The 57671-nt window shown below is 69.8% G+C and carries 46 protein-coding genes and 1 riboswitch (2 of these 47 cut by a window edge); of the genes, 23 read left to right on the top strand and 23 right to left on the bottom strand.

Features of this window, described 5'->3' with window-relative positions:
- A protein-coding gene (locus AORI_RS65445) for a LysR family transcriptional regulator (protein WP_016335225.1) crosses the window boundary here: on the top strand, nt 1–467 show its 3' end. 517 nt of this gene lie to the left of the window's left edge; 467 of the gene's 984 nt are visible here — the last part of the coding sequence; its start codon lies off the left edge, out of view; the stop codon is at nt 465–467.
- 134 nt (nt 468–601) lie between these two features.
- On the top strand, nt 602–1927 hold the full coding sequence (locus AORI_RS65440) for an alpha-lytic protease prodomain-containing protein (RefSeq protein WP_016335224.1): 1326 nt from the start codon (nt 602–604) through the stop codon (nt 1925–1927).
- 155 nt (nt 1928–2082) lie between these two features.
- On the opposite strand, the gene AORI_RS65435 is transcribed toward AORI_RS65440, so the two are convergent.
- Together AORI_RS65435 and AORI_RS65430 are read right to left on the bottom strand one after the other, a co-directional pair.
- On the bottom strand, nt 2083–2397 hold the full coding sequence (locus tag AORI_RS65435) for a DMT family transporter (protein WP_043848956.1): 315 nt from the start codon (nt 2395–2397) through the stop codon (nt 2083–2085).
- An 11-nt stretch (nt 2398–2408) separates the two neighbouring features.
- Nucleotides 2409–2477: riboswitch (guanidine-III (ykkC-III) riboswitch) on the bottom strand.
- 79 nt (nt 2478–2556) lie between these two features.
- The gene (locus tag AORI_RS65430; RefSeq protein ID WP_016335222.1) at nt 2557–3768 is read right to left on the bottom strand and encodes an MFS transporter; all 1212 of its coding nucleotides are present in this window, start codon (nt 3766–3768) and stop codon (nt 2557–2559) included.
- Between the two features lie 82 nt (nt 3769–3850).
- Here AORI_RS65430 and AORI_RS65425 point away from each other — a divergent pair, with 82 nt between their 5' ends.
- Nucleotides 3851–4753: a LysR family transcriptional regulator gene (locus tag AORI_RS65425; RefSeq protein ID WP_016335221.1), complete on the top strand. Its 903-nt coding sequence runs from the start codon at nt 3851–3853 to the stop codon at nt 4751–4753.
- 2 nt (nt 4754–4755) lie between these two features.
- On the opposite strand, the gene AORI_RS65420 is transcribed toward AORI_RS65425, so the two are convergent.
- Complete coding sequence (locus tag AORI_RS65420; RefSeq protein WP_016335220.1) at nt 4756–5337, bottom strand: TetR/AcrR family transcriptional regulator; 582 nt, start codon at nt 5335–5337, stop codon at nt 4756–4758.
- Between the two features lie 59 nt (nt 5338–5396).
- On the opposite strand from AORI_RS65420, the gene AORI_RS83480 reads away from it, so the two are divergent.
- Nucleotides 5397–5942 carry an SRPBCC family protein gene (locus AORI_RS83480; RefSeq protein WP_200870928.1) on the top strand — a complete coding sequence of 182 codons (546 nt, stop codon included), beginning with the start codon at nt 5397–5399 and terminating at the stop codon, nt 5940–5942.
- On the opposite strand, the gene mptB is transcribed toward AORI_RS83480, so the two are convergent.
- A complete protein-coding gene (gene mptB, locus AORI_RS65410) occupies nt 5846–7285 on the bottom strand; it encodes a polyprenol phosphomannose-dependent alpha 1,6 mannosyltransferase MptB (RefSeq protein ID WP_016335218.1) in 1440 nt (479 codons plus the stop codon). The two genes, AORI_RS83480 and mptB, sit on opposite strands and share 97 nt — an antisense overlap.
- A 111-nt stretch (nt 7286–7396) precedes the next feature.
- Here mptB and AORI_RS65405 point away from each other — a divergent pair, with 111 nt between their 5' ends.
- Entirely contained in the window at nt 7397–8032 is a 636-nt protein-coding gene (locus tag AORI_RS65405; RefSeq protein WP_016335217.1) for a DUF4230 domain-containing protein, read from the top strand.
- A gap of 145 nt (nt 8033–8177) precedes the next feature.
- Entirely contained in the window at nt 8178–8687 is a 510-nt protein-coding gene (locus AORI_RS65400) for an SRPBCC family protein (RefSeq protein WP_016335216.1), read from the top strand.
- 250 nt (nt 8688–8937) lie between these two features.
- Here the strand turns inward: AORI_RS65400 and AORI_RS65395 are convergent, their stop codons facing one another.
- Both AORI_RS65395 and AORI_RS65390 read right to left on the bottom strand, forming a co-directional pair.
- The gene (locus AORI_RS65395; RefSeq protein ID WP_043848201.1) at nt 8938–10182 is read right to left on the bottom strand and encodes a cation:proton antiporter; all 1245 of its coding nucleotides are present in this window, start codon (nt 10180–10182) and stop codon (nt 8938–8940) included.
- 44 nt (nt 10183–10226) lie between these two features.
- Nucleotides 10227–11429, bottom strand: a complete 1203-nt coding sequence (locus AORI_RS65390; protein ID WP_016335214.1) for a sigma-54-dependent transcriptional regulator family protein — start codon at nt 11427–11429, stop codon at nt 10227–10229.
- A gap of 157 nt (nt 11430–11586) precedes the next feature.
- On the opposite strand from AORI_RS65390, the gene AORI_RS65385 reads away from it, so the two are divergent.
- Nucleotides 11587–13404 carry a flavin-containing monooxygenase gene (locus tag AORI_RS65385; RefSeq protein ID WP_016335213.1) on the top strand — a complete coding sequence of 606 codons (1818 nt, stop codon included), beginning with the start codon at nt 11587–11589 and terminating at the stop codon, nt 13402–13404.
- A 130-nt stretch (nt 13405–13534) separates the two neighbouring features.
- Here AORI_RS65385 and AORI_RS65380 read toward each other — a convergent pair whose 3' ends face one another.
- Nucleotides 13535–14482, bottom strand: coding sequence for a helix-turn-helix transcriptional regulator (locus AORI_RS65380; RefSeq protein WP_016335212.1), 948 nt, complete (start codon nt 14480–14482; stop codon nt 13535–13537).
- Between the two features lie 92 nt (nt 14483–14574).
- Between AORI_RS65380 and AORI_RS65375 the strand changes: the two genes are divergently transcribed.
- The 4 genes from AORI_RS65375 to AORI_RS65360 all read left to right on the top strand — a co-directional run bounded on the left by AORI_RS65375 (nt 14575) and on the right by AORI_RS65360 (nt 20017).
- A complete protein-coding gene (locus AORI_RS65375; protein WP_016335211.1) occupies nt 14575–15138 on the top strand; it encodes a DinB family protein in 564 nt (187 codons plus the stop codon).
- A 280-nt stretch (nt 15139–15418) separates the two neighbouring features.
- Entirely contained in the window at nt 15419–17455 is a 2037-nt protein-coding gene (locus tag AORI_RS65370; protein WP_016335210.1) for an acyltransferase family protein, read from the top strand.
- A 118-nt stretch (nt 17456–17573) separates the two neighbouring features.
- The gene (locus tag AORI_RS65365) at nt 17574–18329 is read left to right on the top strand and encodes a carbon-nitrogen hydrolase family protein (protein ID WP_016335209.1); all 756 of its coding nucleotides are present in this window, start codon (nt 17574–17576) and stop codon (nt 18327–18329) included.
- Entirely contained in the window at nt 18326–20017 is a 1692-nt protein-coding gene (locus tag AORI_RS65360) for a flavin monoamine oxidase family protein (protein WP_016335208.1), read from the top strand. The genes AORI_RS65365 and AORI_RS65360 overlap by 4 nt, the downstream gene beginning before the upstream one ends.
- On the opposite strand, the gene AORI_RS65355 is transcribed toward AORI_RS65360, so the two are convergent.
- The 5 genes from AORI_RS65355 to AORI_RS65335 all read right to left on the bottom strand — a co-directional run bounded on the left by AORI_RS65355 (nt 19981) and on the right by AORI_RS65335 (nt 24227).
- The gene (locus AORI_RS65355; protein ID WP_016335207.1) at nt 19981–20481 is read right to left on the bottom strand and encodes a VanZ family protein; all 501 of its coding nucleotides are present in this window, start codon (nt 20479–20481) and stop codon (nt 19981–19983) included. The two genes, AORI_RS65360 and AORI_RS65355, sit on opposite strands and share 37 nt — an antisense overlap.
- Nucleotides 20482–20493: 12 nt before the next feature.
- Complete coding sequence (locus AORI_RS65350) at nt 20494–21042, bottom strand: cysteine hydrolase family protein (protein WP_016335206.1); 549 nt, start codon at nt 21040–21042, stop codon at nt 20494–20496.
- A 9-nt stretch (nt 21043–21051) separates the two neighbouring features.
- A complete protein-coding gene (locus AORI_RS65345) occupies nt 21052–22041 on the bottom strand; it encodes a TolB family protein (RefSeq protein ID WP_016335205.1) in 990 nt (329 codons plus the stop codon).
- The gene (locus AORI_RS65340) at nt 22038–23297 is read right to left on the bottom strand and encodes an MFS transporter (protein ID WP_016335204.1); all 1260 of its coding nucleotides are present in this window, start codon (nt 23295–23297) and stop codon (nt 22038–22040) included. The genes AORI_RS65345 and AORI_RS65340 overlap by 4 nt, the downstream gene beginning before the upstream one ends.
- A 66-nt stretch (nt 23298–23363) precedes the next feature.
- Nucleotides 23364–24227: an alkaline phosphatase family protein gene (locus AORI_RS65335; RefSeq protein WP_016335203.1), complete on the bottom strand. Its 864-nt coding sequence runs from the start codon at nt 24225–24227 to the stop codon at nt 23364–23366.
- 344 nt (nt 24228–24571) lie between these two features.
- Between AORI_RS65335 and AORI_RS65330 the strand changes: the two genes are divergently transcribed.
- On the top strand, nt 24572–25207 hold the full coding sequence (locus AORI_RS65330) for a MerR family transcriptional regulator (protein ID WP_016335202.1): 636 nt from the start codon (nt 24572–24574) through the stop codon (nt 25205–25207).
- Here AORI_RS65330 and AORI_RS65325 read toward each other — a convergent pair.
- The 5 genes from AORI_RS65325 to AORI_RS65305 form a co-directional block, all read right to left on the bottom strand.
- Nucleotides 25164–25970, bottom strand: a complete 807-nt coding sequence (locus tag AORI_RS65325; protein ID WP_043848200.1) for a serine hydrolase — start codon at nt 25968–25970, stop codon at nt 25164–25166. The two genes, AORI_RS65330 and AORI_RS65325, sit on opposite strands and share 44 nt — an antisense overlap.
- Before the next feature lie 79 nt (nt 25971–26049).
- On the bottom strand, nt 26050–27648 hold the full coding sequence (locus AORI_RS65320; RefSeq protein WP_016335200.1) for a purple acid phosphatase family protein: 1599 nt from the start codon (nt 27646–27648) through the stop codon (nt 26050–26052).
- A gap of 266 nt (nt 27649–27914) precedes the next feature.
- Nucleotides 27915–28184, bottom strand: coding sequence for a hypothetical protein (locus AORI_RS65315; RefSeq protein ID WP_043848199.1), 270 nt, complete (start codon nt 28182–28184; stop codon nt 27915–27917).
- A gap of 160 nt (nt 28185–28344) precedes the next feature.
- Nucleotides 28345–30297, bottom strand: coding sequence for a glycerol kinase GlpK (glpK, locus tag AORI_RS65310; protein ID WP_016335198.1), 1953 nt, complete (start codon nt 30295–30297; stop codon nt 28345–28347).
- Between the two features lie 13 nt (nt 30298–30310).
- Nucleotides 30311–31078, bottom strand: a complete 768-nt coding sequence (locus AORI_RS65305) for an IclR family transcriptional regulator (RefSeq protein ID WP_016335197.1) — start codon at nt 31076–31078, stop codon at nt 30311–30313.
- Between the two features lie 151 nt (nt 31079–31229).
- Between AORI_RS65305 and AORI_RS65300 the strand changes: the two genes are divergently transcribed.
- The 3 genes from AORI_RS65300 to glpD are packed head-to-tail and all read left to right on the top strand — an operon-like array spanning nt 31230 to nt 35298.
- On the top strand, nt 31230–32051 hold the full coding sequence (locus AORI_RS65300) for an MIP/aquaporin family protein (RefSeq protein ID WP_016335196.1): 822 nt from the start codon (nt 31230–31232) through the stop codon (nt 32049–32051).
- Nucleotides 32052–32062: 11 nt separating this feature from the next.
- Nucleotides 32063–33580: a glycerol kinase GlpK gene (gene glpK / locus AORI_RS65295; protein WP_016335195.1), complete on the top strand. Its 1518-nt coding sequence runs from the start codon at nt 32063–32065 to the stop codon at nt 33578–33580.
- Between the two features lie 5 nt (nt 33581–33585).
- The gene (gene glpD / locus AORI_RS65290) at nt 33586–35298 is read left to right on the top strand and encodes a glycerol-3-phosphate dehydrogenase (RefSeq protein WP_043848198.1); all 1713 of its coding nucleotides are present in this window, start codon (nt 33586–33588) and stop codon (nt 35296–35298) included.
- A gap of 53 nt (nt 35299–35351) precedes the next feature.
- Here glpD and AORI_RS65285 read toward each other — a convergent pair whose 3' ends face one another.
- On the bottom strand, nt 35352–36083 hold the full coding sequence (locus AORI_RS65285) for an SDR family oxidoreductase (protein WP_016335193.1): 732 nt from the start codon (nt 36081–36083) through the stop codon (nt 35352–35354).
- A gap of 113 nt (nt 36084–36196) precedes the next feature.
- On the opposite strand from AORI_RS65285, the gene AORI_RS65280 reads away from it, so the two are divergent.
- Nucleotides 36197–36673, top strand: coding sequence for an RrF2 family transcriptional regulator (locus AORI_RS65280; RefSeq protein WP_016335192.1), 477 nt, complete (start codon nt 36197–36199; stop codon nt 36671–36673).
- A gap of 502 nt (nt 36674–37175) precedes the next feature.
- On the opposite strand, the gene AORI_RS65275 is transcribed toward AORI_RS65280, so the two are convergent.
- Nucleotides 37176–37982 carry an NmrA family NAD(P)-binding protein gene (locus tag AORI_RS65275; RefSeq protein WP_016335191.1) on the bottom strand — a complete coding sequence of 269 codons (807 nt, stop codon included), beginning with the start codon at nt 37980–37982 and terminating at the stop codon, nt 37176–37178.
- A 140-nt stretch (nt 37983–38122) separates the two neighbouring features.
- Between AORI_RS65275 and AORI_RS65270 the strand changes: the two genes are divergently transcribed.
- Both AORI_RS65270 and AORI_RS65265 read left to right on the top strand, forming a co-directional pair.
- A complete protein-coding gene (locus tag AORI_RS65270; RefSeq protein ID WP_016335190.1) occupies nt 38123–38338 on the top strand; it encodes a hypothetical protein in 216 nt (71 codons plus the stop codon).
- A gap of 159 nt (nt 38339–38497) precedes the next feature.
- On the top strand, nt 38498–41074 hold the full coding sequence (locus AORI_RS65265) for a glycoside hydrolase family 3 protein (protein ID WP_016335189.1): 2577 nt from the start codon (nt 38498–38500) through the stop codon (nt 41072–41074).
- A 129-nt stretch (nt 41075–41203) separates the two neighbouring features.
- Here AORI_RS65265 and AORI_RS65260 read toward each other — a convergent pair whose 3' ends face one another.
- From AORI_RS65260 to AORI_RS65250, 3 genes are all read right to left on the bottom strand, one after another.
- Entirely contained in the window at nt 41204–42418 is a 1215-nt protein-coding gene (locus AORI_RS65260) for an IS30 family transposase (protein ID WP_420806970.1), read from the bottom strand.
- Nucleotides 42419–42502: 84 nt separating this feature from the next.
- Complete coding sequence (locus AORI_RS65255; RefSeq protein WP_016335187.1) at nt 42503–43468, bottom strand: aldo/keto reductase; 966 nt, start codon at nt 43466–43468, stop codon at nt 42503–42505.
- 2 nt (nt 43469–43470) lie between these two features.
- Nucleotides 43471–44271 carry an SDR family oxidoreductase gene (locus AORI_RS65250; protein ID WP_016335186.1) on the bottom strand — a complete coding sequence of 267 codons (801 nt, stop codon included), beginning with the start codon at nt 44269–44271 and terminating at the stop codon, nt 43471–43473.
- A gap of 303 nt (nt 44272–44574) precedes the next feature.
- Here AORI_RS65250 and AORI_RS65245 point away from each other — a divergent pair, with 303 nt between their 5' ends.
- Genes AORI_RS65245 through AORI_RS65225 form a run of 5 tightly spaced genes read left to right on the top strand, consistent with a single transcriptional unit; the run spans nt 44575 to nt 57134 of the window.
- The gene (locus AORI_RS65245) at nt 44575–50880 is read left to right on the top strand and encodes a type I polyketide synthase (RefSeq protein ID WP_016335184.1); all 6306 of its coding nucleotides are present in this window, start codon (nt 44575–44577) and stop codon (nt 50878–50880) included.
- Nucleotides 50874–54902 (top strand): beta-ketoacyl synthase N-terminal-like domain-containing protein, encoded by a 4029-nt coding sequence (locus AORI_RS65240; protein ID WP_016335183.1) that lies wholly within the window; start codon nt 50874–50876, stop codon nt 54900–54902. Before AORI_RS65245 ends, AORI_RS65240 begins: the two co-directional genes overlap by 7 nt.
- Before the next feature lie 15 nt (nt 54903–54917).
- Nucleotides 54918–55217, top strand: a complete 300-nt coding sequence (locus AORI_RS65235) for a phosphopantetheine-binding protein (protein ID WP_016335182.1) — start codon at nt 54918–54920, stop codon at nt 55215–55217.
- Between the two features lie 4 nt (nt 55218–55221).
- A complete protein-coding gene (locus tag AORI_RS65230) occupies nt 55222–56007 on the top strand; it encodes an alpha/beta fold hydrolase (RefSeq protein ID WP_016335181.1) in 786 nt (261 codons plus the stop codon).
- The gene (locus tag AORI_RS65225; protein ID WP_016335180.1) at nt 56004–57134 is read left to right on the top strand and encodes a glycosyltransferase; all 1131 of its coding nucleotides are present in this window, start codon (nt 56004–56006) and stop codon (nt 57132–57134) included. The genes AORI_RS65230 and AORI_RS65225 overlap by 4 nt, the downstream gene beginning before the upstream one ends.
- Nucleotides 57135–57252: 118 nt before the next feature.
- Here the strand turns inward: AORI_RS65225 and AORI_RS65220 are convergent, their stop codons facing one another.
- A protein-coding gene (locus AORI_RS65220) for an ABC transporter permease (protein ID WP_016335179.1) crosses the window boundary here: on the bottom strand, nt 57253–57671 show its 3' end. 436 nt of this gene lie beyond the right edge of the window; 419 of the gene's 855 nt are visible here — the last part of the coding sequence; the start codon falls outside the window, past its right edge; it ends in the stop codon at nt 57253–57255.

The raw sequence follows: 57671 nt of genomic DNA, 5'->3' as shown, positions 1-57671 counted from the left end.
CGGTGTTCGTGCTGATGTCCGCGCGCGACGAGCGCGCGCAGCAGAACGAGGTCGAACTCGGCGACCTCGCGGACGAACGGTGGTGCGCGACGCCGGGCGACGGATGCTTCGGCGACTGTTTCGCGTCCGCGTGCGCGCGGTCGGGATTCACGCCGCGTTCGTTGTACGAGACCGATGTGCTGACCTGTATAGAAATGGTCGAATCGGGGCACGCGGTGGTGTTGTGCCAGCCGCTGTTCCACGAGATCCCGGGGATCGTCGCGGTCCCGATCGCGGGGAATCCGCTGAGCTGGCGGAATCTCGTCGGCTGGTCGGAGCGCGGGGAGATGGGTCCCTTCGCCGCGGAGATGATCGCGCTGTCTCGGGCGGTGTACGGCGAACTCATCGACCGGCGGCCGACCTACTCGAAGTATCTGGAGTTGAATCCGGGTTATGGCGTCGACTACACGGACGCGGGAGTGGGCTGACCAGCGCGGAAGCGGTCGAAAGGTCCAGTCCATTGGGGTGGATATGACCTAAATGGTATGTACCATTTGTAGCAGGTGCCTCGTACGGTCTGGGACGAGATCTTCTTCCGGAACGCGGTGAGGAAACGCCTGAAATGAACCGAAAGATCGTAGCGGCCGCCGCGGCGGCCCTTACCGGCGCGGGCCTGGTCACGGCCGTCGCGCTGACGCCGAGCGCCAGCGCCGGCCAGACCGCCTCGGCGGCCGACCAGGTCCAGTCGGAGATCGTCGCCGCCATGGCGCGCGACCTGAAGATCAGCCCGGATCAGGCCAGGACCCGCCTCGCCGTCGAGCAGAAGGCGGCCCGCGCCGAAAGCGACCTCAAGTCCCGGCTCGGCCCGTCCTACGCCGGCTCGTGGCTGGACGCGTCCGGGACCACGCTGACCGTCGCGGTCACCGACGCGGCCCTGGAAGGCGTCGTTCGCGCGGCGGGTGCGACCCCGAAGACGGTCACCCGGAGCGCCGCGCAGCTCGACGCGGCGAAGTTGTCGTTGGACGCCAAGGGAACCAGCGCGCCGAAGACCGTGCCCGGCTGGTACGTCGACGCCATCACCAACTCGATCGTCGTCCTGGCCAACGCCGGTGGCGAGGCCGCCGCGAAGTCGTGGGCGACCGCCTCGGGCGTGCGTGCCGACGCGGTTCGGGTCGAGACCAGCAGCGAAAGCCCGGTCCCGCTGATCGACGTCATCGGCGGCAACGCCTACACCTTCGGCTCTGGCCGGTGCTCGATCGGTTTCTCGGTCGAGGGCGGCTTCGTCACCGCGGGCCACTGCGGCACCACCGGCACGCGGACCTCGAACCCGAGCGGGACCGTCGCGGGCTCCAGCTTCCCCGGCAACGACTACGCGTGGGTCCGGGTGGACGCTGGCAACACCCCGCGCCCGCTGGTGAATCGCTACCCGGGCACCGTGCCGGTGGCGGGTTCGCAGGAGGCCGCGATCGGCGCGTCGGTCTGCCGCTCCGGTTCCACGACGGGCTGGCGCTGCGGCACGATCCAGCAGAAGAACGCTTCGGTGAACTACCCGCAGGGCACCGTTTCCGGCCTCACGCGGACCAGCGCCTGCGCCGAGCCGGGTGACTCCGGCGGTTCGTGGCTCGCGGGCGACCAGGCGCAGGGCGTCACCTCCGGTGGCTCCGGCAACTGCAGCTCGGGCGGCACGTTCTACTTCCAGCCGCTTTCGGAGATCCTGAGCGTCTACAACCTCCGCCTGGTGACCTCGGGTTCGAACCCGCCGTCGAGCACGACGCCGACCACCACGACGTCGAACAACCCGCCCGGCGGCACCTGGGCGGCGGGCACCACCTACGCCGCGGGCGCGACGGTGACCTACGACGGCGCTTCGTACCGGGCCCTGCAGGGCCACACCGCTCAGGTCGGTTGGGAGCCCCCGAACGTCCCAGCGCTTTGGGCGCGAGCCTGACCACCTAGCCGTCCGGGCCACACGCAGGGGTGCGCCCGGACCCGACCGCCCCCGACGTCGTCCGTGCGTCGGGGGCGGTCCCTCTTGCCCGGTTGGTCGTGAGTGGCGATTCGGGTTCTAACCCGAATCGCCACTCACGACCACCTGGACCGAGGTCAGTGCAGGACCTTCAGGCCCACCACGCAGGCGACGATCCCCATGATCAGCAGGATCCGGGCCACCGAAACGGTTTCCGCGCCCGACCACATGCCGTAGGCGACGGTGAGCGAAGCTCCGATGCCGACCCAGACCGCGTAGGCGGTGCCGACGGGGAGGTCCTTCATCGCGTAGGCGAGACCCACCATGCTGGCGACCAGGGTGACGCCGAAGATCACCGACGGCACCGGCCGGGACAAACCTTCGGATTTGCCGAGGGCGGTGGCCCATACGGCTTCCAGCACACCCGAGACGATGAGGACAAGCCACGACATGACGCGCTCCCAGAGCGCCGTCTTGTCGCTGGCCGGGTACGGCACCCACTCGTCCGGGGACCTCGTTGAGGAGGTTCCGTCACCAGGATGGCACATGGCCCGCGTGGATCGCCCGCCGGTTTGACGAGGGTCACCACGCGGGCGCGCCATTGTGGACGGTCAGGTCAGCACCTTGGGGGCCGACCAGGCGAGCAAACCCAGCTCCAGCAACGAGAACCCGATCAGCGCCCACGCGCTCGGCAGCCAGATCAGCGCGATGCCGACCAGAAGGATGGGCAGGACCAGCCCGGCGTAGGCGGCCAGGAACAGGGCGGCGAGAACCTCGCCGCGCACCGGAGGTTCGGCGAGGGCGGCGACGGTGGCCACCGAGGCACGGAAGCCCAGCCCGACGCCGGCACCCGCCACGATCCCGCCCGCGACGAAGAGCCACAGCTGGGACGTCGTCACCGCGACCGGGAGCGCCACCAGCCCGCTCACCATCAGCCCGAGGCCGAGCCGCAGCTGGGTTTTCCTGGCCAGACCGGAGAAGAGCACCTGCGCCACGGCCGCCGCGAGGAACACGGAGAACGACGCGAGCCCGGCCAGCAGCCGCGAACTCTCGTGCATTCCCTGCGCCAGCAATGTCGGCGTCAGCGCCATGAACAGACCGGTGATCGCGAACGCCGCGAAGGCGCCGATCGCCGCGCCGAAGAAGGCGGGCCGCGCGCTCGACGGCAGGGAGACGCGCTGCGGCCGATAGGCGGGCCGTTCTTCGGCGCGCTCCACGGTTTCCGGTACGAGTGCGACGGCGATGGCCGCGGCGAGCAGCAGGACCAGGAAGAACACGAACGGAGTGGTGAGCGGCTCGGCCGAATAGCTCGCGAACACGCCACCGAACAGCGGTCCGAGCGCCAGTCCGCCCATGTTGACGACGGTCGCGATCAGTCCCGCGCGGCCGTGGTCCTCCCGCGGCCGGGCGACGGCGCGGAGTTCGGACAGGTGCGCGGTGGCGGTCGCGGTCAGCGCGCCGATGCCCGCGCCGCCGACGAGCCTGGCCAGGATCAGCCCGGGAACGTCCGGCCACGCCAGGAAAAGCGTCGCGGAAAGGGCTTGGGTCAAGGTCGCGGCGAGGATCACCCGCCGTCGTCCCAGCCAGTCGCTGACATGGCCGGCGAGATACAGGCTGCCCATCACGCCGACGGCGTACGCCGCGAAGACGATGGTCACGACGTAGGTCGGGAAGCCGTCGCGCTGCTGGTAGAGGACGTAGAGCGGGGTGGGGACGGTGGAGAAGGCGAGTGAGGCGGCGTAGGCCGCCGCGATGACCCAGAAACCGCGACCGTGGCTGATCCGCCGGAACGCGGGACGGGGGAGGGCGACGCTGTTCAGCATGCCTCCACTGTGAATCTTCGGATCATCCAAGTCCAACGAACAATCCTGGTCACAGTTATCGGCGGATGCGATAATCGAAGCCGTGGAGACCCGCCAGCTCGAATGCTTCGTCGCCGTCGCCGAGGAGCTCAGCTTCACTCGCGCCGCCCAGCGCTTGTACGCGGTGCAGTCCACCGTCTCGGCGACGATCCAGGCCCTCGAAGCCGAACTGGGCGTCAAGCTGTTCGATCGGTCCACGCGAAGGGTCGAGCTCTCCCCGGCGGGCAAGGTGTTCCTGCCCGAGGCGAAGGCCGCGCTGGAAGCCTTCGACAGGGCACGCGAGGTGGTCACCGACGCCTCCGCCGGCCTGCGGGGCAGCCTCCGCATCGGCACCCTGACCAGCGTCGGCGATCTCGACCTGCCCGATCTCCTCGGCGCCTTCCATCGCCGCTATCCACTGGTCGACCTGCATGTTTCGGTGTCGATCACCGGCTCGACCGGGCTGGCCGAGGACCTGCGTCAGGGAAGGCTCGACGTCGCCCTCCTCGGCCTGCCCGAATCCGATCTGGCCGGGCTTGAGGCCAAACTGCTCGGTTCGGCGCCGTTCGTCGCCGTGCTGCCCGACGGCCATCGGCTGAGCGGGCGGCGGTCGCTGACCTTGGCGGATCTCGCGGGCGAGTCGTTCGTGGACAATCCCCGCGGGTTCGGCAACCGGGTGGCCCTCGACCGCGCTTTCGAGGCGCTCGGAGCGCCGCGCCGGGTCATCGTCGAGGTCGCCGACCTGCGCGCCGTGCCGTCGTATGTCGCGGCGGGGCTCGGCGTCGCGGTCGTGCCCGATCTCAAGTTGCTCTCCGGCGTCCGGACGACCCCGCTCGACGAGCCCGGCCTCGCCTGGCCGCTGACCATCGCCACCAGGGGAGAGCGGCCGCCGAGCCGGGCCGCCCGGCTGCTGCTGGACCTCGTCGACGGCGGGGAGTTCTCCCTCGTGATCCCCGCCCGGACCTGAGCTCAGCCCGTCAGCAACGTGCGGGTCGTCCTCGTCACCAGGTCGACGGTGCGCGGCGGCGGTGCCTCGCCGCGGTCGAGATGTCTCTTCACCGCGGCGTAGGGGAGGTCGACGAGGGCGAGCATCAGTTCGTCGGTGCTCCGGCCGGTCAGTGGGCGCAGTTTCCGCAGCACCTTGGTGATCGCGGTATCGAGCCGGTGGTTGGCGGCCTCGACACGGGCGCGATCCTCGGCGCTCCAGTCGTCGACGCCGAGTGCCCTGTCGCCCCCGTAGAGCAGTTTCGCCTCGGCGGGATGGGCGCGGCACCACCGGACGACCTGCGCGGCGGCCTCGACGGCTGCTTCGACGGCCGGCTCCTGCTCGAGGGCGTCGAGGTAGCCCTGCTGGAAGCCGTCGAGGGTGCGGAGCCAGACGGCGGCGAGCAGCGCCGGACGACCGGGGAAGCGGTGGTAGATCGACCCACTCGGCGCGCCGACCTCGCGGGCGACCGCCGACATGGTCACCCCGGCCGCGCCTTCGGTGGCGAAGATCCGCACTGCGGCGTCGAGGAAGTCGTCGGCGGTGTGCCGCGGTGGCCGTCCCATTTTCAGAGACTATCCTCTACTATTGTTTTAGGGGAAGGTCTCTAGAACTGGGAGGCGCGATGCGCGTATGGAACAGGCATCACCGGATCGTCGACGTGGCACAGGAGCGCGTCGGCGCGCTGATCGACACACTGTCCACGGACGGTGACAGGCTCTGGCCCGTCGACGCGTGGCCGCCGATGCGGTTCGACCGGCCACTCGGGGTGGGAGCGACCGGCGGGCACGGGCCGGTGCGGTACCACGTCGAGTCCTACGAACCCGGGAAGTCGGTGCGGTTCCGGTTCACCGCGCCGCGCGGCTTCGACGGATTCCACGAATTCACCCTGCGGGCGACGGAAAACGGGAGGACCGAACTCGGGCACCTCATGGTGTTGCGGCTCCGGCATCCCGCTTGGCTGACGTATCCGCTGCTGTGGCGGCCGATGCACGACGCGTTGTTGGAAGACTGCCTCGACCGTGCCGAGCGTGAACTCACCGGCACGGTCGAGAGGCCTGCTCGATGGAGCCTTTACGTCCGGCTCTTGCGGAACCTGATCTCCGGCAAGAGGCCTTTCCGCTTGAGTACGAACAAGGTGCCGCCGATGAGCACGACGGCGATCAGGTAACCCAGCGCCAAGGACACGGCGCCGCCGTTCGCGGGCGGGAGCAGCACGCCGAACACGGCGCTGACGACGGCGAGGACCCACCGTCCGCGTTCGGTCGTGAGGCTCACGGCGAGCAACGCGACCGTCCACAGGAGATACCAGGGCTGCACGACCGGCCCGAGGACCAGCATCGCGGCGAAGGTCAGGCCCGCGGCGTAGAGCGGGTGCAGCTTCTCCCGGTACGTGAGCCACAGCAGCCTGGCGCCGACGGCGAGACCGAGGATCGCGCCGATGAGCGAGAACACCGCGATCGCGCCGTCGGTCAGGTCGGCCCCGAAGATCTTGCCGACCCCGCCGACGAGGAAGCCGAGTTCGTTGGTGGGCGCCATCCAGCTGTGGACCTGGCCCGAGACGCCGGACAGCACGCGAACCCAGCCGAAGCCGAGCCCGCTGCCGAGCGAGATCGCCGCGGTGACGGCGGCGAATCCGGCGGGCAGCCCGAGCGCCACCGCCACCCGGCCGGCGGGCGTCGCCCGGCGGAACAGGTCGACACCGACGAACAGCAGGCCCGCGACGGCCACGATCTTGATGTTCGCGGCCGCGCTCACCGCGATCACGCCCGCCGCGATCAGGGCGGGCCGGGCAGCGCCGGTCTTCGCGGCGCCCATGAGGACGAGTTCCAGCCCGGCGACCATCAGCCCGACCATGAGCCCGTCGTTGTGCACGCCCGCCACGACGTGCCACAGCACCAGCGGGTTGAGCACGGCCAGCCACAACGCGATCGACGGCGAGACCCCGACGCGGCGGGCGAGCCGGGGGAGCGCCCACGCCATGAGCACGATCCCGATCAGGCCCAGCAGCCGGTGGAGCAGCACCGTCGGCACGAAGGCGTCCCCGGCGATCTGGGCGATCGTGCGGGCCAGCGCGACGAACGCCGGCCCGTACGGCGCGGGCGTGTCCCGCCAGTAGTGGCTGACCGCCATCGTCACCGGGGAATCGGCGCCGAGCGCCTCGGCGGGCCCCACGAGATAGGTGTCCAGCCCCTTGGCCGCGATCAGGCCTTGCGCGAGGTAGCTGTTGATGTCGCCGCTGAACAGGGGGCGCGCGACGAGCAGCGGCGCGCACCACGAGACCGCGATCCAGTGCAGCCGCCGCTCGGGCAGCCCGGCGGCGAGCCGCCCGATGCCGAGCCAGGACAGCACGAGGGTGGCCATCCCGGCGACGCCCAGCGCCACCACCAGCACCGAGGGCAGGCCGATCCCGGACGTGACCAGCACGAGTACGGCGATTCCGAGGAAACCCGCCCAGTGCAACGCCGAGATGTTCAGCCCGGCCTTCTCCGGCGCGGGCAAGACGTTCTGCATGCGGCCAAACTACTCCAAGTGCGAAACCCGGTTCCGCCGATCGTACGGGAATCCGCCTCCGACGCTTCGGAGCCGCGTCCGCCGGGTACTCCCGCGGACGGAGAGGCGGTGGTGGGCGTGAAGAAACGCTGGGTACGTCTGGGGGCGTTCGCGCTGGCCGGGCTCCTGATCGTTGCCGCGGCCCTGCAGATCACCGGGCTGCTGCCGAAGCTCGACCCGTTCGGAACGTCCACTGTGGACCGTTCGCAGCCCGCGGTGCTCCAGGCGGTGCGGGATCTGAGCCAGTACCACGCGGCCGTCGGTGACTACCAGGTCGTCGTCGACATCGAGAAGGACGTCGCATGGGTGCCCGCGAGCATCGCCGGGGAACGCACGCTGTTCGTCGCGGCGGGTTCCGTCGACGCGTACGTCGATTTCGGGCCGCTGGTGGAGAATTCGCTGACCGTGTCCGAAGACCGGCGGACGGTCGAGGTCCGGCTGCCCGAACCGAAGCTGGCGAAACCCAACCTGGACAACGCACGCAGCTACGTCTTCGGCCAGGAACGCGGCCTGATCGACCGGCTCGGCGCACTGGTGTCCGTCCAGGATCAGCGGCCGTTCTACCTCGCCGCGGAGAAACGGATCGGCGAAGCCGCGCAGCACTCCGGCCTGCTCGAACGCGCCAAGGCCAACACCAGGGCGATGCTCACGCAGCTGCTGCGGGCGCTGGGCTTCCAGGTCGTCTTCCCGGCCGAACCGGCCACTTGACCCGCCTTCGTACGCGAATGAAGCAAGCCGCGCCCCCGGCACTCATCGCCGCACGAATGATTCCGCGTCCGTGCGGTGCTTTCCGCGCCGGGCTTGACCGGCGGGGCTCCTGCTGGTGGGCTGGCGAAGTCGACTGGGAGGCGCGATGGCGACGAAGCCGAGGGACAGCCTGACCTACAGCGAACCGATCGCGACCGGGGAGGTCACGATCGACACCGGCCCCGAGCAGGTGTACCGGCTCGTCAGCGATCCGGTCGCGATGTCGGAGTGCACCGAGGAACTGCGCAAGGCGCGCTGGATCCGCGGTGCGACCGAAGCGCGCGTCGGGAGCTGGTTCGCCGGCAGCAACCGCAACGGACGACGGCGCTGGGTGACCCACGCCGAGATCGTCGAGGCCGAACCCGGGCGGAGGTTCGCCTACCGGGTGCGCACGCCGTTCTTCGTGCCGATTTCGCGGTGGGAGTACGACATCGTCCCCGAAGGCGACGGCAGCCGCCTCACCGTGACGAACTGGCTGCGGGTGCCGCCGTGGTTCGTCCCGCTCGCCATCCTCATCACCGGCGAGCCGGATCGTGCCGGGACGAATCAGGCCAATATCGCGACCACGTTGCAGCGGGTGAAGGCTCGGCTCGAGGGCCGGGAGTGGCATCGCTAGCGGCTGGTTGCGAACGGCTGAAGTACGTGAAGGACCCCTTCACTGCGCTAGACGCAGTGAAGGGGTCCTTCACGTACTGGGGAAGGTGTGAAGGTCGAGTTTCTTCGGCTGAGCCGGGTGAAGGGGTCCTTCACGCGCAATCGCCGTGACTGCTGATACCGATGGGGCGTGTGTGGCGGGCCGCAAGTCCGTGAAGGCCTCCTTGAGGGACTCTGGGTCCCTCAAGGAGGCCTTCACGGACTTGGGCCGCTCAGTGGTTCTGCATCCCCCGGTCCTCCAGCCTGCGCATCACCGGACCCGACAGCAGCCCGTGCACGAGCACCGACACCGCGATCGTCAGCGCCGTGACCCGCCACAACGAGTCGGCCATCGGGAAATCGCCGTGCCCCAGCGCGTAGGAGAGGTAGTACAGACTGCCGATCCCGCGGATGCCGAAGAACGCGATCGCCGTCGCCGCCGGACGGGTGGTGGAGCCGCCGAGCAGCGCCAGCCCGCCGAACAGCGGGCGCACGATGACCACCGCCGCGACCGCCACCAGGATCTCGGCGAGTGTGAGACCCGCCAGCAGCCCGTCACCCAGTGCGACGCCGAGACCGAGCAGGGCCAGCGCGACGAAGAGCCGTTCCAGCTGATCGCCGAATTCGTGCAGCACCCCGTGGTACTCGTGCGACCGTTCGCTGGCGCGGATGGTCGCCGCGGCCGTGAACACCGCGACGAAGCCGATACCGCCCAGCCACTCGCAGAGCGCGAACGGGAGGAACGCGATGGCCAGCACCACCAGGCCGTCGGAGTACTCGCCAAGGCGCAGTCTTTCGTGCCGCACCCGGAACATCAGCCACGACAGCAGCCGGCCACAGACGAAGCCGACCAGGACGGCGATCGCGAGCGGGACGACGACCTCGGTCAGCAGCCAGGGCACCGGCGACGTGCTCGCCGTCCCCGCCAAGACGAGGGCCAGCAACACGAACGGCATCGCCAGGCCGTCGTTGAGCCCGGCCTCCGAGGTCAGCGTGAACCTGATCTCGTTGTCCGAGCCACGTCCGTCGTCGGTGTGCGGCGCGGGTACCTGGACGTCGCTCGCCAGCACCGGGTCGGTCGGCGAAAGCACGGCGCCCAGCAGCAGCGCGGCGGCGGGGGACAGGGCGAGCGCCCACCAGCCGAGCAGGGCGACCGCGCAGACCGAAAGCGGCAACGTGATCGCCAGCAGCCGCCACGTCGAGTTCCACGATCGCCAGCCGATCAGCCGGTCCGACTTCAGGCCGGCGCCGACCAGCGACACCAGCACGCCGAGTTCGGTGATCACTTCGACGGTGCCCACTTGCGACCGTGGGTCGAGGACACCTTGACCGTAGGGGTGCGCGAAGGGGAGCAGCCCGAAGACCAGCCCGCCCGTCAACAGGACCAGTGGCATCGACAACGCGCGTTCGTGCAGCAGGTTCGGCAGCACGGCGGCGCACAACGCCAGAACGCCCGCTCCGGCGAGCAAGATCTCCATGCGCGCGGGGTACCCGGACTGATCGTCCGGCAACCGGACGTGGTTCAGCCGCCGACTTCGAGTCCTTTATGGACGGTCAGGGTGACGCCCGCGGCGAGCCGGTACGGCCGGGTGTCCACAATGGCCCCCAGTAGTCGTCGTAGCCGGGAAACTTCGGCACGGACGGTGACGAGATGCTCGGCGTCGCCGTAGAGCGCCCTGCTGAGCGCCTCGGCCGAAAGCCCGGCCAGGCCTGCCGTGTTGAGGTGCACCAGGATCTCCGCGTGCCGGGGTGTCACGGTGCGGACCCAGCCGACGTCGCCCGACGCCATCCGCAGCATCGGCGCGTGCCCGAGTTCGAGATCCAGCCGGACCCGGCGCGCGGTGTCGGCGGGGCGGACGAGCCAGCCTTCGGTCAGCCGCTCGGGCAGGCAGGCGCCGAGCCCGGGCACGGCGAGGATCTGTCCTTCCGACGGCGCGGCGATCCGCGCACCGGAGGCGACCCCGGCGGAGTGGGCCACCCATCCGTCGTCGTCCACCAGCAGGACTGGGCCGCCCACGCCGGTCACCACCGGTTCGGCGGTCCGGCGCAACCGGTCGAGACCCTGCTGGTGGTGCCGCCAGAGTTCGGATTCGACCAGGCGCCGCCCGGTCTCCACGAGCGCGCCGATCGCCGGGTGCAAGGTCAGCGCGGGACCGCTGACGTCGATCACGCCGAGCAGTTCGCCGGTGCGCGGATCGTGCACCGGGGACGCGGTGCAGTACCAGGGATGCTGGCCCTGTTCGAAATGTTCACCGGCGAGCAGTTCCACCGGGGCGGCCTCGGCGAGCGCGGTGCCGATCGCGTTGGTGCCGACCCTGGACTCGGTCCAGACGGCGCCTTCGGTGAACCCGAGGGTGTCGGCCCCGCGCCGCACAGCGGGCGAACCCACCCGCCAGAGGATGATGCCGTCGGCGTCGGTCACCACGAGCAGCATGTTCGCGGTGTCGGCCGTCGCGCCGACCACCTGCCCGAGGTCTTCCACCACCAACCGCAGCGGGGAGGCGCGCCGACGTCGGGTGACCTCGTCGAGCGGCACCGAATCCCGGGTGTTCACCCCGTCGGCGGCGAGCCCCAGGCTCAGCATCCGCGACCAGGAACGCGACACCAGCGGCCGCGGCCGGACCCGGGGACGGCCGCCGCCGATCACGGCTTCGTGCATGCGGATCAGGTCGCGGGCGTGCATCGGCAGGTCGGCGCCTGGCGGGACAGAGCTGTGCACGACCACAGGCCACCTCCGCACCATCGCGTCGACTGACCAGCATAGGACCGGTGGCCGGGACGCGCCATGGAGCCGCGGTGCAACACGCTGCAACCCTTGCCGCTCCACCCGCCCGCGGCGTGTGATCGGGGTAACAGCCGAACGCCGAAGTTCAGGAGTGGCCATGACACAGACGGTGGACCGGATCGAGGCGACGAACTCGCCGCAGGCTCGGGTGGACGCTTGGCTGAGCCGATTCGAATCGGCCCTCGCCGCTCGCGACGTCGAAGCCGCCGCCGCGCTTTTCGCCGTCGACAGTTATTGGCGTGACCTGGTCGCCTTCACCTGGACGATCAAGACGGTCGAAGGCCGTGACGAGGTGGCCGGGATGCTCGGCGACTGCCTCGACCGGATCGATCCCTCCGGGTTCCGCACGACCGAGCCGCCGACCGAAGCCGATGGCGTGACCGAAGCCTGGCTGGAATTCGAAACCGCGACCGGTCGCGCGAAGGGCCACTTGAGGCTGAAGGACGAAGGCGCCTGGACCCTGCTGACCAGCCTCCGCGAGCTCAAAGGTTTCGAGGAGCGTCGCAACGAGCAGCGGCCGAAGGGCGTCGAGCACGGCGTCGTCCGCGGCCGGAAGTCGTGGGCGGAGAAGCGCGAGGAGGAACAGACCCGGCTCGGCTACGAGCAGCAGCCGTACGTCGTCGTCATCGGCGGCGGCCAGGGCGGCATCGCGCTCGGCGCCAGGCTGCGGCAGCTCGACGTGCCCACGCTCGTCCTGGAACGCAACCAGCGGCCCGGCGACTCGTGGCGCAAGCGGTACAAGAACCTCTGCCTGCACGACCCGGTCTGGTACGACCACCTGCCCTATCTGCCGTTCCCGGACAACTGGCCGGTGTTCGCGCCCAAGGACAAGATCGCCGACTGGCTCGAGATGTACACGCGGCTCATGGAGGTGCCGTACTGGACGAGCACCGAGGTCACCTCGGCGTCCTGGGACGAGGAAGCGCGGCAGTGGCTCGTGACCGTCGTCCGTGAGGGCGAGGAACTGGTGCTCACCCCGCGGCACGTCGTGTTCGCGACCGGGATGTCCGGCAAGCCGAATCTCCCGTCGTTCCCGGGAATGGACGACTTCGAGGGCGATCAGCACCATTCGTCCCAGCACCCCGGCCCGGATTCCTACGCCGGCAAGAAGGCGGTCGTGGTCGGCTCCAACAACTCCGCGCACGACATCTGCGCGGCACTGTGGGAACACGGCGCCGACGTCACCATGGTGCAACGGTCGTCGACGCATGTGGTGAAGTCGGATTCGCTGATGGACCTGGGACTCGGCGACCTGTATTCGGAACGCGCGGTGCGCTCGGGGATCACCACCGACAAGGCGGACATGATCTTCGCGTCGATCCCGTACCGGATCATGCCGCAGTTCCAGATCCCGGTGTACGACGCGATCCGTGAGCGGGACAAGGATTTCTACGCGCGGCTGGAGGCGGCCGGGTTCCAGCACGACTGGGGCGACGACGGATCCGGCCTGTTCCTGAAGTACCTGCGGCGCGGCTCCGGCTACTACATCGACGTCGGCGCGTCGGAACTGGTCGCCGACGGGAAGATCAAGCTGGCCCACGGCCAGGTCGACCATCTGACGCGTGACGCGGTGGTGCTCTCCGACGGCACGGAACTGAAGGCGGACCTCGTCGTCTACGCCACCGGCTACGGCTCGATGAACGGCTGGGTCGCGGACCTGGTCGGGCAGGAGACCGCGGACCTCGTCGGCAAATGCTGGGGCCTGGGCTCCGGGACGACGAAGGACCCCGGGCCGTGGGAGGGCGAGCAGCGCAACATGTGGAAGCCCACCCAGAAGGAAGGTCTGTGGTTCCACGGCGGGAACCTGCACCAGTCGCGGCACTACTCGCTTTACCTGGCGCTGCAACTGAAAGCGCGCTACGAGGGCATCCCGACGCCGGTGTACGGGCTCCAGGAGGTGCACCACAAGTCGTGACGGCCCAGAGGCTTCGGTGCCGGACCCCGGGCGGGCCGGCACCGGAGGGCGCCGCCCCCGGACCACGGGCGGTCGACGGCGTCGGGCACCGCCTCCAGACCCTGGGCGGTTCCCGGCGTCGTACCCGTGTTCAGCGGGCGGCCTTCGCGTAACGGTGGGCCAGCACGGCGAAAGCCTCCCGGAGTTCGGGAGGCCCGACGACCTCGATGTCGGCGTCGAACCGGCCGATACTCGCCGCGAGCCCGGCCCAGGACCACGACCCCAGCACCAGACGGCACCGATCCGGCCCGAGTTCCTCCACGACACCGTCGCGGACGTAGTGGGACACCGTGGCCGCCGGGAGATCGAGGACGACTTCCCCGCGGCACGGCCATTCGCCGGACTCGGACGCGCCACGGAACCGGCTCGCGACGAAGGCGGCGACGTCGGGGACCGGCAGTTCGCGTGGCGTGAACCGCGGGCCGGTCGGGGTGCGCGGGGAGATCCGGTCGGCCCGGAAGGTGCGCCAATCCGCGCGATCCAGATCCCAGGCGACGAGGTACCAGCGGCCGTGCCAGGTGACGAGGTGATGCGGTTCGGCCCGGCGCCGTGCGTCCGCGTAGTCGAACCGCAGAACCTCGCGGGCGTGCACCGCCGCGCCGAGCGCGAGCAGGACGTCGCCGTCGACGCGGGGCTCCGACCGGCTCGCGGGCGATTCGACGGCGGTGACCCGCAGCGTGTCGATCCGGCGCCGCAGCCGGGAGGGCATCACCTGGCGGACCGTGTGCAGCGCCCGCATCGCCGCCTCCTCGATCCCCGCGCCGCTGGTGGTGGCGATCTGGAGCGCGACGGCCAGCGCGACCGCCTGATCGTCGTCGAACAGCAGCGGCGGCAATTCCGATCCTGCGTCGAGCCGATATCCACCGTCGGGGCCCTTGATGGTCGCGATGGGGTAGCCGAGCTCGCGAAGCCTGTCGACGTCGCGCCGCACGGTGCGCGGGCTGATGTCCAGCCGCTCGGCCAGCAGCGCTCCCGGCCAGTCGCGGCGGGCCTGCAGCAACGAGAGCATCGACAGCAGTCGCGCGGAGGTTTTCGGCATGTTTTTCATCATGCCTCCAGTAGCGGCCACAAACTGTCCTCTACTCCTGCGAGGGTCGTGTAGTGCCAGAAAACGACAACACGGAGGGCCCGATGACCGCCACCATCCTCGACGCCGAGCGCGCCGACCTGCTCGAAGCCCTCGACACCGTCCGCGTCGCGCTGACCACCACCGTCCAGGGGCTCACGGACGAGCAACTCGACGACCGTCCGACGGTCAGCGAGCTGAGCCTCGGCGGGCTGGTCAAACACGTCGCCTCGATCGAGGAGATGTGGCTGCGTTTCGTGGTCGAGGGTCCGTCCGCGATGACCTACGACCTGCCGGAAGGCGTCACCTGGGCCGACATCGGCGCCGGGACCGCCCGCGAGTTCCCGCAGTGGGCGATCGACCACCAGAACAACTTCAGGATGCTGCCCGGCGACACCCTCGCGGGGATCCTCGCGCGCTACGAAGACGTGGCCGCGCGGACGAAGGAGATCGTCTCGTCGATCCCGGACCTTTCCGCGACGCATCCGCTGCCGGAGGCGCCCTGGAACCCGCCGGGCGCGGTACGCAGCGTGCGCCGGGTGCTGGCGCACGTCATCGCCGAGACCGCGCAGCACGCGGGACACGCCGACATCCTGCGGGAGAGCATCGACGGCCAGAAGTCGACCTGACCCTCGGCGCCTCGTGAGTGGCGATTCGGGTTCTAACCCGAATCGCCACTCACGACCACCTGTGCCGGCGAAGCCTTCGCCGTGAGTCGTCCGCCCAGACACGTGTGTCGTCCGTCTGATCACGTGGGTCGTCCATCCAGTCACGCAAGACCGCCAGTAGGTATCCAGGACACGGTCGGCTCTGACCGTCCTCGCCACTCACGAGGGGGCATAGCTTGCTCACAGCTTCCTGCCGTAGGGTCCCGGCCCGTCGGCGGCAGGTGATCATGGTGGTGGTTGTGTGCGGGAGACGGAGCGGCGGTTCCGCCCGGAAATCCAGGGACTGCGGGCGCTCGCGTGTGTGCTGGTGGTCGTCTACCACGTGTGGCTCGGCCGGATCTCCGGCGGCGTCGACGCGTTCTTCCTGATCTCCGGGTTCCTCGTCACCGGTCAGCTCTACCGTGCGGCGTCGCGGGGGAAGATCGAGTACCGGCCGATGTGGGGCCGGATGATCAAGCGGCTGTTCCCGGCCGCGCTCACCGTGCTGCTGCTGGTGGTCGCGGTGAGCATGGTGCTGCTGCCGCAGAACCGCTGGTTCCAGACGATCAAGGAGGTCGTCGCCTCCGCGCTGTACCTGGAGAACTGGCAGCTGGCGGCGGATTCCGCCGACTACTTCGCCCAGCACAACTCGGCGAGTGTCGTCCAGCATTTCTGGTCGTTGTCGATCCAGGGGCAGTTCTACGTCGTCTGGCCGCTGCTGGTCGGCCTGGTGCTCCTGATCGCCAAGCGAGCTAAGCGCAACCTCGGCCAGATGCTCACCGGCGTGCTCGGCGTGCTGTTCGCGGCCTCGCTCGCGTACTCGGTGTGGCTGACCGCGGTCGATCAGCCGCTGGCGTACTTCGATTCGCTGACGCGGGTGTGGGAATTCGCGCTCGGTGGCCTGCTCGCCTTGCTCATCGACCGGATCCAGGTGCCGCGGCCGGCGCGGGTCGTGTTCGGCTGGGCCGGGGTCGCCGGGCTCGTTTCCTGCGGACTGGTGCTCCAGGTCGGGACCGTCTTTCCCGGCTATCTCGCGCTCTGGCCGACACTGTCGGCCGCCCTGGTGATCCTCGCGGGCGACACCGCGTTCAAAGCCGGCGCCGACCGTTTCCTCGGCAGCCGCCCGCTGAAGTACCTGGGCGACCTCAGTTACGCGCTCTACCTCTGGCACTGGCCGGTCCTGGTCTTCTACCTCGTCGCGCGTGACCGGGAGGAGGTCGGCCTGCGCGGGGGCGCGGTGATCATCGCGCTGGCGTTCGTCCTCGCCGTGCTGACCCATCACCTGGTCGAAAAGCCGGTCCGTGTGTCCGCGATCGGGGCCGGAAACCGTTGGGGCGCCTACCGGTTCGGTGCCGCGACGCTCGCGGCCGTGCTCGCCGCCACCGGCGCCTGGCAGTGGGTGAGCGTGAGCCAGGCGGAGAACTACTCGATCGCGGTCGACGATCCCGACCATCCCGGCGCGCTCGCGCATACCGAAGGGTTCACGTACTGGGGCGCCGCCGACGCCGCGCTGGTGCCGTCGTTCGTCGCGGTGTCCGAGGACTGGGCGGGGATCGACCCCGCCCGGTGCGGAACCTCGCCGCGCAACGCCGATCTCGAAGTCTGTACGTCGCAGACCACGGGGCATCCTGCTCGCCGGATCGTGGTCGCCGGCGACTCGCACGCCGGGCAGTTCCTCGGCGCTCTGCTCCCGATCGCCGAGAAGAAGAACTGGGAGGTCACGTCGATCCTCCGCGGTGGCTGCCCGTTCTCCACCGACTCCGACGCCGTACCGGGCGACCAGTCCTGCATCTACTGGAACACCGCCGTGGTGGACGAAATCGTCACCACCCGTCCCGACGCGGTGATGACGATCGGCACCAGGGACGTGAAGGTCGGTGTCGAAGAACGGGTTCCCGCCGGCTACGTCGCGCAGTGGCGAAAGGTCGACGAGGCGGGAATCCCGGTGCTGGCGGTGCGGGACAACCCGCGTTTCGGCCAGTCGCCGTCCGCGTGCGTCGAGAGCCGCGGCGCGGAGGCGCCCGAGTGCGCCACGCCACGCCACGACCTCTATGCGGCGGAGCCGCCGTACGAGTCGCTGCCGGATCTGCCGCAGAACGTGCGGTTCGTGGACTTCAGTGACTACTTCTGCACGGCCGAGGTCTGCCCGCCGGTGATCGGCAACGTGCTCGTCTACCTCGACGACAACCACGTCAGCGGTACCTACATGTCGACGATGTCGGCCATCGCCGAAAAGGCGATCACCGAGGCACTCGGCTGGGCGGACGATCACGCGGAGGAGCCACCGCCGGGCGGGTGATCCAGACAACAGATCGCCGCAGGATTGCATAAAACCACACTGATTCGCCGGTCCTCCAATCTTCTGCGCAACGATTCGCCCTTATCGGTGCATCGAAACGGCGGATATCGTCGTCGGCATGAGGGTCGCCGTCCATCAGGGCTCGTACGCCGAGCTGCCGTCCGCCGTCGAGGCGTCGGGCGCCGATCTCGTGATCGCCGCCGAGATGATCACGACCGGCTACCATATCGGTGCCCGGTCGCATGAGCTCGCCGAACCCGCCGACGGTCCGACGGCGGCCCGGATGTCCGCGCTGGCAAGCGAATCCGGCGTCGCACTGGCCTACGGATACCCTGAATCCGACGCCGGCCGCGTGTTCAACAGCGTCCAGCTGATCGGCCGTGACGGACGACGCCTGGCGAACTACCGCAAGACGCATCTGTTCGGCGACATCGACCGCGACTGGTTCGAGCCGGGCGCCGAGGCGGTCGTGCAGGCCGAACTCGACGCTCTCCGGATCGGCCTGCTGATCTGCTACGACGTCGAGTTCCCCGAGCTGGTGCGGGCGCACGCGCTGGCCGGGACCGAACTGCTCGTGGTGCCGACCGCGCTGATGAGCCCGTACGAACTGGTCGCGGACACGCTGGTGCCCGCCCGCGCCTACGAAAGCCAGCTGTACGTCGCGTACGCGAACCGGTGCGACACCGAACAGGAACTGACCTACTGCGGCCGATCCTGCGTCGTCGCCCCGACCGGCGAGGTACTCGCCCGAGCGGGCGCCGGCCCGGAGCTGATCAGCGCCGAAGTGACCCGTGACGCGCTCGTCGCGTCGCGGCTGGAGAACACCCACCTGGCCGACCGACGGCCCGATCTGTACCGAGGACTTCCCGTATGACCTCCGCCCTCCCGACCGCGATCCACCACGACGAACCGGCGGGCCGTCCGATCACCATGTTCGGCCCCGATTTCCCGTTCGCCTACGACGATTTCCTCGCCCACCCCGCCGGGCTCGGCTCCCTCCCGGCCGAGCGGCACGGCACCGAGGTGGCGGTGATCGGCGGCGGTCTCTCGGGCATCGTCACCGCGTACGAACTGATGAAACTGGGGCTGCGCCCGGTCGTGTACGAGATCGCCGAGATCGGCGGCCGCCTGCGCACGGTGAACTTCCCCGGCTGCCCGGACGAGGTCGTCGCGGAGATGGGCGCGATGCGCTTCCCGCCGGCGTCGACCGCGCTGTTCCACTACATCGACAAGGTCGGCCTGGAGACCACGCCGTTCCCGAACCCGCTGGCGCCGGGCACGCCGAGCACCGTCGTCGACCTCAAGGGGGAGAGCCACTACGCGCGCACGGCGGACGAACTCCCCGCCGTCTTCGGCAAGGTCGCGGCCGCGTGGGACAGCACGCTGGCCGAGCAGGCCGCGTTCACCGAGATGCAGAAGGCGATCCGCGACCGCGACGTGAAGACGATCAAGCGGCTGTGGAACGAGCTCGTGCCGAAGCTGGACAACCAGACCTTCTACGGTTTCCTCTGCGATTCGCCCGCGTTCGCCTCCTTCCGCGACCGCGAGATCTTCGGACAGGTCGGTTTCGGCACCGGCGGCTGGGACACCGACTTCCCGAACTCCATCCTGGAGATCCTGCGGGTGGTCTACACCGGCGCCGACGACGAGCACCGCAGCATCGTCGGCGGCAGCAGGCGGCTTCCGTTGCGGCTGTGGGAACACGCGCCCGAGGACATCGCGTTCTGGCCCGCCGGAACGAGTTTGAGCTCGCTGCACGGCGGGAGTCCGAACCCCGGCGTCGCCCGGCTGCACCGGACCGCGCCGAACAACATCACCGTGACCGACACCGAAGGCCGCATCCGCACCTATCCGGCGGCGGTGTTCACCGCGCAGAGCTGGATGCTGCTGTCGAAGATCGAATGCGACGAGGCGCTGTTCCCGATCGACCACTGGACGGCGATCGAGCGCACGCACTACATGGAGTCTTCGAAGGTCTTCGTCCCGGTGGACCGGCCGTTCTGGCTGGACAAGGATCCGGAGACCGGTCGCGACACGATGAGCATGACGCTGACCGACCGCATGCCGCGCGGCACCTACCTGCTCGGCGACGACCCGGACGCGCCCGCGGTGATCTGCCTGTCCTACACCTGGGCCGACGATTCGCTGAAGTGGCTGCCGCTTTCGGTGTCCGAGCGGGTCGAGGTGATGTTGCAGTCGCTGAAGGAGATCTACCCCGGCGTCGACGTCCGGAGGCACATCATCGGTGACCCGGTGACCGTGTCCTGGGAGGCCGAACCGCATTTCATGGGCGCGTTCAAGGCCAACCTGCCCGGCCACTACCGCTACCAGCACCGGCTGTTCACCCACTTCAAACAGGACCGGCTGGAGGAGCGTCACCGCGGCCTCTTCCTGGCGGGCGACGACGTCTCCTGGACGGCGGGCTGGGCCGAAGGCGCGGTGCAGACGGCGCTCAACGCGGTCTGGGGCGTCCTGCACCACTTCGGTGGCGAGACGGATCCGGCGAACCCGGGGCCCGGCGACGTCTACGACGACATCGCGCCCGTGGAACTGCCCGACTGAGCGCGACGGCCTGCCAGCCACGCCATACCCGCCGCGAGGAGGGCGCCGATGGTGTTCATCAGCCAGTCGTTGGTGTCGCAGGCGCGGCCGATCGCGGGCACGAACGCCTGCAGGGCCTCGATCACCGCGGACAGCGCTGAGCCCGCCACGAGCATCGTCACAGGGCGCCGGGACGCCAGCGCGGCGAAGTAGACCGGCGGCAGGAACAGTGCCACGTTGGCCAGCAGTTCCACCGAGCCGAGCGTGGGCAGGGAGAACTGGACCGTGCACAGGATCTCGTCGATCGTGTGCCGGGTGGGCACCAGCGTCAGCGCGACGACCGGTAGCAGCGCCACTCCCGCGAGCGTCCAGAGGACTCGATGCCTGCCGGCGAACAGGTGGCCCAGGACGGCGCAGGCGAGCGCGACCAGCAGGATCGCCACCGGCACGAGGGCGGAGTGGTCGAGCAGGAAGTTCGTGATCATGGCGGGCCGATCCTACGGGCCGGTGAACTCGACCTCCGCCGACGGCACCACGCGCAGCCGTCCGCCGGGATGGATCGCCGTGCTCAGGAGCAGGTTGTGCCGGGCGACGACCTGTTCCGCGGTCAGCCCGGTGGTGGGGTCGCCGTCGGACGAGGGAGCGTGGCCGTCGGCGACCAGCACGACGTCCAGACCGTGGCTCTGCGCGGACCGGGCGGTCGCGTCGACGCAGTAGTCGGTGGCCAGCCCGGTCAGCACCACGGTGTCGACGCCGCGGTCGACGAGCAGCCCCGCCAGCCCGGTGCGGTAGAAGGAATCCGTCGCCGTCTTGTCGACCACCAAGTCGACCGGTTCGAGACCGAGCAGCGCGCTGACGCGGGTGCCCGGCGACGCCGGGTCGAAGTCGGTGCCGGGCGCCCCGATCTGCCGCAGCGCGATCACCGGGACCCCGTTGTCGCGGGCCTTCCTGGCTAGCGTGGCGATCCGCGCCGCCAGCTCCTCGCCACGCCAGACCAGGGGAACGAGCATTTCCTGCATGTCGACGATCAGCAGCGCGGCCCTCATGCCCGCAGCCTAAGGCAGTGCGGCGGGTGACTCGGCCTCCGGGATCAGCAGCCGCGGCGCACCCGAGCCGTCGGCGGACACGGCCCAGACGTCGGAATGTCCTTGAGTGCGGGGGAGGGCGTAGGCGACGGTGCGGTCGTCGAGCCACGCGGGCTGGTCGTCGACGGTCCTGGTCTCCGCCAGCGGCGTCACGGTGCCGCTCGCGAGGTCGAGCACCGACACCCGCCAGCCCTTCGCGGGATCGCCGTCGATGGCGGCCTTGTAGGCGACGCGGGTCTCGTCGGGGGAGAGGGACGGGCATTCGACGTTGTCCCGCAAGGTCTTCACGGTCCGGGCGGTCGAGTCGCCTTCGACGAGGTACCGGTGGGAGCCGGTCGACATGGTGGCGTAGAACCGGCCCGGCTTCCGGGTGAAGGTGACGCCCCAGAAGTTGAAGTCGGCCGCCTTGTACGGCTTGCCCGCCACGGTCACGGCGAAGTCCTCCAGCGTGCCCTCGACGCTGTCGGTGGTGAGGTCGAGGGTGCCGGCCCTAGTGGAGAACCTGCCGCCGTTGTAGGAATCGCCGGTGACGAACACCGTCCACGCCAGCCGCTTGCCGTCTGGCGAGACCCGCGCCCGGTTGGGCAGGCCGACCAGCGGGATCTCCTGCGTGACCGCGAGACGGCTGTCGAGCACGGCGAGCTGGTAGGTGGTCAGGCCGGTTTCGGGGCGCAGGCAGATCCCCGTGCCGCCCGCCGCGTAGACCCGGCTGCAGGACACGGTCGACACCGCCCGTGCGCCCCCGGGGTCGGCGGCGCTGACGCTGGACACGTGCCCGCGGTCGGCGTCGGCGGTGCTGCGGAAGAGCAACCGCCCGCCGTCGAGGGTGACGGCGTCGCTGGTGCCCGCCGACGCGGTGCCCTGGTTGCGCGCGCTCGCCGCCCCGACGTAGATCACGGCGGCCGCGGCCAGGGTGAGTACTCCGGTCACGGCGATCAGGACGCGGTTGCGGGTGTTCACGGTCGTGCCTTCCTGCGGGGAACCAAGAGAACGAAGGTGGCGGCGACGGCGGCGAGCACCGTCCCGGCGGCGATCGTGATCGCCGTGGTCGCACCCCAGAACTGCCAAGAGAGTCCGAAAAGGACGGACGAGACGAAGTACGCGAGCGCCTGCCCGCTCTGCACGATCGCGATACCGGTGGTGCGCAACGCCTCGGGTAGCAACGGCCCGGCCAGCGCCATCAGCACGCCGTCGGTCGCCGCGTAGAACGCGCCGTACAGGCCGAGGGTGAGCGCGAACAACGCCCAGCCAGTGAGCGGGCTGAGCAGCAGCAGGTAGACGGTGACCAGGGCGCCGTAACCGCCGAGCATCACCGGCAGCCTGCCGATACGGTCGGCCAGCGCGCCGAGCGGCGCGGCCAGCAGCAGGTAGCCCAGATTCGTCCCGACGGCCAGCAGCGGGAACCAGCCGGTGGCGATGTCCTCCTTGTCCTGCAACAGGAGGTAGACGAAGCCGTCCCCGATGGTGGCCAGGCCGAGGACGCACGCGGCGATCAGGAGCCGCCGCACGCCGGTGCCGCGCAGGAGCCCCGCCGCGGCTCGCAGGGACACGGTGCCGGACGGCGGTTTGGGCGCGCGGTGGTCGCGGACGAACAACGCCAGCAGCAGCACGCCGGCGGTGGCGATGCAGAAGCTGGTCACGAAGACCGCGTCGAAGCCCTCGGTCCCGGTCGCCGAACCCGCCACGGCCAGCACCGCGACCGCGGCGAGCGGGCCGAGGAACGCGCCGACGCTGTCCATCGCCCGGTGCACGCCGAACGCGCGGCCCAGCATGTGTTCGGGGGCCGACAAGGTGATCAGCGCGTCGCGCGGCGCGGTCCGCAGTCCTTTGCCCGTACGGTCCGCGGTCAGCACCACGCCGATCGCGGTCGCCGACGATCCCGCGGCCACGAGCCCCAGTTTCGCCACGGCCGACATCGCGTAGCCCAGCCCGGCGACCGCCTTGCGTCGTCGCACCCGGTCCGCGACGTAGCCGCCGGCCAGGCGCAGCAGCGCGGTCGCGCCGGTGTAGAGGCCGTCCACCACGCCGTACGCCGCCGGGCCGAGGTGCAGCCCGAGCACCAGGTACACCGGCAGCACGGCCGTCACCATCTCCGAGGAGACGTCCGTGACGAGGCTGACGGTGCCCAAGGCGAAGACGTTTCCGCCCAGCAGGGCGAAGGACTTCTTGGACACTCCGCCGGGATGCTCCCGGCGGCCGATCGTGGACAGGTACACGCTACGGACCACCCTTCCCCGCCCGCGGGCGCGTCCACAGTGGACACGCCCGCGGGGTTCACCCGATTACTGCCACACGCTCGTGATCGGCGCCTTGCCGGCCGCGTTGCCGATGCCCGGCAGGCCGAACGACGCCTCCATCGTGCGGAGGATCGAGTAGTGGTTGATGGATTCGCTGTAGCTGCCCGGCTTCACGTGGGCGCCGACGAACGTCGTGAAGATCTGGTTCACCGACGTCCCGCTGTCCTCGTCGAAATTGACGATCAGCAGGCTGTTGTGCGTCTTGGCCCACTGCGCGTACGCGTCGAGGTTGTTCTTCAGCCATTTGTCACCGGTGTCGACCGGACAGTCGTGCATGTCGCTGCACAGATCCGGGGTCACGAAAGCGACGTGGGGCAGCTTCGTGAAGTCGCTCGGGAACGACGAGAACCTTTTGTTCGCCGACGACGGCACATTGCTGAAGCTGACCCAGCTGTTGTGCTTGCGGGCGTATTTGCCCTTCGTGCAGCCGGTGTAGCCGTCGGAAGGCATGCTTTCCGCGTAACCGACGAACTTCTTGCCGATCCCCGCCAGCTGGGAAGCGAGGTTCTCCTTGTTCCCGAGATCCTGGCATTTGTTGCTGTCGACACCGTGCGTCGAACCCGCGAACTGGGCGATGTAGTTCGGCTGGCTCGGGTGTGTCGTCCCGTACGCCTTGGTGAACTTGGCGCCCTGCGAGGCGAGTTTGTTGAAGTACGGCGCCTTGGAGCTGCCGCTGATCTCCTTGTAGTCCTTGTTCTCGAACATCACGAGGACGATGTGGTCGAACGCGGGCACTTTCGCCGCGGCGGGCTCTATCGCGGCGGCGGGAGTGTCCTGATGGGACACCACCAGTGCCGCGGCCAAACCGGTCGCGGCCACGGCCGCGACCGCGATCCGTTTCCAGAACATGGAAACCTCCTGGGAAAAGGTTGAAACTTTGACGACCAACCATCGGGTTCAGCGGCGCTCCGCGGGCGTCGACAGAGTCGAGACATCGGATGTCTCTGGTGCATTTAAACGGCAACCAAGTCATCGGCCCATCAAGATCGCCTGACTGGAGTAATCGGGGAGTGTGGAACACCCCAAAACCGGCATTGCTTGGCATGAAACCATGTAAACCAGCTGCCTACCTTGTGTTCGTCGGCCGGAACCGATGAACTTATGGCAACTCGCTGATTCAGCCGGTTGACAGTGGTGCCGCCATTACCCCGGCGCTGTGGTGTACTCATCCGACCATTGGTTAAGCTGTCGGCGTGAAGCCCTTTTCGCCGAGGCCGGCCGGATACACGATCGAAGAACTTTCCACGATCGTCGGCATGTCGGCGCGCAATATCCGGGCCCATCAGACGCGGGGCCTGCTCGCCCCGCCGGTCCGGCACGGCAGGTCCGCCTACTACGGCCCGGCTCATCTGCGGCGCCTGCGGCGCATCACGATGCTGCAGAAACAGGGCTTCAACCTGGTGTCCATCGCCGCGATGCTCGGAACGACCACAGTGGACCGCGCCGAGCAACTGGACGCGGCGATGGCGGAAATCGCCCGCGACCAGCCCGCCGTCGCCCGGTGCCTGGAGCGCCACGGCGTGCTCGGCCGGGACGGCACGGGGGCCCTGGCGGTCGTGCGGCCGTCGGTTTCGCGCGCGGTGGCGGACCTCGCCGTGGCCGGGATCCCGCCCGTCGCCGCCCTGCGGTTCCTCGGGCAGTTCATGGATCGGGTCACGCCGCTGGCCGGCGACCAGCTGGCCGCGCTGAAAACCCAAGTGGACGGTGGCTCGGCGGCTCCGCGAGCCTGTTTCGCGGACCTTCTTGTAAGCGCTTTCAAGATCGCCGTGGAAAACGCGGCCGAAGTCACTTTCCCAATCGCGGAGCCAAGGACCTGGCCACCGAGGTGACCGCGGCCGTCGCCGCGTCGAGGCCGGTGCCTTCGGCGGAACCGGACAGGATGACGACGATGTAACGGTCGCCTTCACCGACGAGCCCCGTCGTGTGCGCGTCCACCGAGCCGCGCCCGGCCGCCCAGCCCTGTTTCACGGCCCACGGCCGGTCGCCGAAGGCCGAAGGGATGCCGAAGTGCTGGTCGAACCCGTCGGCCGCGATGCGGCTCGCCTGGCGAAGGGGCCCGAGGATGACGTCCCGCTTGGCCTTCGGAAGCTTGAGGACGCGGCGGTACACCGCGGCGACGTCGTCCGCTGTGGACAGTGTGTCGCCCCAGCGGCCCGCGTCGGCGGGTGGGGTGGTGTTCTTCAGACCCGCGGCCGCCACCGTCCTGGTGACGATCGCGGGGCCGCCGTTCCTGGTCCAGAGCGTGTTGGCGACGGCGTCGTCGCTTTTCGCCAGCATCCGGTGGAGCTGGGCTTCGTCGGCCTTGCTCGCTTTGCGGGTGACGGCGTCCAGCGCGATGAACAGTTTCACCACCGACGCCGTGCGGAACCTTTCCGAGCCCCGCTCGGCGATCACCTGCTCGCCCGATATGCGGTCGAACACCACGGTGGCGTCGCGTCTTTCCGGAGCGGGACGGCTTTCCGCGACGGACTGGAAGATCACGTAGCCGAGGATCGCGGCGATCACCGGGAAGGCGATCAGGATCGTCACGCGAAGCCCTGGTCGCCGGTTCGCGCCGGGCACTGCGATGGGCCTGGTTCGTTCGTCGAACATGGTGCCGATGTTCAGAGACGATCATCGTGACCCCGTCTTGTTCATGTCATGACTCTGTAACGACAGGAAGAGCCGCAGGTCAGGAACGCTGCACGATGATCTGGTCGACGAGCGTGCCGTCGGCGCTGATCGCGCGAACGTCCATTTTGGGCGGTGTGGTGCCCGTGCCCGCGATGACGTCGACCGCGACCAGGCTGTAGCCACGGAACCGGACCCGGGACCAGGTGACCTTCTTGGTGCGATCCTGGCCGTCCCGTTCCGAGTACTTCATCGGGACAGGGGAGTCGTTGCTCGTCTCGTGACCGAGGTACGTGTCGGGCGCGGGGAACTCGGAGACACTGCCGCCACCGCCGCCCGCGGTGATGTAGGTGGTCCCGTCCTTGACCGGGTTCGTGGTCCCGCGCGAGGGCACCTTCTTGACGGCCTTGCCCGCCCGGATCGGGTCGGTGCGTTCGTAGATGTGGTTGTGGCCGTTGAGCACCAGGTCGACCTGGTACTTGTCGAACAGCGGTGCCCAGTCCTTCTGCGCGCCGAGTTCGGCACCGTTGGAATGACAGGTGGAATACGTGCACTGGTGGCAGTAGACGACGATGAAGTCGATCGTGGGGTCGGCGCGGAAGGCGGCGAGCGTCTTGCCGAGCCAGTTGAGCTGCTTGCCCTTGGTGTAGTCCAGATTGGACGGACTGTTGTAACAGACGTCGTTGCCGTCCAGGCTGATCATGCCGACGTTCTGGTAACGCCACGAGTAGATGCAGGTGGAGCCGTCCCAGGCGTTGTCCGGCATGGTGAAGCGCGCCCGCACACCGCCGTAACCGTCCTCGGAGTACCAGCCCTCCATCTCGTGGTTGCCGAGCGCCATCATCCACGGGATCCCGGCGGTGACCGGTTCGTTCTGCACGAAGAAGGAGTCCCAGAGCCGCGCGTCGTACTGGTCTTCCTCCGGGTGCCCGCCTTCGCCTTCGAGGGCGTAGCTCAGGTCGCCCATGGCGAGGTGGAAGGCCGGGTCGAGGCCCGCGATCAGGCTGCTGGTCGCGACGGCGTTGTAGCCGACGCCCTGGTCGCCGAAAGCGGTGAAGGTGAACGTGCCGTCGCCGCCCGGGGCGGGCGCGGTGCGGAAACTCGCCATCTCACCGAGCCGGGCGGCGGGGTCGTAGCCCTCGTGCCCGACGACGTAGTAGTACGTGGTGTTGGGCAGGAGGCGGTCGATCCGGGCGTGGAGGTAGTACTGGGTGATCGACTTCGGGCTGTTCGGCGGGACCTCCTCGACCGGATGCTGCCAGGACATCTGGCTGGTCAGCGCCCGGACCTCGGCCTGGATGGGCGGGCTGAAGTCACCCGGTACGGTGCCGATCCGGACGAATGGCGCGGTCACCGCCGCGGGCACCTGCCAGGAGACGACGACCTGCTGGGACGGGTCGGCCCCGTAGGCGATGTGCCGGCCGAACGGTCGCAGCGCCGATCCCGCGACCTTGTCGGCGTTGAGCAGCACCGTCGGCCCGGGGGAGGCCGCGGCCGTGCCCGGGAGCAGGACGCCGCCGGCGGCGAGTGCCGCCCCGCCCACCGCGCCCACCCGGAACAGGGTCCGCCGCGAATACCGCTTGACGAAATTGTCGTGTTTTTCGGCCAGGCTGAGTCGACGATAGGCTTCGGACCTGCTGTTTCGGGAAGTTTCGGCCATGAAATCGAAGTTAAGAAGGCTTCTTAACTAAGTCAAGAGGTGTATGGCCATCCGATGACCGGCTGCACCGAACCGTGCAAGTGACTCCGGGCATAGACGACTTTGTGCCCGAACGGCGATCACGCGTGATCAGGCGGCGCACACACGTGATTGAACAGCGATCATGCGTGATTGAACAGCGATCATGCGTGATCAGGCGGCGATCATCGTGATCGCCGCTCAATCACGCGAGATCGCCGCTCAATCACGCGAGTTGCGGCTTCGGGTCAGACCAGTTCGGACGAGACGACGGAAGGCAGGTCGCGCAGCCTGGCCAGCAGGGGCTCGACCTCGGCGGCGTCGATCAGGACGGCGCAGGTCATGGTGCTTTCCCGGACGCCGTCGCGGACGTCGACGGACAGGTCGTGGACCAGGCAGCCGAGCGCGTCGAGCAGGCCGGGGATCTGTTCGACGCCGCCGACGAAGTACGTGGCGATCCGGCGGCGGACCAGCATGGACGAGCGAGGGGAGGGAACCTGGAAAGCGGTGATCGACATCGTGGTCTCCAAAGGCGGGAAAACGTACAGGCCATGGAGGGCCAGGTCCCGGGAGATGCCCCGTATCGAGGGGTCGCCGGAATGCGCGCCGGCGACCTGGTTCAGCCGGCGCGCTTGACTACGAGTCGAGTCCAGTAGCGCACGGCGACAGGGTAACACGTCATGAGAGCCGCAGCCGGGAGCCTTGCTCGCGGACGTGCTCGGCGGAGCCGCAGTCGAGGTCCAGCTGCCGCTGCCGCTCGGCCACGAACGCCCGGCCGAGGCCGGTGCGATCCGAAGTGGACAGTGTGCGCCGGAGTTCGTTCAGCAACCCGCGTTCTTCCGCGCGGATATGCGCGTCCACCGAATTCTCCAGCGCCGCCAACGCCTTCTCGGAGTCGGCGGACTCCAGCACGGCCAGCAGCTCGTCCGCGAGCCCGCTCTCCGTCGCATCGGGACGGACGATCCGCTCCGTCGCGGTCGCATGGGCGACCAAGGACGCCGAGAGCTCGGCGATCAGCGCCGGACGGTCGGCCTCGTCGTTGCGCAGGTCCCGGAACAGTTGTTCGATCCGGCGGTGATCGGCCAGGACGACCTCGACCAGGTCGGAGCCCGGGGGAGCCGCCGTCGGGCCGGGGCGCATCCAGCCGAAGGTCAGCTCCACGGCCTGACGCCAGTGTGAGTACTCACTGTCGCGGCGGGCGGGGTCCATAGTCGGCAGCCACTGCCCGGCGCGGTGCCAGTTCCGGCGCAGACCCTCCAGGTCCGGCCAGTAACCGACCGACAATCCGGCCGCGTAAGCCGCGCCGAGCGACACCGTCTCGGCGACCATCGGGCGCACCACCGGCACGTCGAGGACGTCGGCGACGAACTGCATCAGCAGGTTGTCGGCGGTCATCCCGCCGTCCACTTTGAGCGTCGACAGCGCGAGTCCGGAGTCGGCGTTCATCGCGTCGACCACCTCGCGGGTCTGCCAGCCCGTCGCCTCCAGCACCGCCCTGGCCAGATGCCCCTTGGTGATGTACGACGTCAGCCCGGCGATCACACCGCGTGCCTCGCTGTGCCAGTGCGGTGCGAACAGGCCAGAGAACGCGGGCACGATGTAGCAGCCGCCGTTATCCTCGACCGTCCGCGCCAGCGTCTCGATCTCGGGTGCGCTGCCGATCAGTTCGAGTCCGTCGCGGAACCACTGCACCAGCGAGCCGGTGACCGCGATCGACCCTTCGAGCGCGTACACGGCGGGCTCGTCGCCGATCTTGAACCCGACGGTGGTCAGCATGCCGTGCGCCGAGAGCACCGGCGTCGGACCGGTGTTGAGCAGCAGGAAGCTGCCGGTTCCGTACGTGCATTTCGCCTCGCCGGGGGCGAAGCAGGTCTGGCCGAACAGCGCCGCCTGCTGGTCGCCGAGCGCCGCCGCGATCCGGATGCCCGGGACCACCCGCGACGTCGTCCCGTACACCTCGGTCGACGGCCGGATCTCCGGCAGCATGGCGCGCGGGACGTCGAAGAACTCCAGCAGTTCGTCGTCCCACGACAGCGTGCGCAGGTTCATCAGCATGGTGCGCGAGGCGTTGGTGACGTCGGTGACGTGGACGCCGCCCTCGGGGCCGCCGGTCAGGTTCCAGATCAGCCAGCTCTCCACCGTCCCGAAGAGGACGTCGCCGCGTTCGGCGCGTTCCCGCAGGCCAGGCGTGCGTTCCAGCATCCACCGGATACGCGGCGCGGAGAAGTACGTGGCCAGCGGCAGCCCGCACAGCCGCCGGACGCGGTCCGCGCCCGGCTCGCGGGCGAGGTGTTCGAGCATCGCGTCGGTGCGGGTGTCCTGCCAGACGATCGCCCGTCCGACCGGGTTGCCGGTGTGCCTGTCCCACAGCACCGTCGTCTCGCGCTGGTTGGCGATGCCGAGGCCGACCACCTGCCCGGCTTCGGCGCCGGCGTCGGCCAGCGCCTGCGGCACGATCCGGCCGACGTTGCGCCAGATCTCCGTCGCGTCGTGTTCGACCCAGCCCGGCCGCGGGAAATGCTGGGTGTGTTCGCGCTGCGCGACCGACACCAGCCTGCCGCGCGCGTCGAACAGGATGCACCGCGTCGAGGTGGTGCCCTGGTCGATCGACATCACGTAGCGCTGGACCACGCGAGCACCTCCATCACCATCGGGACGCGCCGAGATCGCGGGAGACCGCCCGTGCCGCGTCGCGCACGTGGCCGAGCAGCCGCGGGATCGGGCTGCCGTCGGCTTCACAGATCCGTTCCGCCGCGCCGGAGACCCCGATCGCGCCGACCACGATGCCGCCGTGGCCGCGGATCGGCGCGGCGATCCCGGCCTCGCCGGTGATCATTTCGCCGTTCTCGCTCGCCCAGCCCGCCTCGCGCACCTTGCCGCAGGCGCGTTTGATCGCGGTCTGGGTGACCAGGGTCCGGCGGGTGTAGGCCTCCGGTCCGCCGGTGCGCAACGATGCCACGAGACCGGTGTCGTAGGCCAGAAGGACTTTCCCGAGCGCCGTCGCGTGCAACGGCAGAAGTGTGCCGACGTCGAGCGTCTGCAGGCTGTCGTCGGGCCGGAACACGTGGTGCACCACCAGGACCCGGCCCTCCAGCGGCGCGCCGATGCGGACGGCCTCGCCGCTGCGCGCGGCCAGCGCGTCGGCCCAGTTGATCGCGCGGGAGCGGAGTTCGTTGACGTCAAGGTAGCTCGTGCCGAGGTGCAGGAGCGCCGCGCCCAGTTGGTATTTCCCGGTGTCGCGGTCTTGTTCGACAAAGCCGACCCCTTGCAGGGTGCGGAGGATCCCGTGCGCCGTTCCCTTGGCGAGTTCGAGGGAATCGGCGATCTCGCCGACCCCGAGACGGCCGGAACCGCGCGCCAGCAACCGCAGGATCGCGGCGGCGCGCTCGATGGACTGGATCGGACCGGGCACGGCCCAACCGTAGCTCGACCGGCCTTGATTCGACAATGTCGAACATCGTCTTCGGACGTTCGACAATGCCGACCGGCGTCCGTTGACCCCGGGTTTCCCCGAACTTAACTTCGGCCTCAACAGGGCAACGGTGTCCTTTGTGGAGGAAGCAATGGTGCGAAACCTCAAGGCTCGCGGACTGGCGGGCGAACTGGCGGCGGAGTTCGTCGGGACGATGATCCTCATCCTGTTCGGCTGCGGGGTGGTGGCCCAAGTCGTCGCCGCGGGCATCGGGGACCACGACAGCATCGCGTGGGCGTGGGGAATCGGTGTCACGCTGGGTATCTACGTGGCTTCACGGATCAGCGGCGCGCATTTGAACCCCGCCATCACCGTGGCGCTCGCGGTGTTCAAGGGCTTCTCGTGGCGCAAGGTCGCCCCGTACGCCCTGGCGCAGACCGCCGGCGCGTTCCTCGGCGCGCTGCTGGTGCGCTGGAACTACACCGAGGTGCTCAACGCCGCGGACCCCGGCCTGACGATCAAGACCCAGGGTGTGTTCTCCACTCTTCCGGGTAACGGAACCCTGCCGGTGGGTGACTGGGGCGCCTTCCGCGACCAGATCATCGGCACCGCGATCCTGGCGCTGGTGATCTTCGCCATCACCGACCTCCGCAACACCGCGCCCGCCGCGAACCTCGCCCCGGTCGTCGTCGGCTTCCTGGTGGTCGCGATCGGCATGGCCTGGGGCACCAACGCCGGCTACGCGATCAACCCCGCCCGCGACTTCGGCCCGCGCCTGATGTCCTGGCTCACCGGCTACGACACCGCGTTCACCGACCAGTACGGCTATCCGTACTGGTGGATCCCGATCGTGGCGCCGGTGATCGGCGCGGTCATCGGCGGGGCGATCTACAAGTTCTTCATCGAGCGTTACCTGCCCGCCGAACCGGCACCGGAAGCCTTGCCCGCCAAGGACATCGAGCGCGTTTCCTAAGGAGAGAAACCATGCCTGACTACATCGGCGCCGTCGACCAGGGCACCACCAGCACGCGCTTCATGATCTTCGACCACGGCGGCAACGAGATCGCCCGCCACCAGCTCGAGCACGAGCAGATCCTCCCCAAGCCGGGCTGGGTCGAGCACGACGCGACCGAGATCTGGGAGCGGACCCGGTCGGTCATCGCCACCGCGCTCAACAAGGCGAAGCTGACCGCCGCCGACCTCGCGTCGCTCGGCATCACCAACCAGCGTGAGACCACCGTCGTGTGGAACCGCCGCACCGGGCGGCCGTACTGCAACGCCATCGTGTGGCAGGACACCCGCACCGACCGGATCGCCTCGGCGCTCGAACGCGAGGGCAAGGGCGACGTCATCCGGCGGAAGGCCGGTCTGCCGCCCGCCACCTACTTCTCCGGTGGCAAGCTGCAGTGGATCCTGGAGAACGTCGAGGGCGTCCGCGAAGACGCCGAAAAGGGTGACGCGCTCTTCGGTACCACCGACACCTGGCTCATCTGGAACCTCACCGGCGGGTCCGACGGCGGCGTGCACGTGACGGATCCGACCAACGCGTCGCGCACCATGCTCATGGACCTGGAAACGCTGGAGTGGGACGACGAACTGCTGTCGTTCTTCGGCGTCCCCAAGCAGATGCTGCCGTCGATCGCGCCGTCGTCGAACAACGGCCGCTTCGGCGTGACCCGTGCGGACGGCCCGCTCGGCGGCGAGGTCGCCATCACCGGTGTGCTCGGCGACCAGCAGGCGGCGACCGTCGGCCAGGTGTGCTTCCGCCCCGGCGAGGCCAAGAACACCTACGGCACCGGCAACTTCCTGCTCCTCAACACCGGGCACGAGGTCGTGCGCTCGAAGCACGGGCTGCTCACGACGCTGGCCTACCAGTTCGGCGACGAGAAGCCGGTGTACGCGCTGGAGGGCTCCATCGCCGTCACGGGTTCCGCCGTGCAGTGGCTGCGCGACCAGTTGGGCATCATCAGCGGCGCGTCCCAGAGCGAGAGCCTCGCGCGGCAGGTCGAGGACAACGGCGGCGTCTACTTCGTCCCCGCGTTCTCCGGGCTTTTCGCCCCGTACTGGCGTTCCGACGCACGCGGCGCGATCGTTGGCCTCACCCGCGCCACCACCAACGCGCATCTGGCGCGGGCGACGCTTGAAGCGATCTGCTACCAGACCCGCGACGTCGTCGAGGCCATGCAGAACGACTCCGGCGTCACGCTCGACGTGTTGCGTGTGGACGGTGGCGTGACCGCCAACGAACTCTGCATGCAGCTGCAGGCCGACATCCTCGGCGTGCCGGTGTCGAAGCCGGTGGTCGCCGAGACCACCGCGCTCGGTGCCGCCTACGCGGCCGGGCTCGCCGTCGGGTTCTGGAAGAACACCGACGAGCTGGAACAGAACTGGAACGAGGACAAGCGCTGGGAGCCGTCGTGGACGGACGAACAGCGCGCCGAGGGCTACGCGGGCTGGCAGAAGGCCGTCGGCCGCACGCTCGACTGGGTCGAGGTCGAGTGAGCCCGATGAACAGGAGGAACAAGGTGACACCCGTACCGCTTTCCCCGGTCTACCGTGCCGAGACGCTGCGCAAGCTCGCTCGCGAGGAGATCGACGTGCTGGTCGTCGGCGGGGGAGTGACCGGTGCCGGCGTCGCACTCGACGCGGCGTCGCGCGGCCTCTCCGTCGCGCTCGTCGAGGCCCGCGACTTCGCCGCCGGAACGTCGAGCCGGTCTTCGAAGCTGATCCACGGTGGGCTGCGTTATCTGGAGAACCTGGACTTCAAGCTGGTCCGCGAGGCGCTGAAGGAACGCAGCCTGCTCCTGCAGACCCTCGCGCCGCATCTGGTCCGGCCGGTGAAGTTCCTGGTGCCGCTCAAGCACCGCGTCTGGGAACGCGGCTACATCGGCGCGGGTGTCACGCTCTACGACACCCTCGGCGGAGCGCGGGCCCTGCCGCGGCACCGGCATCTGTCGAAGCGCGGCGCGGGCAAGGTCGCCCCCGGCCTCGCGGACGACGCCCTGATCGGCGCCATCCAGTACTACGACGCCCAGGTCGACGACGCCCGCCACACGATGACCATCGCGCGGACGGCGGCCGAGCAAGGTGCTTCCGTCCTCACTCGCGCGCGGGTGACCTCGCTGATCCGCGACGGCGAACGTGTCGTCGGGGCCAAGGTCGTCGACCGCGAGAGCGGTGCGGAGATCGAGGTCCGGGCGAAGACGGTCGTCGCGGCCACCGGCGTGTGGAGCGACGACATGGCCGAAGCGGCGGGCATCCCCGCGCCGTTCACCGTGCGTGCTTCGAAGGGCATCCACCTGGTGGTGCCGCGCGAGAAGATCGACCTGGACACCGGGCTGATCCTGCGCACCGAGAAGAGCGTGCTGTTCGTCATCCCGTGGGGACGGCACTGGATCGTCGGCACCACTGACACCGAATGGGACCTCGACCGCGAGCACCCGGCGGCCAGCCAGGCGGACGTCGACTACGTGCTCGACCACCTCAACGCCGTTCTCCGCACGCCGATCACCGCCGACGACATCGAAGGCGTGTACGCCGGGCTTCGGCCGCTGCTCGCCGCGAAGGCGACATCGACCACGAAGCTGTCGCGGGAGCACGCCGTGGCGCATCCGGTGCCGGGTCTGGTGATCGTGGCCGGCGGCAAGTACACGACGTACCGCGTGATGGCCGCCGACGCGGTCGACGTCGCGGTGGAGGACCTCGGCCGCCCCGCGCCGTCGTCGTGGACCGAGCGGCTGCCGATCGTCGGCGCGACCGGTTACCACGAGCTGTGGGGTGCGCGGCATTCGCTCGTGCAGCGCACGGGGCTGCCCATCGCCCGCATCGAGCATCTCCTCCAGCGCTACGGCACCGCGATCGAGGACATCCTGGAGTCGATCTCGGACCGTCCCGAACTGGGCGAAGCGATCCCGGGGACGGCGGAGTACCTGAAGGCGGAGGTCGTTTACGCGGTCTCGCACGAGGGCGCGCTGCACCTGGAGGACGTGCTGACGCGGCGCACACGGATCTCCATCGAGGAGCGGGATCGCGGCGTGACCGCGGCGCCGGTGGTGGCGGAGCTGATGGCGCCGCTGCTGGGCTGGGACTCGCACAAGCAGGAACGCGAGGTCGCGAACTACCTCGCGCGGGTCGAAGCGGAACGTTCCGCGCAGGCCCAGCCGGACGACGAGGCGGCGAACGCCAGCCGTCTCGCGGCTCCGGCGCTGCTGCCGAGCTGAAGCGCGTGAAGGCCCCCTTCCCTCTGCTGAGCCGAGGGAAGGGGGCCTTCACGTTACTTGAGCCAGTCGAGGTAGCGGGTCTCGGCGATACGGGCGCCGTCCTTCGTGGTGAGCACGTCACCCTTGACCGCGGAGAACATGCCCGCCGTCTCGTCGACGGTCACCGGACGCGTGTCTCCCTTGGCGGACAAGGTGATCCGGCCCAATTCGTCCAGCGGGTAGACGTCCGGGCCGCCCACGTCGAGGGTGCCGTTCAACGGCTTTCCCGCCGAGACCTCGGAAACCGCGGCGGCGACGTCGGCCGCGGCGATCGGCTGGATCGGCGTGCTGGGCAGGCGGACCGCGGTCTCGTCGGAGGTCCAGGAAAGGACCGCGTCGACGAATTCCATGAACTGGGTGGCGCGGACGATCGAGTAGGGGACACCGCTCTCCTTGAGGATGTCCTCCTGCAGGGTCTTGGCCCGGTAGTAGTCGAGCTCCGGCACCTGGTCGACACCGACGATCGACAGGATCACGAAGTGCCCCGTGCCCGCCTTCTTCGCGGCTGCCACAAGGTTGTCCATCGACGTCCGGAAGAACGCGGGGGAGGCGTCGTCGAAGGTCGGCGAGTTGGTGAGGTTGACGACCACGTCGGCGCCGTCGAGCGCGCTGTCCAGGCCCTGGCCGGTGAGCAGGTCGACCCCGGTGGACGGCGAATGCGGCACCGCCTCGTGTCCCGCCTCGTTCAGATTGTGCACGACCTGCGAGCCGATCAGCCCGGTCCCGCCGATGATCGCGAATTTCATGACCCAGTGCCCTTCGTCGGTGGCGCCCGTAAACCCGGACACCGCATGTCCGAGATATTACTCGGATAGATTGTGTCCGAGTCAAGAGGCGGGTTAGAGTCATCGGGGTGAAGATGTCCGGTGGGGTCGAGTGGGCCCTGCACTGCTGTGTCGTGCTGACCTCCGTCGACGAACCCGCGCCCGCCGCGCGCCTGGCGCAGCTGCACGACGTCTCGCCGAGCTACCTCGCGAAGCAGCTCCAGGCCCTTTCGCGGGCCGATCTCATCCGGTCGGTGCAGGGGAAGGCCGGCGGCTACGTCCTCACCAGGCCGCCTTCGGAGATCACGGTGCTCGACGTAGTCGAGGCCATCGACGGGCCCGGCCCGGCCTTCATCTGCACCGAGATCCGGCAGCGCGGCCCGATGGCGACGCCGCCCGAGGCGTGCACGACGCCGTGCGCCATCAGCCGCGCGATGGCGAACGCCGAGGTTCAGTGGCGGGCGGCGTTGCGCGCTGTGTCCATCGCGGATCTGGCCGACGACGTCCGGGGCGACTACGGTCCGGGCGCGCTCGCGGGGATCGGCGCGTGGTTCAAGGCCGCCGAGGGGTAGCGCGCCGGTCCGGGTGGTCGCGTTGGACGGCACGTGTGACCGGACGGACGACACGCGTGACTGAGTGGACGACACGCGTGTCCAGCCGGACGACTCGCGGCAGGATCGGTCGCGTCCGGGTGTCGTCCACCCAGTCACGCATCGACTCGGTTCGGGTGGTCGTGATTGGCGTTCGGGGTTAGAACAGGTCGGTATTTGCGTACCCAGGTCTTAGCAAGGCGAATGTGAATGTCAGCGGTCGCCGAAGGGGTTCCGGAAGCTCGCCGTGGCACGGTCGAGTGTGGAGGATTTGGGACGTTGAGTGTCCCGAATCCTCCACGCTCGAATCACCTCGCCGGTCCGAGGTCGTTGCTCGGCGTACCTGGTGTCGACGATGTAGGAGTCGGGACGTTGAGTGTCCTGATTCCTACATCGTCGAGGAGTCGATCGCGGGCGTCGGGCTCCGCCGCTCAGGCCCGCTGCACCACCCCGGTGCTGGAAATCGTGAAGGCGGTCGGACCGCTCAAGGCTTGAACCGGTCGGCGTACTCGGCGACCCACTGCGCGAACGTGCGGGCAGGCCGTCCGGTCACCTTCTCGATCGTGTCGACGACGGTGCGCGCCTCCAGGGGCGGATCGCTGTGCCAGCCGACGACGTACTCGGCGTCCGCGACCGAGACACCCTCGGCCAGCAGCCGGTCGATCGCCTGCTGCCGCGTGATCTTCGCCAGCGCGATGTCGCGGCCGACCGCTGAGCCGAGTATCGCGATCCGTTCGCTCGTGGTCAGTGCCTGCGGTCCGGTGAGGTTGTAGACCTTGCCCGAATGCCCGTCCTCGACGAGCGCGGTGGCGGCGACGGCGCCGATGTCGCCCTCGTGCACCACGGCGCTCGGAAGGTCGAACGGCTCGCGGATCACGCCTTCGGCACGAACCGAATCGACCCAGGTCAGGGCGTTGGACATGAACTCCTGCGGCTCCAGGCGAGTCCATTCGACCCCGGATTCGGCCATGGCCTGTTCAGTCGGCCCGACGTAACCGCCCCACACGATGGTCATCCGGCGCACGCCCGCGTCCACGGCGCGCTTGACCAGATCGGCGCCGACCTCGGCGAGCCCCGCCGTGACGGTGATGTGCAGCTTGGTGACACCTTCCAGGGCTTCGGTCAGTGTCTCGGGAGCGGTGTGGGTGCCTTTCACGAGTTCGACGCCCGCCGGAAGCCGGGCTTCGGCGGGATTCCTGGTGAGGGCCCGGACGCGTTCCCCGCGGCGGACGAGTTCGGCCACCACGTGGCGGCCGGTGTTCCCGGTTGCTCCGGTTACCAACACGGTCATGAGTGATTCCCTTCGTTTCCGGCGAAGGTAAAAGCTCAAGTAACGTGGAGGTAAGCGGACCGGTCAGGAATCGAGAAGCGTCTGTGCCCCCGGGATCCCTAGCGTCTTCGCCACAGGCAAAACGACTCCAGGAGGTTCTCGTGAGCAAGCGGATCCGGACGTTCCACCGATGGACGTCGCTCGTCTTCGTCGCCACCGTCATCGTCTGCTTCGTTGTGGTGGCGCAGGGCGATCCGGCGCAGTGGGTGCTCTATACGCCTCTGCCGCCGCTCTTCCTGCTGATGTTCAGCGGGCTGTACCTGTTCGCGCTGCCGTACACCGCCAAGCGGCGCAATCGGCGGCGGATGGCCGGATGAGTCTTAGTTCACGGCAAAAATTAACAGGCGGCATATCGCCCCGAAACTCTTGACGCCGCCGCCGGGGCCGGTGAGGATCGGCCGGTCCCCGCCTCCCGCAGAATGGACCAGACCATGGCAAGACGTGCTCGCGCGCGCCGAAGTCCGCTGATCGCCTTGATGAGTCTCACCCTGCTCGGCGGGGCCGTGGTGGCCACGCCCGCCGCCGTCGCCGCCGAGCAGCCGGTGATCGGGAAACCCGCGCTCGACCGGGACGGCTGTGCCCGCATCGAGAAGAGCCTGCCGACGCTGGCCGACTGGCCGAAGGTCGAGAGCCGCTTCAAGGGCAAGCCCGGTGACGAGCAGCGGATCGCCAGGATCCTCGAGGGGATGACCCTCGAAGAGAAGGTCGGGCAGATGACGCAGCCCGAGATCGCCGCGATCACCCCCGACGAGGTCCGGCAGTACTCGATCGGCTCGGTCCTCAACGGCGGCGGCTCGTGGCCGAACAAGGACAAGCACGCGTCCCAGCAGGACTGGCTGAAGCTCGCCGATTCCTATTGGGACGCCGCCAAGAGCAGCAGGACGAAGATCCCGGTGATCTGGGGCATCGATGCCGTGCACGGCAACAACAACGTGTACGGGGCCACCGTCTTCCCGCACAACATCGGGCTCGGCGCGGCGCACGACCCGTGCCTGGTGCGCGACATCTCCGCGGCGACGGCCCGGCAGATCCGCGCCACCGGCCAGGACTGGGCCTTCGCGCCGACACTGGCCGTCGTGAAAGACGACCGCTGGGGACGCACCTACGAAGGGTTCTCCGAGGACCCGCGGATCACCAGGGCCTACGGCTACGAGGCGATCAACGGTCTCCAGGACGGCTCGACCAAACGCATCGGCTACAACGGCGTGATCGGCACCGCCAAGCACTTCATCGGCGACGGCGGCACCCTCAAGGGGCAGGACCAGGGCGTCAACCCGTCGTCCGAGGCCGAGATGATCAACGTCCACGGCCAGGGCTACTACGGCGCGCTCGCCGCGGGGTCCCAGACCGTGATGGTGTCGTTCAACAGCTGGACCAACGCCGAGCTCGGCATCGACGAGGGCAAGCTGCACGGCAGCGACAAGGCGCTGAACCAGATCCTCAAGGGCAAGATGGGCTTCGACGGCCTCGTCGTGTCCGACTGGAACGGCATCGGCCAGGTTCCCGGCTGCACCAACGCCTCCTGCCCGCAGGCGATCAACGCCGGCATCGACATCGTGATGGTGCCGAACGACTGGAAGGCGTTCATCGCCAACACGGTCGCCCAGGTCAACAACGGCCAGATCCCGCTCTCGCGGATCGACGACGCGGTGACCCGAATCCTGCGCGTGAAGCTCCGCTCCGGGCTGTACGAGTCGCAGAAGCCGTCGGACCGTTCTTACGCGAACTCCGACGAAGCGCTGAAGGAGACCTGGCTGGCGCGCGACGCGGTCCGCTCCTCGCAGACGCTACTGAAGAACAACGGCAACGTGCTGCCGCTCAAGCCGAAGTCGAAGGTGCTCGTGGTCGGCAAGAGCGCGGACAGCATCCAGAACCAGACCGGCGGCTGGACACTGAGCTGGCAGGGGACCGGCAACACCAACGCCGACTTCCCGAACGCCACGTCGATCCTGGCCGGGCTCAAGCAGCAGCTCGGCGACGTCAACGTCACCTTCAACGAGAAGGGCGACACCGACCCGAAGGGCTACGACGCGGTCATCGCCGTCATCGGTGAGACCCCGTACGCGGAAGGCGTCGGCGACCTGACACGCAAGACCCTGGAGGCGTCGAGGCTCTATCCCGAGGACCTGGCCGTGCTGGACAAGGTCCGCGGGAAGGGCGCTCCGGTCGTCACCGTCTACGTCGGCGGACGCCCGCTGTACATGAACAAGGAGATCAACCGCTCCGACGCGTTTGTCGCCGCCTGGCTGCCGGGCACCGAAGGCGGTGGCGTCGCCGATGTCCTGGTCAAGGGCGGCTTCAAGGCCACGCTGCCGTACTCGTGGCCGAAGAGCGCGTGCCAGACGCCGCTGAACGCGGGTTCGGCGGACTACGACCCGCTGTTCAAACTCGGCTACGGCCTCAAGACCGGACAGCGTGTCACCATCGGGCAGCTGGACGAGACGGCCGGGCCGGTGACCTGTGGCTCGACCGGTGGCGGCGGCACCGCGACCGAGGATCTCGAGGTGTTCAACCGTACCGATGTCGCGCCGTACAAGGGTTTCATCGGTTCCGCGGAGAACTGGGGCGGGACCGAGATCGGCCCCGACGGCACCGCGTCGCATGCCGAGATCAACGTCGTGCAGTCGGACGTGAACGTGCAGCAGGACGGGCTCAAGTCGACCTGGACCGGCACCGGCCCGGCGCAGATCTACTTCCAGAACCCGGCCGGTACCAACGATCTGCGCGGTTACCTCAACGCCGACGCGGCGCTGGAGTTCGACACGGTCGTGCACGAGGCGCCCGCCAACCGGACGGTGATCAGCATGCACTGCGTCTACCCGTGCTTCTCCGAGGTGAACGCGACCAAGCTGTTCACCGATCTGGCGGGGGCGCCGAAGTCGACGGTGAAGATCCCGGTGTCGTGCTTCGCGAACGGGCTGGACCTGGAGAACGTCAACACACCGTTCCTGGTGTACACCGACGGCCGGTTCTCGGCTTCGTTCGCGAACGTGCGGTGGGTGCCCAAGGGGGCGCAGGATCCTGACGCGAGACCCTGCTCGAGTCTGAACTGAGTTTCACCGCGAGGCTTCCGGCGCGGCGGGGTCGTGAGTGGCGATTCGGGTTCTAACCCGAATCGCCACTCACGACCGCCTCTGCTGATCAGCAGGTCCAGCGCCCGGGTCCGTGAAGGCCTGGTGGATTCACGTGGTGGTTGCAACACGCATTGTTTGTTGGCCTGAGAGTAGTGCTTCGAGGGCTTCGGTGGGTGTGTGCCAGCCGAGGGTTTCGCGAGGGCGTCCGTTGAGTTCGGTGGCGACCCGGGCGAGGTCGGCTGGGGTGTGCTGGGTGAGGTCGGTGCCTTTGGGGAAGTATTGGCGGAGCAGGCCGTTGGTGTTCTCGTTGGTGCCGCGTTGCCAGGGTGCGTGCGGGTCGCAGAAGTAGATGTCGATCCCGGTGGCCAGGGTGATCTGCTGGTGCTGGGCCATTTCCTTGCCTTGGTCCCAGGTCAGGGATTTGGCCAGCAGGGGCGGCAGCGTGTGGATGATCTCGGTCATGGCGGTGGCGACGGTGGCGGCGTCGCGTCCGTGGGGCAGGTGCAGCAGCATCACGAACCGGGTCGATCGCTCGACCAGGGTCCCGATCGCGGATTTGTTGTCCTTGCCCAGGATCAGATCGCCTTCCCAGTGGCCGGGGACGGCGCGGTCGGCGGCCTCGGCGGGCCGTTCGCTGATGTTGACCATGTCCTTGATGCCGCCGGGGGTGCGTTCCCGGCGGGTCTGGGCCTGCCGGCGGGGCATCCGCAGCGCCCGCCCGGTCCGCAGTGCCTGGGTGAGTTCACGGCGCAGCGCGCCCCGGCCCTGCACATACAGTGCCTGGTAGATCGTTTCGTGTGACACCCGCATCTCCGGCTGGTCGGGGAACTCCAGCACCAGTCTCCGCGCGATCTGACGCGGTGACCACTTGCGGTCCAGCCTGTCCTGCACCACCTGGCGCAACACGGGGTCCGCGGCCAGCTTCGCGGCCTTCGGTCGTTTCGCGCGTTCCTCGGCCGTGTGCTGGGCGCTAACGGCCCGATAAGCGCCCGAGCGGCCGGTGTTACGGGCCAGCTCGCGTGACACCGTGGAGGCCGGGCGGCCGATCGCCCGCCCGATCGCCCGGGGCCCCAGGCCCGCGGCGGTCAAGCAGGCGATCTCTTCCCGCTCGGCCAGGCTCAACCGGACCGGCCCAGGCCGACAGGGTGCGTTACCGATCACCCCGCCAGCCTGCCGGAACAACCGCACCCCCGTCGTCGGGGACAACCCCACCGCCCGCGCCGCCGGCTTCGCCGCCACCCCGGCCCGGACCTGATCCCAAAACCCCACCCGCACCGACCGCGGCAACCATCGATAAACCCGCACAACCCCGCCCCTTCCCACAGACGGTGTTGCAACAACCCCATGACTCCAAGCCTCCTTGAGGGATCCTGAGTCCCTCAAGGAGACCTTCACGGACTCCGTTGGCTAGGCGGTCGCCGGCGGCGACCAGGTCAGCCGCGGATCCGTCTGCACGAAGCTGCCCAGCAGGTGATCGATCCGCGTCAGCGCGTCGAGGTCCAGCACCACCCCGGCCGCCTTCGCGTTCTCGGTCACCTGGGCGGCGGTGCTCGCGCCCATCACCACCGAAGCGACGGTGTTGTGCTGCAACGTCCACGCGAGCGCCAGCTGGGCCATGGTCAGCCCGGCCTCGTCGGCGACACCGCACAGCATGCCGACGCGTTCGAGGAGGTCCGGCAGGAGCAACGGCCGTGTCTCGACCGCCTTCGCGCCCCGGGAGTCCGGCGGGATCTCGCCCGGCCGGTACTTGCCGGTCAGCACGCCCTGCGCGAGGGGGACCGACGCGAACTGGCCGATCCCGGACCGTTCGCACACCGGCATCACCTGTGCCTCGGCGACCCGCCAGAGCATCGAGTAGTGCGGCTGGTTCGCCACCAGCGGGACGCCGTGCCGCTCGGCGATCGGCCGGGCTTCCAGCAGCTGTTCCGCGGTCCATTCCGCGGTGCCCGCGTAGAGGATCTTCCCCTGCCGCACCAGATCCGACAGCGCGAGGAACGTCTCCTCCAGCGGCGTGCGGTAGTCGAACCGCAGCAACTGGTAGACGTCGATGTAGTCGGTGCGCAGACGTCGCAGCGAGCCGTTCACCGAAGTCATCAGGTGCTTGCGGCTGAGGCCGGCGGCGTTGACGCCCGCGCCTTCCGGCCAGAAGACACCGGTGCACAGCACGAGATCGTCGCGGCGCGCGTGGCTCAGCGACGCGGCGAGGTTCTCTTCGGCGGAACCGCCGTCCCAGGCGGCCGCGGTGTGGAACGTCGTGATACCCGCGTCGAGCGCGGCCTGCACGCATTCCGCGCCGTCGGGGTGGGTGAGCCAGTTGCCGTAGGAGATCTCACTGACGGACAGCCCGCTCGCGCCGAGCCTGCGGTACTCCATGGTCACCTCTTCCGCGCGCCGGTTTCGAGGATGGTGCGGTCGATCCATTCGTCGAGCCCGGCCGCCTTGCGGGCGTAGGTCTCCCGCACCGATTCGTGCGGCAGGATCAGGAACTCCTCCGAAGCCAACCCCTGCACGACGGACTCCGCGACATCCTCCGGCTCCAGCAGCGGCGCCGCGGCGGCGATCGCGAGCGCGGCGGGGTGGCCGGCGGCGATACCCGGCTCCAGCAGCGCGGTCCGCACGCCGAGCGGGCACAGCGCGCTGACCCGCACCCCGCGCGGACGGTAGGTGATGGCCAGCCATTCGGCGAGACCGACGGCCGCGTGCTTGGTCACCGAGTACGGCGCGTCGCCGGGGGTGCCCAGCAGGCCCGCGCCCGAGGCCGTGATCAGCAGGTACCCGTGGCCCCGGCTCAGCATCGCGGGGAGCGCGACCTGCGCGGCGTGCACATGCTGCATGACGTTGATCGCCCACGACCGCGTCCACTGCTCGTCCGCGGCGTGCACCCCCGTCCCGAACGCGGCACCGGCGTTGGAGCAGAAGAGGTCCACCGGGCCGAACGCCGCGCGGGCCTCGGTCACCAGCATCTTCAAGTCCTCTTTGGACGACGCGTCGGCGTGGCGCGCGATCGCGGTGCCGCCCGCGGCGGTGATACCGGCGACGACCTCTTTCGCGCCCTCGAGATCGAGATCCGAGACCACCACCCCGGCGGCGCCTTCCGCGGCGAACCGCCTGGCCATGGCGGCGCCGATACCGTGTGCCGCGCCGGTCAGCACGACGACCCGTCCTGTCACTTCCACATGCGCTCCATGGTTATCGATTCTGCGTTCGATGACAATTCTTGTGTTTTGTTATATCGGTGAGCAATGCGTTGTCAAAATCGCCGACGACCGTGATAAAAGTGCAGGTCAGAGGCTTGTTCCGCCGGTGTCGACATATTTGTTTCCGGCGCCGGACTTTAGCATGCGTTCCCTTGTTTTCCGAGTTTTCACACGAAAGTATTGCGCTCTCTGCGGCAAGTAGGTTATTTCTTGTGAATCCCGCTGAAAGATCGCCGAACCCGGCGAGGTTCGACCAGCCCCAGCCGAACAGGAGGTCCGCCGGTGAGTCATGCGACGGCGCGCACGCGGGTACTCGGCGTCAACCCGCTCGGACGTCCGGATCCGGGGCTGGCGGCCGCCGTCGCCAGGGGCGGCGGTCTCGGGATCGTCGAATTCGAGTCCACAGTGTCCACAGTGGACGGGCGCTTCCCGTTCGGTGTCCGGATCCCGGCCGGTCGCACCGTACGGGACGAAGAAGTGCGGGAAAGCGGCGCGGGGCTCGTGCTGCTGGCCGAGGGGGCGGTCTGGCGGGGCAGGGCCGGCCTCCCCGTGCTGGCCGAGGTGACCGGTGCCGAGCAGGCCGTCCGCATGCTCGACGCCGGCGCCTCCGGTCTGGTGGCGAAGGGAGCCGAAACGGGCGGCTCCGACCTCACCACGTTCGTCCTGCTGCAACGGTTGCTGGAGCGGTTCGGCGAGGACGTCCCGGTGTGGGCGTACGGGGGCATCGGGCCGCGCACGGCGGCGGCCGCGATCGCCGGTGGCGCGGCGGGGGTGGTGCTCGACGGACTCGGCCTGTTCCCCGAGGCCGACGTGCCCGCGGCGGCCCGGAACGAGCTCGCCAGGGCGGATGACGGGCTCAGCGCGTTGTTCGAGAAACGCTTCGAGGACGCGGAAAGCGCTGTCCGTTCGGTCGTGCGGTCGCTCGCGGCGCCTTCGGCGATCCCCTCGGACCAAGGCGTACGGCTGTGCCGCACGTTGGGGACCCGGCTGCCGGTCGTGCAGGGACCGATGACGCGGGTGAGCGACCAGCCCGGTTTCGCCGCCGAGGTCGCCGCGCACGACGGCTTCCCGTTCGTCGCGGTGGCCACCGCGAACGGCGCCAAGACCACCGAACTGCTCGGCCGCACCGCCGAAGCGCTCGGCGAGCGGCCTTGGGGAGCGGGCATCCTCGGCTTCGTCCCGGAGGCGCTGCGCGCCGAGCAGCTCGCGGCCATCCGGGCCGCGCGCCCGCGCTGCGTGCTGATCGCGGGCGGGAAACCCGCGCAGGCCAAGGCGCTGGAGGCCGAGGGCATCGCGACCTTCCTCCACGTGCCGTCGCCGATCCTGCTGCGCCAGTTCCTCGACGCCGGGATCCGCCGGTTCGTCTTCGAGGGCGCCGAATGCGGCGGGCACATCGGCCCGCGGTCGAGCTTCGTGCTGTGGGAGCAGCAGCTGGACGTCCTGCGCGAACACGGCGCCGAGGACGTCGAGGTCCTGTTCGCGGGCGGGATCCACGACGCCCGCTCCGCCGCCATGGTGTCGGCTATGGCCGAGCCCCTGAGCGGCGGCGTCGGCGTCCTGATGGGCACCGCGTACCTGTTCACCGAGGAAGCCGTGACCCACGGCGCCATCACCGAAACCTTCCAGGACCGCGTGCTCGGCGCCGGGTCCACGGTCACCCTGGAGACCGCGCCCGGGCACCTCACCCGCTGCCTGCCCAGCCCGTACACCGACGAGTTCGCCGCGCTGAAGGCCGGCCTCCGCGCGGACGGCGTCCCGCCGCAGGAGGTCTGGCAACGGCTGGAGGAGTTGAACACCGGACGGCTGCGGATCGCCAGCAAGGGCATCCGGCGGGAAGGCGACGCGCTCGTCGAGGTCGACACGCTCGGCCAGCTCGCCGAGGGGATGTACATGGCGGGACAGGTGACCGTCCTGCGCGAGGACCGCACCGACATCGCCGCCCTGCACCGGGATGTCACCGAAGGCGCGGCGGAACTGCTCGCCGCCCGCGCTCCCGCCGAAGAGTCCGTTATGGACGGTGACATCGCGATCGTCGGGATGGCGTGCGTCTTCCCCGGCGCACCCGATCTCCCGGCCTTCTGGTCCAACGTCCTGCACGGCGCCGACGCGGTCACCGAGGTGCCGGATCAGCGCTGGGACAAGGAGATCTACGCCGACCAGTCGACGTCGAAGTGGGGCGGCTTCCTGCCGCAAGTGGACTTCGACCCGCTCGCGTACGGCATCCCGCCCAAGTCGATGGGCAGTATCGACCCGGCCCAGCTGGTCTCCCTGCAGACGGCGCGGCGTGCCCTCGAAGACGCGGGTTACGGCGAAGGCGGCTTCGACCGCGAGCGCACCAGCGTCATCTTCGGCGCCGAGGCAGGGGGAGACCTGGCGAACGCCGGTGTCCTGCGCGCGCTGCTGCCGAGCTATCTCGAAGACGTTCCGGAAGAACTCCTCGCGCAGCTGCCGGAACTGACCGAGGACTCGTTCCCCGGCACGCTCGCCAACGTCATCTCCGGCCGGATCGCGAACCGGCTCGACCTCGGCGGCACCAACTACACGGTGGACGCCGCTTGCGGCTCCTCGCTGGCCGCGCTCGACCTCGCGGTCAAGGAACTGCGTGCGGGCACGAGCTCGATGGTCCTGTGCGGCGCCGTCGACCTGCACAACGGAGTAAACGACTACCTCATGTTCACCTCCGCGGGTGCCCTGTCGCCGACCGGGCGATGCCGTCCGTTCGACGCCTCGGCGGATGGGATCGCGCTCGGCGAAGGCGTCGCGTGCCTCGTGCTCAAGCGGCGTTCCGACGCCGAACGCGACGGTGACCGGGTGTACGCCGTGGTCAAGGGGGTCGGCGCCGCCAGCGACGGCAAGGCGCTCGGTCTCACCGCGCCGCGTCCCGAGGGACAGCGGCGAGCCCTCGCGCGGGCCTATCGCGACGCCGGGGTGTCCCCGGCGGACGTCTCGCTGGTGGAGGCGCACGGCACCGGCACGGTCGTCGGCGACGCCACCGAACTGACCACGCTCACCGAGTTCTTTCTCGCCGCGGGCGCCGAGCCGGGCACATGCGCGCTGGGTTCGGTGAAGAGCCAGATCGGGCACACGAAATGCGCGGCGGGGCTGGCAGGCCTGATGAAGGCTGCGCTGGCGCTGTGGCATGAGGTCGTGCCGCCCACGCTGCACCTGAGCAGGCCGAACCCCGCCTGGGACGCCGAAAGCAGTCCCTTCACCTTCTCCACCGGCGCCCGGCCGGCGCCGGTTCCGCGCGGACGCGAGTTCGCTGGAGTGAGCGCGTTCGGGTTCGGTGGGACCAACTTCCACGCGGTGCTCGCCGCCCCGGGAGTCCCGCCGGGACGGCGGCACGGCCCGCGTGACTGGGACGCCGAACTGGTCCTGCTCCGCGGCGCCGACGTGGAGACCGCCCGGGCCGCGCTGCGGAATCTGCTGGCGGCCAACGAAGGACGCCCGCTGCGGGAGATCGCCGCCCTCGCCGCCGAACGAGGCGGATCCGAGCCGGTGCGCCTCGCGGTCGTCGCGAGTGATCTCGCGGAGCTGCGGGAGGCCGCAGCGAACGGAGGGTTCGTCGCGGAGGACATCGAGGCCGGCGCGGTCGCGTTCCTGTTCCCCGGACAGGGCAGCCAGCGGACGGGGATGCTGGCGGAGCTGTTCGTGCACTTCCCCGAACTGGCCGATGTCCTGGGGCTCGCTCCCGACGTCGCCGCGACCACGTTCCCGCCGCGCGCCTTCACCGAGGACGCCCGCACCGCGCAGGATGAGGCGCTCAAGGACACGCGCGTCGCGCAGCCCGCGCTCGGGCTCGTCGAATCGGCGGTCTGCCGCCTGCTCGCCGACCTCGGCGTCCGGCCGGACCTGCTGGCGGGGCACAGCTACGGCGAACTGACCGCGCTGTCGGTGGCGGGCGCGTTCGACACCGCGACCTTGGTGGCGCTCAGCCGGGCCAGGGCCCGTTCGATCGCCGAGGTCGCGGGCGCCGACCCGGGCGCGATGGCCGCGGTGAAGGCGTCCCGTGACGAACTGGCCACCGCCCTCGACCATCCGGATGTCGTACTGGCCAACCACAACGCACCCGCCCAGACCGTCCTTTCCGGACCGACGGCCGCGATCGAAGAGGCGGTCCGCGAACTGCGGGCACAGGGGATCGGCGCCAAACGGATCCCGGTCGCCTGCGCCTTCCACAGTCCGCTGGTGGCCGGGGCGAGCGACGTGTTCGCCGTCGATCTCGACAACGCCGAGATCGGTGAGCCGGGGCCGCCGGTGTGGTCGAACCGCACCGCACGGCCGTACGAAGCCGGCACGGTGCGCACCGAACTCGCCGCGCAGATCGGCTCGCCGGTGCGCTTCGTGGAACTGATCGAGGACATGTACGCGGCGGGCGCGCGCACGTTCGTCGAGGCGGGCCCGGGACAGGTGCTTTCCCGCCTGGCCAAGGAGATCCTCGGCGACCGTCCGCACACCGTGATCGCGTGCGACCCCGGCGGCCCGGGGCTGCGCGGATTCCTCACCGCGCTCGCGCGCCTGGCGCTCACCGGCGTCGATGTGCGTACCGAACGGCTCTTCCGCGGCCGTGTCCGCGTCGGTCCGCTCCCCGAACCCGCCTGGACCGTGGACGGCCAGACCGTCCGCGCGCCCGGTGGCGAGGTCCCCGCCCATGGGCTCGTGCCCGCCCGACGAATCCCGAGGACGACCATGAACCAGCCCGCGCCCGGTCGTGACCAGGCCGTCGTCGAATTCCTCCGCACCAGCCGCGAACTGCTGGCGGCGCAGCGGGACGTGATGCTGGGGTACCTCGGCACCGCGCCGCTCGCCCCCGCTCCGGTGCGGGCGCCCGTCGTGCCCGCCTTGCTGCCGCCGGTCGAAGCCCCGGTCGTCGTGCCCGAGCCGGAACCGGTCGCGGAGGCCCCTGTCACGGATGTCCTGGCCGCCGTGATCGGCGCGATCAGCGAACGCACCGGCTATCCGGCCGAGATGATCGACGCCGATCTCGATCTGGAAGCGGATCTTTCCATCGACTCGATCAAACGCACCGAGATCGCGGGCTCGCTGCTCGCGAAGCTCGGTCTCTCCGGCCGGGTGCACGACGACGCCCAGGATCAGCTCAGCCGCGACCGGACGGCGAGCGCGCTGGCCGCGCGGCTGCGGAAGTGGCTCGAACCGGCCGTTCCGGTCACCGTGGTGGCGACTCCCGATGAGGCCCCCGCGGGAACCGCGCCAGGCCGGTACCTGCTCGATCGCGTGTCCGCGCCGCTCGGCACGCCCGACCTCGCCAAGGTGGCGGGCAAAACGGTTTCGGTGAGCTTCGAGCCCGGCCAGGAGGAACTGGCCGAGTCGGTCCGCGCGGTGTTCGCCGACGCGGGTGCCCTGCCCGCCGAGCAGGAGGCCGACGTCCTCGTCGTGCTGAATCCCTTGTCGGACGCCGAAGAACCCGTCGCGGCGCAGGTGTTCGGCCTCGTCAAGAGCGCCAAAGGCGCGGTGGTCGTGGTGGCAGAGACGGGTGCCGGGCACACCGCCGGGCTGCGCGGTCTGGTCCGTGCCGCCGCGCGGGAACGGAGCGAGCCGACCAGGCTGGTCGAAGTGGAGTCCACAGTGGACCTTGGAAGGATCGCGCTGGAAGAGGCGATCGCCGACGGGCCGGCGGCCGTCCGCTACGACACCGCGGGGCGCGCGGCGTTCGAGCCGTCCGCGGGTTCGCTCGGTTCTGTCGCGTACGCGGGCGCGGGCCCAGGTGGAGGAGAGGTCAAGGCGCTCGGCCTCGACGCGGATTCCGTGCTGCTGCTGATCGGCGGTGCCCGCGGGATCACCGCGCGGGCGGCGGTCGCGCTGGCGGCGAGCGGCTGCCGGATCGAGCTGGCGGGCCGCACCCCGTGGCCCGCCGAACCGGGTGACGAGGACCTGCCCGGTGACGCGCCGGCCATGCGTTCGGCGCTGGCCGCGCGGGGTGGTTCGCTGGCGGATATCGAACGCCGGGTGCGCACCGTGCTGGCTCAGCGTGAGATCGCGCGGACGCTCGACCAGATCGCCGCGGCGGGCGGTACCGCGGCGTACCGGTCGCTCGACGTGCGGGACGCCGCCGCCGTCCGGCAGGTGGTGAAGGATCTGCACACCCGCTACGGCCGCATCGACGGCGTCGTCCACGCGGCCGGGGTGATCGACGACAAGCTGATGGCCGACAAGGACGAGCAGTCGTTCCGCACGGTCTACGGGACCAAAGTGGACGGTGCGCGGGCGCTGCTCGACGCGCTGGAGCACTTCGGCGTGCGGCCCGGTTTCGTGACCTTCTTCGGCAGTATCTCCGCGGTGCTGGGAAACCGGGGGCAGACCGATTACGCGGCGGCGAACGACGCGCTCGAAACCCTCGGCGGACAGTGGGCCGACCGCACCGGCTGCCGAGCACTGACCGTCCACTGGGGACCGTGGGCGCCTTCGGACGATCACGCGGGCATGGTGTCGCCGGAACTCGCGCGTGAGTACGAGCGCCGCGAGGTGGCGCTGATCGACCCGGACGAAGGCACCGCCGCGCTCCTGCGCGAGCTGGCCTACGGCCCGGCCGACGTCCGCTCGGTGCTGTACACGGCGTCGCTGTGGTGAACCAGGAGCCGGTCGCGATCGTCGGGATGGGCGTCTTCCTTCCCGGCTCGTCCACTGTGGACGAATATTGGCAGAACATCGTTTCGGGTACCGACGCGATCACCGAGATCCCGCCGCACCGCTGGGACCCGAGCTTCCACGACGGTGACGGCCGCACTCCGGACCGGACCTACGGGCGACGCGGCGGATTCGTCGCCGACAGCCTGGACTTCGACGCGACGGCGCTCGGCATCGCGCCCAGCACTGTCGCCGGGATGGAGCCGGACCAGCTGGTCGCGCTGGCCGTGGCCGCCGCCGCGGTCGACGACGCCGGTGGCCTGCGACGGCTGGGCGACCTCGAACGCGTGGGTGTGATCCTCGGCAGGGGCGGTTATCTCTCACCCGGACTCCAGCGGTTCGACCAGCGGGTCCGGTCGGTCCGCCAGATCACCGGCGCCGTCCGGGATCTCCTGCCGTCGGCGCGTCCGGAGATGCTGGACAGGCTGCGGGACGCGTTGCTGGAGCCGCTCGGCGAGTTCCGGCCGGACACCGCGATCGGGCTGGTGCCGAACCTCGCCGCGTCGCGGGTCGCCAACCGGCTGGACTTCGGCGGCCCCGCGTACACGGTGGACGCCGCCTGCGCGTCCTCGTTGCTCGCCGTGGACCAGGCGATCGGCGAGCTCGCCCGCCGCCGTTGTGACGTCGTGCTGGCCGGCGGTGTGCACCACTGCCACGACGACACGCTCTGGTCGATGTTCACGCAGCTCGGCGCCCTTTCGCCGAGCCAGCGGATCAGCCCGTTCTCGCGTGACGCGGACGGTCTCCTGATCGGCGAGGGCACCGCGATGGTCGTGCTGAAACGGTTCTACGACGCACGCCGCGACGGCGACCGGGTCTACGCGGTGCTGCGCGGCTCGGGGACATCGAGCGATGGGAAGGGCGCGAGCCTGCTCAGCCCGGCCGTCTCCGGTCAGACGCTGGCCCTGCGGCGCGCGTGGGCGTCGGCGGGGCTCGATCCCACCGCCCCCGGCGCGCTCGGCCTGCTGGAGGCGCACGGGACCGCGACCCCGACCGGGGACGCCGCCGAACTGGCCACCCTCGCCGAGGTGTTCGGACCGCCGGAGGGTCCCCGCGCGGCGATCGGCGCGGTGAAGGCGATGATCGGGCACACCATGCCGACCGCCGGCGCCGCCGGTCTGGTGAAAGTGGCGCTGGCGCTGCACCACGCCGTCCTGCCGCCGACCTTGAACTGCGCCGACCCGAGTCCGCTGCTGGACAAGACCCGGTTCCGTGTCTTGTCCGAAGCCGAGCGGTGGCGGTCGGGTGACGTCCCGCGGCGGGCGGCGGTGAACGCCTTCGGTTTCGGCGGGGTCAACGCGCATGTGGTCCTGGAGGAGGCCGACCCCGCGCCGTCGCGGCCGAGGCGGGCGAAGGTGACCGGGGAGCCCGAGCGGGTCCTCCTGCTCGCGGCGTCCACGCTCGACGGACTGCGCACCCTGCTCGATCGCCCGGATCCGGAGTCCGGCGGGCGCGGCCCGTGCCGGATCGGGATCGTCGGGCCGACCGGGAAGCGGCTCGAAGTCGCGCGGAGGGTGCTGGCGAAGATCGCGGCCGAGGGGGGTTCCTGGCACGGGCCCAACGACATCTGGTGCACGACGGCGCCCTTGCTGGAGCAGGCCGGGGCGAAGACCGCGTTCGTCTACCCGGGGCTGGAAGCGGACGCGGAACCGCGCTGCGCCGACGTCGCCCGGCATTTCGGCCTGGAACGGCCCGAGTGGTCGACGGCGAGCGTGCTCGCCCGCGCCTCCAGTGTGTCCCAGGTCGGGCTGCTGCTCGACACCGCGCTGCGGCGGCTCGCCATCAAGCCCGACCTACTCGCTGGGCACAGCGTCGGCGAATGGACCGCGATGCAGGCGGCCGGGATGTACCCTGGACAGTCCACAGAGGACATGTTGAACCGGTACTGGCCGCAGGGATTCACGCTGCCGGACGCCGAGTTCCTCGTGCTCGGCTGCTCCGCGGAACGGGCGGAGGCACTGCTCGCCGCCGAGCCGGAGCTGATGGTCTCCCACGAGAACGCGCCACGCCAGACGATCGTCTGCGGTGACCCGGCCGCCGCGGCCCGGCTTGCCAAGCTGTGTGCGCAGCACGGCGTCGTCGCCAGGACACTGCCGTTCCGGTCCGGGTTCCACACCCCGCTGATGCGGTCGCGGCTCGGCCCGTTCACCCGGCTCGCGGCCGAACTGGACCTGAAGCCGCCGCGGATCCCGGTCTGGTCGGCGACCACGGCCCGGCCGTATCCCGCGGATCCGGTGGAGGTCCGCGAGCTGTATCTGGCCCACCTGGTGCGCAAGGTCCGGTTCCGGGAACTCGTCGACGCGCTCTACGCCGACGGCGCCCGGGTCTTCGTGCAGGCGGGCGCCGGTCAGCTGGGTTCGTTCGTTTCGGACACGCTGGGCTCGCGGCCGCATCTGGTCATCCCGGCGTCCTCCGGCACGCGGGCGGGCCTCGCCCAATTGCGCCGGGTCGCCACCGCCGTCTGGGTGGAGGGCGGGCAGCCCGCGTTCGACGCGCTGGAGCCGCGCCGGACGCGAATCGACACGGCGGGCACGCTGCTTTCGGTCGAGGGCGACGTCAAGGGCATGTTCGCGGGTGCCGGTGAGGTGCCCGAACTGGCCGACGGGATCCCGGACGCGATCGTCGCGGAGTTCACCGCGCTGCTCGCGGAGACCCGAGAGGCCGCGGCGAGTGTCGTCAACGCGGCGGCACGGCGCACTGTCGAGTCCACTGTGGACGTCTCGCTCGCGACGATGCCGTATCTGGTCGATCACCGGTTCTTCCGCCAGCGCGCGGACTGGCCCGACGAATCCGACTTCCGTCCCACCGTGCCCGCGACGACGTTGGTGGACCTGGCCTGCCGCGAGGCGGAACGGGCCTGGCCGGGCACGGTCGCGACGGGGGTGAGCAATGCGGCGTTCTCCCGGTGGCTGATCGCCGCCCCGGCGGTGCGTGTGCCGCTTTCGATGACCCGCGAGGGCGACCGGATCAGTGTCCAAATCGGACCGCACGCCAGCATGGACGTCCATCTGGCGCAGCGTTATCCCACGGCTCCGCGGCCGTCTCCGCCGCCGGGTCCGGAAACGGCGCCGCCGCTGACCGCCGCCGAGATCTACACCCGTCGCGAGATGTTCCACGGCCCCGCGTACCAGGGGCTCGACAAACTCATCGGGCTCGGCGAGCGGCACATCCGCGGCGACCTCGTCGTACCGTCCGCGCCCGGCGCGCTGCTCGACAACGTCGGCCAGCTGCTGGGCTGCTGGCTGATGGCGACCAAGGCGGACGCACTGCTGGCGTTCCCGACGTCGATGGGCCGGGTCACCTGGTTCGCGCCGGAACCGGCGCCGGGCACGAAGCTGCGCTGCGTCGTCCGGGTCCGGCTGCCGCGGCCGGACGTGCTGGAGATGGACGCGGAACTGGTGCTGGACGGCGCCGTCCTGGCCAGGATCGAACAGTGGCGGGACATCCGGTTCCCGTGCGACCGGCCCGCCCACCGCGTCTACGCCTTCCCGGACCGGAATCGGCTTTCCGAGGACCACCATGGCGGCTGGACCGTGGTCACGGACCGGTGGCCGAGCCCGGCCGCACGGGACATCTACGCCGGCATCTACCTCGGCGCGGAGGAACGCGCCGAGTTCGCCGCCTGCGCGCCGCGACGGCAGCGCGGCTGGCTGCTGGAGCGGATCGCGATCAAGGACGCGGTCCGCGCGAAACTCGGCTTGGACGGCGTGTACCCGGCGGAACTCCGCGTGAGCGCCGACGGGACCAGGGTGACCGGGCTGCACGGCCGGGTCGTGCCGCCGCTGGCGGTGGCCGTCGCGTCGGTGGGCGAGGTCGCGGTCGCACTGGTCAGGGAAGAGACCGCGACGCCGCCCCTGATCGCGGTCCGGGCCGAGGGCGAGCTGGCGGGATTGGCCGAGGAGATCGGTATCGGGGCGGAATTCGCCGGAATCCCCGGCCACGTGGTGGCCTGGAACCGCGGGTAAGAAGAGGAGCACAGCATGACGATCGAACAGCAGAGTCCGGCGTCGGTCTTCGGCACCGTGGCCGAGTTGTTGAAGGAACTGGTCGGGGACACCGACGTCCTCGGCATCGAGATCACCCCGCAGACCACCTTCCACGAGGATCTCCAGCTGGAGAGCATCGATCTGGTGACCTTCGCGAGCATCCTCGCCGAGTTCTTCGGCGCGGACGTCAACCTCGCGGAGTTCCTGGCGGAGAAGGATCTCGACGACGTGATCGAACTCCGGGTCGGCGACATCGCCGACTACGTGGCCGCCCGCCTCGCCGAACGGGGCTGAGCCGGTGCCGACCATGACCGTCAACGGGCTGCGCACCAACGTGCAGCTCGTACCCGGCGGGGGCTCGGAGACCGTGGTGTTCCTGCACGGGATGGGCACCGACAGCCTCGCGAGCTTCTACCTCACGCTCGCCCCGCCGGTCGCCGCCGCCGGGGTGGACGTGATCAGCTACGACCTGCGCGGGCACGGCAAGACCGAACGCCCCGAGCGCGGGTACACGATCGCGGACTTCGTCGCCGATCTCGACGACCTGCTCGACCAGCTCGACCTCGACCGGCCCGTGCACCTGGTCGGCAACAGTTTCGGCGGCACCCTCGCCTACAGCTACGCCGTGGCGAAACCGGAACGGGTGCGCAGCATCGTGTGCATCGAGTCGGAGCCCGCCACCGAACTGTGGGCGGGCAAGATGTCGCAGATCCTCGAACACACCGTCCGGTTCTTGAAGGTCGAGGAAAGCTTCGACTGGATCGAGGCCAACTACAGCGCGCATCACCGGAGGCTGGCGAGAATGGCGGCCGAGCGGATCATGGCCACGTCGATGGCCGAGGAGGTCCCGCTCGGTCCGTTGCTGACCCTGGACCAGGTGGCAGGAATCGGCTGCCCCGTACTGTCCATTTTGGGCAGTCACGGCTACCAGGCCGACGATCTCACCGCGCTGACCTCGCTGCTGCCCCGCGGCGAGCTGCACGTGTTCGAGGGCCAGGGGCATTCGGTGCTCGTCGAGCAGCACCGCGAGGTCCGGGAGCTGCTGCTGAACTGGATCGACCGGCACGGGAGGCCGCGCGGATGAAGTACCTGCTGGTCGTCCCGCCGCTCACCGGGCATGTCGCGCCGTTGCGCGCGGTGGCCGCCGAGCTGGTGGGCCGCGGCCACGACGTCGCCTGGTGCGGCCCGGAACCCACGACGTCCGAACTGACCCGGGCGGGCCGGGTGTACGCGGCGGGGGACGCGCTGGAGTTCGCCGTCGAACGGCGCCCGGAAGGCCTGCGCGGGTTCGCGGCGCTGAAGTACCTGTGGGAGCAGTACCTGGTCCCGCTCGCGGACGCGATGGTCCCCGGCGTCGAGAAGGCGGTGGAGGCTTTCCGGCCCGACGTCGTGCTCGCCGACCAGCAGGCCTTCGCGGGCGCCCTCGTGGCGAGCCGCCGCTCCCTGCCGTGGGTGACATCGGCGTCGACGTCCACCGAACTCGGTGATCCGCTGGGCGCCATGCCGAAGATCGCCGCCTGGGTCGACGGCTTGCAGGAGGGCCTCCGCTCCCGGCACAAGGTGTCCTGTGGCGACCTGCGGTTCTCGCCGGACCTCATCCTCGCGTTCACCACCGTGTCCCTGACGGGGCCGATCGCCGACGTCGGCGCGGTCCGGTTCGTCGGCCCCGCGCTGGCCCCCGCGCCGCCGGTGGGGTTCTCGTGGGACCGGCTCGACGGCCGCCCGCTCGTCATCGCCACCCTCGGCACCGCCAACGCGGCTCTGGGCCGCCGGTTCCTGTCCGAATGCGTCGACGCCCTCGCCGGGATGCCGGACGTCCAGGGCCTCGTCGTCGACCCGGCCGGCGAACTGCTCAGCGACGACGTCCTGATCGTCAAGCGGATCCCGCAGGCGGAAGTGGTGCGGAAAGCGGCGGCGGTGATCTGTCACGGCGGGCACAACACCGTCAGCGAGACCCTGGCCTCCGGGCTGCCGCTGGTCATCGCGCCGATCCGGGACGACCAGTCGATGCTGGCTCAGCAGGTCGAGGCGGCCGGCGCCGGGCTGCGGCTGCGTTTCGACCGCGCGAAGGCGCCCGACATCCGCGACACGGTCACCGAAGTGCTGACCGATCCCGCCTACGCCGCGGCGGCCGCGCGGGTGCGGGCCTCGTTCGCGGCGGCCGGGGGAGTCGTGGCCGCCGCGGACCACCTCGAGTCCCTGCCGCACTGACGGCTAGCCGCATCTCGCGTGATTGAAGGCGAAACTCGCGTGATTGAAGACGAAACTCACGAGTTACGCCTTCAATCACGCGAGTTTCGCCCCTGATCACGCGAGTGACGGGTTCGGGTCAGGTCATCGGGGTGACGTCGCGCGGGGTCCGGAAGGTCCGGGCCGCGATCCACCCACCGGCGGCCGCGGCGACGGCGGCGATCGCCAGCGAAATCGGGATCGACCAGCCCGACGGACGTCCCAGCGCGAGCGCACGGGTCGCGTCGATCGCGTAGGTCAGCGGGTTGAGCGCCGAGACCATCCGCAGCCAGGACGGCATCGTCTCCAGCGGCATGTACGCGCTGGAGGAGAACATCAGCGGGAACATGACGACGAACGACGCCATCTGCAGGGTTTCGGCCTTGCGCAGCCAGGTCGTGATGGCGACGAAGATCCAGCTCAGGCACCAGCCGACGACGAGCGTGAGCAGCAATGCCGCGGTGACACCGAAAACGCCGCCGGTCGGCCGGAAACCCAGCAGCACCACGCTGGCGAGCG

This window comes from Amycolatopsis keratiniphila (genome assembly GCF_000400635.2).
Taxonomy (GTDB): Bacteria; Actinomycetota; Actinomycetes; order Mycobacteriales; family Pseudonocardiaceae; genus Amycolatopsis; species Amycolatopsis keratiniphila.
The sequence above is the reverse complement of the archived record's forward strand: the minus strand, read 5'-3'. Positions and strand labels throughout refer to the sequence as shown.

Bases quoted from the DNA above. Each gene is read 5' to 3' on its own strand.
- AORI_RS65440 (WP_016335224.1), top strand. From the start codon at position 602: ATGAACCGAAAGATCGTAGCGGCCGCCGCGGCGGCCCTTACCGGCGCG.
- AORI_RS65435 (WP_043848956.1), bottom strand. From the start codon at position 2,397: ATGTCGTGGCTTGTCCTCATCGTCTCGGGTGTGCTGGAAGCCGTATGG.
- AORI_RS65430 (WP_016335222.1), bottom strand. From the start codon at position 3,768: ATGCTGAACAGCGTCGCCCTCCCCCGTCCCGCGTTCCGGCGGATCAGC.
- AORI_RS65420 (WP_016335220.1), bottom strand. From the start codon at position 5,337: ATGGGACGGCCACCGCGGCACACCGCCGACGACTTCCTCGACGCCGCA.
- AORI_RS83480 (WP_200870928.1), top strand. From the start codon at position 5,397: ATGCGCGTATGGAACAGGCATCACCGGATCGTCGACGTGGCACAGGAG.
- mptB (WP_016335218.1), bottom strand. From the start codon at position 7,285: ATGCAGAACGTCTTGCCCGCGCCGGAGAAGGCCGGGCTGAACATCTCG.
- AORI_RS65400 (WP_016335216.1), top strand. From the start codon at position 8,178: ATGGCGACGAAGCCGAGGGACAGCCTGACCTACAGCGAACCGATCGCG.
- AORI_RS65395 (WP_043848201.1), bottom strand. From the start codon at position 10,182: ATGGAGATCTTGCTCGCCGGAGCGGGCGTTCTGGCGTTGTGCGCCGCC.
- AORI_RS65385 (WP_016335213.1), top strand. From the start codon at position 11,587: ATGACACAGACGGTGGACCGGATCGAGGCGACGAACTCGCCGCAGGCT.
- AORI_RS65380 (WP_016335212.1), bottom strand. From the start codon at position 14,482: ATGCCGAAAACCTCCGCGCGACTGCTGTCGATGCTCTCGTTGCTGCAG.
- AORI_RS65375 (WP_016335211.1), top strand. From the start codon at position 14,575: ATGACCGCCACCATCCTCGACGCCGAGCGCGCCGACCTGCTCGAAGCC.
- AORI_RS65365 (WP_016335209.1), top strand. From the start codon at position 17,574: ATGAGGGTCGCCGTCCATCAGGGCTCGTACGCCGAGCTGCCGTCCGCC.
- AORI_RS65360 (WP_016335208.1), top strand. From the start codon at position 18,326: ATGACCTCCGCCCTCCCGACCGCGATCCACCACGACGAACCGGCGGGC.
- AORI_RS65355 (WP_016335207.1), bottom strand. From the start codon at position 20,481: ATGATCACGAACTTCCTGCTCGACCACTCCGCCCTCGTGCCGGTGGCG.
- AORI_RS65350 (WP_016335206.1), bottom strand. From the start codon at position 21,042: ATGAGGGCCGCGCTGCTGATCGTCGACATGCAGGAAATGCTCGTTCCC.
- AORI_RS65335 (WP_016335203.1), bottom strand. From the start codon at position 24,227: ATGTTCTGGAAACGGATCGCGGTCGCGGCCGTGGCCGCGACCGGTTTG.
- AORI_RS65325 (WP_043848200.1), bottom strand. From the start codon at position 25,970: ATGTTCGACGAACGAACCAGGCCCATCGCAGTGCCCGGCGCGAACCGG.
- AORI_RS65320 (WP_016335200.1), bottom strand. From the start codon at position 27,648: ATGGCCGAAACTTCCCGAAACAGCAGGTCCGAAGCCTATCGTCGACTC.
- AORI_RS65315 (WP_043848199.1), bottom strand. From the start codon at position 28,184: ATGTCGATCACCGCTTTCCAGGTTCCCTCCCCTCGCTCGTCCATGCTG.
- AORI_RS65300 (WP_016335196.1), top strand. From the start codon at position 31,230: ATGGTGCGAAACCTCAAGGCTCGCGGACTGGCGGGCGAACTGGCGGCG.
- glpK (WP_016335195.1), top strand. From the start codon at position 32,063: ATGCCTGACTACATCGGCGCCGTCGACCAGGGCACCACCAGCACGCGC.
- glpD (WP_043848198.1), top strand. From the start codon at position 33,586: ATGAACAGGAGGAACAAGGTGACACCCGTACCGCTTTCCCCGGTCTAC.
- AORI_RS65285 (WP_016335193.1), bottom strand. From the start codon at position 36,083: ATGAAATTCGCGATCATCGGCGGGACCGGGCTGATCGGCTCGCAGGTC.
- AORI_RS65280 (WP_016335192.1), top strand. From the start codon at position 36,197: ATGTCCGGTGGGGTCGAGTGGGCCCTGCACTGCTGTGTCGTGCTGACC.
- AORI_RS65275 (WP_016335191.1), bottom strand. From the start codon at position 37,982: ATGACCGTGTTGGTAACCGGAGCAACCGGGAACACCGGCCGCCACGTG.
- AORI_RS65265 (WP_016335189.1), top strand. From the start codon at position 38,498: ATGAGTCTCACCCTGCTCGGCGGGGCCGTGGTGGCCACGCCCGCCGCC.
- AORI_RS65255 (WP_016335187.1), bottom strand. From the start codon at position 43,468: ATGGAGTACCGCAGGCTCGGCGCGAGCGGGCTGTCCGTCAGTGAGATC.
- AORI_RS65235 (WP_016335182.1), top strand. From the start codon at position 54,918: ATGACGATCGAACAGCAGAGTCCGGCGTCGGTCTTCGGCACCGTGGCC.
- AORI_RS65225 (WP_016335180.1), top strand. From the start codon at position 56,004: ATGAAGTACCTGCTGGTCGTCCCGCCGCTCACCGGGCATGTCGCGCCG.